At 46.5% G+C, this 57,671-nt stretch carries 49 protein-coding genes (2 of these 49 cut by a window edge); 33 read left to right on the forward strand and 16 right to left on the reverse strand.

The annotated features are described in order from the left end of the window. Window positions 1-2,272, forward strand: the 3' portion of a protein-coding gene (locus B147_RS27010; RefSeq protein ID WP_033396612.1) for a caspase family protein. It extends 599 nt beyond the left edge of the window; the window shows 2,272 of its 2,871 coding nt (coding positions 600-2,871); its start codon lies beyond the left edge, outside the window; it ends in the stop codon at window positions 2,270-2,272. A gap of 75 nt (window positions 2,273-2,347) precedes the next feature. On the opposite strand, the gene B147_RS0100285 is transcribed toward B147_RS27010, so the two are convergent. Beyond that, window positions 2,348-3,322, reverse strand: a complete 975-nt coding sequence (locus B147_RS0100285; protein ID WP_020585257.1) for an SH3 domain-containing protein — start codon at window positions 3,320-3,322, stop codon at window positions 2,348-2,350. A 463-nt stretch (window positions 3,323-3,785) separates the two neighbouring features. Next, window positions 3,786-4,238, reverse strand: coding sequence for a hypothetical protein (locus tag B147_RS0100290; protein WP_020585258.1), 453 nt, complete (start codon window positions 4,236-4,238; stop codon window positions 3,786-3,788). Between the two features lie 334 nt (window positions 4,239-4,572). Between B147_RS0100290 and B147_RS31555 the strand changes: the two genes are divergently transcribed. From B147_RS31555 to B147_RS0100340, 10 genes are all read left to right on the forward strand, one after another. After that, window positions 4,573-4,812: a hypothetical protein gene (locus tag B147_RS31555; RefSeq protein WP_157237701.1), complete on the forward strand. Its 240-nt coding sequence runs from the start codon at window positions 4,573-4,575 to the stop codon at window positions 4,810-4,812. A gap of 48 nt (window positions 4,813-4,860) precedes the next feature. Beyond that, a complete protein-coding gene (locus tag B147_RS0100300) occupies window positions 4,861-5,280 on the forward strand; it encodes an MFS transporter (RefSeq protein ID WP_020585260.1) in 420 nt (139 codons plus the stop codon). Between the two features lie 230 nt (window positions 5,281-5,510). Continuing rightward, window positions 5,511-6,113, forward strand: a complete 603-nt coding sequence (locus tag B147_RS0100305) for a TetR/AcrR family transcriptional regulator (RefSeq protein ID WP_020585261.1) — start codon at window positions 5,511-5,513, stop codon at window positions 6,111-6,113. Beyond that, on the forward strand, window positions 6,110-7,303 hold the full coding sequence (locus tag B147_RS0100310; RefSeq protein WP_020585262.1) for an efflux RND transporter periplasmic adaptor subunit: 1,194 nt from the start codon (window positions 6,110-6,112) through the stop codon (window positions 7,301-7,303). Before B147_RS0100305 ends, B147_RS0100310 begins: the two co-directional genes overlap by 4 nt. A 15-nt stretch (window positions 7,304-7,318) precedes the next feature. After that, a complete protein-coding gene (locus B147_RS0100315) occupies window positions 7,319-10,447 on the forward strand; it encodes an efflux RND transporter permease subunit (protein WP_020585263.1) in 3,129 nt (1,042 codons plus the stop codon). Window positions 10,448-10,450: 3 nt separating this feature from the next. After that, window positions 10,451-11,896: an efflux transporter outer membrane subunit gene (locus B147_RS0100320; protein ID WP_020585264.1), complete on the forward strand. Its 1,446-nt coding sequence runs from the start codon at window positions 10,451-10,453 to the stop codon at window positions 11,894-11,896. 19 nt (window positions 11,897-11,915) lie between these two features. Next, the gene (locus B147_RS0100325) at window positions 11,916-13,055 is read left to right on the forward strand and encodes a double-cubane-cluster-containing anaerobic reductase (protein WP_020585265.1); all 1,140 of its coding nucleotides are present in this window, start codon (window positions 11,916-11,918) and stop codon (window positions 13,053-13,055) included. 335 nt (window positions 13,056-13,390) lie between these two features. Further along, the gene (locus B147_RS0100330; protein WP_020585266.1) at window positions 13,391-13,750 is read left to right on the forward strand and encodes a YajD family HNH nuclease; all 360 of its coding nucleotides are present in this window, start codon (window positions 13,391-13,393) and stop codon (window positions 13,748-13,750) included. 408 nt (window positions 13,751-14,158) lie between these two features. Continuing rightward, window positions 14,159-15,019 carry an HNH endonuclease gene (locus B147_RS32235; RefSeq protein WP_020585267.1) on the forward strand — a complete coding sequence of 287 codons (861 nt, stop codon included), beginning with the start codon at window positions 14,159-14,161 and terminating at the stop codon, window positions 15,017-15,019. A 539-nt stretch (window positions 15,020-15,558) separates the two neighbouring features. Continuing rightward, a complete protein-coding gene (locus B147_RS0100340) occupies window positions 15,559-16,146 on the forward strand; it encodes a hypothetical protein (RefSeq protein WP_020585268.1) in 588 nt (195 codons plus the stop codon). A 69-nt stretch (window positions 16,147-16,215) separates the two neighbouring features. Here the strand turns inward: B147_RS0100340 and B147_RS0100345 are convergent, their stop codons facing one another. Further along, window positions 16,216-17,265, reverse strand: a complete 1,050-nt coding sequence (locus B147_RS0100345; protein ID WP_020585269.1) for a hypothetical protein — start codon at window positions 17,263-17,265, stop codon at window positions 16,216-16,218. Between the two features lie 870 nt (window positions 17,266-18,135). On the opposite strand from B147_RS0100345, the gene B147_RS0100355 reads away from it, so the two are divergent. After that, window positions 18,136-19,347, forward strand: coding sequence for a M48 family metalloprotease (locus tag B147_RS0100355; RefSeq protein ID WP_020585271.1), 1,212 nt, complete (start codon window positions 18,136-18,138; stop codon window positions 19,345-19,347). 97 nt (window positions 19,348-19,444) lie between these two features. After that, complete coding sequence (locus B147_RS0100360; protein ID WP_157237702.1) at window positions 19,445-20,023, forward strand: hypothetical protein; 579 nt, start codon at window positions 19,445-19,447, stop codon at window positions 20,021-20,023. A 522-nt stretch (window positions 20,024-20,545) separates the two neighbouring features. Here the strand turns inward: B147_RS0100360 and B147_RS0100375 are convergent. After that, window positions 20,546-20,983 carry a type II toxin-antitoxin system VapC family toxin gene (locus tag B147_RS0100375; RefSeq protein WP_020585275.1) on the reverse strand — a complete coding sequence of 146 codons (438 nt, stop codon included), beginning with the start codon at window positions 20,981-20,983 and terminating at the stop codon, window positions 20,546-20,548. Beyond that, a complete protein-coding gene (locus B147_RS0100380) occupies window positions 20,980-21,237 on the reverse strand; it encodes a FitA-like ribbon-helix-helix domain-containing protein (protein WP_020585276.1) in 258 nt (85 codons plus the stop codon). Before B147_RS0100380 ends, B147_RS0100375 begins: the two co-directional genes overlap by 4 nt. Before the next feature lie 316 nt (window positions 21,238-21,553). Here B147_RS0100380 and B147_RS0100385 point away from each other — a divergent pair, with 316 nt between their 5' ends. Then, window positions 21,554-25,744, forward strand: a complete 4,191-nt coding sequence (locus B147_RS0100385; protein WP_020585277.1) for a hypothetical protein — start codon at window positions 21,554-21,556, stop codon at window positions 25,742-25,744. A 137-nt stretch (window positions 25,745-25,881) separates the two neighbouring features. On the opposite strand, the gene B147_RS0100390 is transcribed toward B147_RS0100385, so the two are convergent. The 5 genes from B147_RS0100390 to B147_RS0100410 form a co-directional block, all read right to left on the reverse strand. Beyond that, complete coding sequence (locus B147_RS0100390) at window positions 25,882-27,069, reverse strand: RNA-binding domain-containing protein (RefSeq protein WP_020585278.1); 1,188 nt, start codon at window positions 27,067-27,069, stop codon at window positions 25,882-25,884. 238 nt (window positions 27,070-27,307) lie between these two features. Then, entirely contained in the window at window positions 27,308-27,574 is a 267-nt protein-coding gene (locus B147_RS27020; protein ID WP_020585279.1) for a type II toxin-antitoxin system Phd/YefM family antitoxin, read from the reverse strand. A 34-nt stretch (window positions 27,575-27,608) separates the two neighbouring features. Further along, entirely contained in the window at window positions 27,609-27,746 is a 138-nt protein-coding gene (locus B147_RS31560) for a hypothetical protein (protein ID WP_020585280.1), read from the reverse strand. 90 nt (window positions 27,747-27,836) lie between these two features. Next, window positions 27,837-29,687 carry a translational GTPase TypA gene (typA, locus tag B147_RS0100405; RefSeq protein ID WP_020585281.1) on the reverse strand — a complete coding sequence of 617 codons (1,851 nt, stop codon included), beginning with the start codon at window positions 29,685-29,687 and terminating at the stop codon, window positions 27,837-27,839. Window positions 29,688-29,708: 21 nt separating this feature from the next. Continuing rightward, window positions 29,709-30,182: an outer membrane lipoprotein gene (locus B147_RS0100410; protein ID WP_020585282.1), complete on the reverse strand. Its 474-nt coding sequence runs from the start codon at window positions 30,180-30,182 to the stop codon at window positions 29,709-29,711. A 308-nt stretch (window positions 30,183-30,490) separates the two neighbouring features. Here B147_RS0100410 and B147_RS0100415 point away from each other — a divergent pair, with 308 nt between their 5' ends. The 9 genes from B147_RS0100415 (at window position 30,491) to B147_RS0100460 (ending at window position 40,173) form a co-directional block, all read left to right on the forward strand. Beyond that, complete coding sequence (locus tag B147_RS0100415) at window positions 30,491-31,282, forward strand: PHP domain-containing protein (protein ID WP_020585283.1); 792 nt, start codon at window positions 30,491-30,493, stop codon at window positions 31,280-31,282. Window positions 31,283-31,432: 150 nt separating this feature from the next. Further along, entirely contained in the window at window positions 31,433-32,494 is a 1,062-nt protein-coding gene (locus B147_RS0100420; RefSeq protein ID WP_211216903.1) for a hypothetical protein, read from the forward strand. Between the two features lie 136 nt (window positions 32,495-32,630). Continuing rightward, window positions 32,631-33,152 carry a hypothetical protein gene (locus tag B147_RS0100425; RefSeq protein WP_020585285.1) on the forward strand — a complete coding sequence of 174 codons (522 nt, stop codon included), beginning with the start codon at window positions 32,631-32,633 and terminating at the stop codon, window positions 33,150-33,152. Window positions 33,153-33,164: 12 nt separating this feature from the next. Next, a complete protein-coding gene (locus tag B147_RS0100430; protein WP_020585286.1) occupies window positions 33,165-34,397 on the forward strand; it encodes a toxic anion resistance protein in 1,233 nt (410 codons plus the stop codon). Between the two features lies 1 nt (window position 34,398). Further along, window positions 34,399-35,037 (forward strand): DUF4178 domain-containing protein, encoded by a 639-nt coding sequence (locus tag B147_RS0100435; protein WP_020585287.1) that lies wholly within the window; start codon window positions 34,399-34,401, stop codon window positions 35,035-35,037. Further along, on the forward strand, window positions 35,034-36,668 hold the full coding sequence (locus B147_RS0100440) for a hypothetical protein (protein ID WP_020585288.1): 1,635 nt from the start codon (window positions 35,034-35,036) through the stop codon (window positions 36,666-36,668). Before B147_RS0100435 ends, B147_RS0100440 begins: the two co-directional genes overlap by 4 nt. A gap of 161 nt (window positions 36,669-36,829) precedes the next feature. Continuing rightward, complete coding sequence (locus B147_RS0100450) at window positions 36,830-37,726, forward strand: DUF350 domain-containing protein (RefSeq protein ID WP_020585290.1); 897 nt, start codon at window positions 36,830-36,832, stop codon at window positions 37,724-37,726. Continuing rightward, on the forward strand, window positions 37,716-39,437 hold the full coding sequence (locus B147_RS0100455; RefSeq protein WP_020585291.1) for a polyamine aminopropyltransferase: 1,722 nt from the start codon (window positions 37,716-37,718) through the stop codon (window positions 39,435-39,437). Before B147_RS0100450 ends, B147_RS0100455 begins: the two co-directional genes overlap by 11 nt. 532 nt (window positions 39,438-39,969) lie before the next feature. Then, entirely contained in the window at window positions 39,970-40,173 is a 204-nt protein-coding gene (locus B147_RS0100460) for a cold-shock protein (RefSeq protein WP_020585292.1), read from the forward strand. A 179-nt stretch (window positions 40,174-40,352) separates the two neighbouring features. Here the strand turns inward: B147_RS0100460 and B147_RS0100465 are convergent, their stop codons facing one another. The 4 genes from B147_RS0100465 to B147_RS0100480 are packed head-to-tail and all read right to left on the reverse strand — an operon-like array spanning window position 40,353 to window position 42,633. Then, the gene (locus tag B147_RS0100465) at window positions 40,353-40,634 is read right to left on the reverse strand and encodes an RNA recognition motif domain-containing protein (protein WP_020585293.1); all 282 of its coding nucleotides are present in this window, start codon (window positions 40,632-40,634) and stop codon (window positions 40,353-40,355) included. A 27-nt stretch (window positions 40,635-40,661) separates the two neighbouring features. Next, the gene (locus B147_RS0100470) at window positions 40,662-41,318 is read right to left on the reverse strand and encodes a class I SAM-dependent methyltransferase (protein WP_020585294.1); all 657 of its coding nucleotides are present in this window, start codon (window positions 41,316-41,318) and stop codon (window positions 40,662-40,664) included. 8 nt (window positions 41,319-41,326) lie between these two features. After that, complete coding sequence (locus B147_RS32065) at window positions 41,327-41,473, reverse strand: hypothetical protein (RefSeq protein WP_020585295.1); 147 nt, start codon at window positions 41,471-41,473, stop codon at window positions 41,327-41,329. Further along, a complete protein-coding gene (locus B147_RS0100480) occupies window positions 41,422-42,633 on the reverse strand; it encodes a DEAD/DEAH box helicase (RefSeq protein ID WP_020585296.1) in 1,212 nt (403 codons plus the stop codon). The genes B147_RS32065 and B147_RS0100480 overlap by 52 nt, the downstream gene beginning before the upstream one ends. A gap of 503 nt (window positions 42,634-43,136) precedes the next feature. Here B147_RS0100480 and B147_RS0100485 point away from each other — a divergent pair. After that, the gene (locus B147_RS0100485; protein ID WP_020585297.1) at window positions 43,137-43,340 is read left to right on the forward strand and encodes a cold-shock protein; all 204 of its coding nucleotides are present in this window, start codon (window positions 43,137-43,139) and stop codon (window positions 43,338-43,340) included. A gap of 104 nt (window positions 43,341-43,444) precedes the next feature. On the opposite strand, the gene B147_RS0100490 is transcribed toward B147_RS0100485, so the two are convergent. Beyond that, window positions 43,445-43,921 (reverse strand): hypothetical protein, encoded by a 477-nt coding sequence (locus tag B147_RS0100490; RefSeq protein ID WP_020585298.1) that lies wholly within the window; start codon window positions 43,919-43,921, stop codon window positions 43,445-43,447. A 13-nt stretch (window positions 43,922-43,934) separates the two neighbouring features. Further along, window positions 43,935-45,128 carry a YkgJ family cysteine cluster protein gene (locus B147_RS0100495; RefSeq protein ID WP_020585299.1) on the reverse strand — a complete coding sequence of 398 codons (1,194 nt, stop codon included), beginning with the start codon at window positions 45,126-45,128 and terminating at the stop codon, window positions 43,935-43,937. A 322-nt stretch (window positions 45,129-45,450) separates the two neighbouring features. On the opposite strand from B147_RS0100495, the gene B147_RS0100500 reads away from it, so the two are divergent. From B147_RS0100500 to B147_RS0100550, 9 genes are all read left to right on the forward strand, one after another. After that, window positions 45,451-46,590, forward strand: coding sequence for a hypothetical protein (locus B147_RS0100500; protein ID WP_020585300.1), 1,140 nt, complete (start codon window positions 45,451-45,453; stop codon window positions 46,588-46,590). Window positions 46,591-46,651: 61 nt separating this feature from the next. Further along, window positions 46,652-47,536, forward strand: coding sequence for a transglutaminase domain-containing protein (locus B147_RS0100505; protein ID WP_020585301.1), 885 nt, complete (start codon window positions 46,652-46,654; stop codon window positions 47,534-47,536). 261 nt (window positions 47,537-47,797) lie between these two features. Beyond that, window positions 47,798-48,586, forward strand: a complete 789-nt coding sequence (locus tag B147_RS0100515; RefSeq protein ID WP_020585303.1) for an RMD1 family protein — start codon at window positions 47,798-47,800, stop codon at window positions 48,584-48,586. 119 nt (window positions 48,587-48,705) lie between these two features. Further along, window positions 48,706-51,012, forward strand: a complete 2,307-nt coding sequence (locus B147_RS0100520) for a sigma-54-dependent Fis family transcriptional regulator (RefSeq protein WP_020585304.1) — start codon at window positions 48,706-48,708, stop codon at window positions 51,010-51,012. 285 nt (window positions 51,013-51,297) lie between these two features. Next, window positions 51,298-52,656, forward strand: a complete 1,359-nt coding sequence (locus B147_RS0100525; RefSeq protein ID WP_020585305.1) for an acetyl-CoA hydrolase/transferase family protein — start codon at window positions 51,298-51,300, stop codon at window positions 52,654-52,656. Between the two features lie 141 nt (window positions 52,657-52,797). Continuing rightward, the gene (locus tag B147_RS0100530) at window positions 52,798-54,600 is read left to right on the forward strand and encodes an acyl-CoA dehydrogenase (RefSeq protein ID WP_020585306.1); all 1,803 of its coding nucleotides are present in this window, start codon (window positions 52,798-52,800) and stop codon (window positions 54,598-54,600) included. Between the two features lie 27 nt (window positions 54,601-54,627). Continuing rightward, the gene (locus B147_RS0100535; protein WP_020585307.1) at window positions 54,628-55,923 is read left to right on the forward strand and encodes a thiolase family protein; all 1,296 of its coding nucleotides are present in this window, start codon (window positions 54,628-54,630) and stop codon (window positions 55,921-55,923) included. A 31-nt stretch (window positions 55,924-55,954) separates the two neighbouring features. Then, the gene (locus tag B147_RS0100540; protein ID WP_020585308.1) at window positions 55,955-56,797 is read left to right on the forward strand and encodes a 3-hydroxybutyryl-CoA dehydrogenase; all 843 of its coding nucleotides are present in this window, start codon (window positions 55,955-55,957) and stop codon (window positions 56,795-56,797) included. Window positions 56,798-57,379: 582 nt separating this feature from the next. After that, on the forward strand, window positions 57,380-57,671 hold the beginning of the coding sequence (locus tag B147_RS0100550) for a hydrogenase small subunit (RefSeq protein WP_020585309.1). Its footprint extends 650 nt past the window's final position; only the first 292 of its 942 coding nucleotides appear in the window; its start codon is at window positions 57,380-57,382; the stop codon falls past the right edge of the window.

Below are 57,671 nucleotides of genomic sequence, written 5' to 3' on the forward strand. Positions count from 1 at the left end.
TGTCGCTTTTGACGGTTATATCCGCCTTTATGATGCTGAATTTAACCTGATAAAAAAAAAGAAAACAACAGGCGGGGATAAGCCCTATTCACTCGCTTTTTCTCCGGATAATACCAAACTGGCCGTTGGATATGGTGATACCGCTACTCTGGATGTACTGGACGCAAGCAGTCTTGAGCTCCTCTATCGGCCCGATAATAAGGATGCCGATACCCCGGGTTTGCAGTTGAACAAGTTGAGCTTTGGGACGGACGGGTGCCTGTACGGCGGTGGACTTTATGATCAATCTATTGAGGGGCAACAGTGGTTTTTAATTCGTAAATGGCTTGATTCCGGCCGGGGAAAGTTTTTGGATTTTAAAGCGGCCGGCAATACGGTGATGGATATTAAGACATTTGGAAAAGGTCTTGTTATGATGGCCGGTAGTCGGCCGGATATGGCTTTGTTTAAGCCTTCTGGAGACAGGGTCTTCTATAAAACCGGTGAAATGATGAATTTTGGGAATAAAGAGCGGTTTGACTTTTTTACCGTGAGCCCGGACGGCGGCCGGATCACTTTTAAACCCACGGGGGCAGAGCCCCTGACCTTCAGCATTGCCGACAGGGCACTAAAACCATTTTCCAAAAAATTTGAATCTTTCAGGGAAAGCAGTGCGGCGCTGAACATTACAGATTGGAAAAACACGGACTCCCCAAAACTTAACGGGCATCCACTGAATTTTCTGGATCGAGATGAGATTTGTCGAAGTGTAGACATCGGAGCGGACGGCACTCTGCTGGTTGGTACCGCCTGGTCAATTTATGCCCTGGATAAACAAGGACGTCAAAAATGGAGAGCCCAGGTCCCCGGAGAAACCTGGGCCGTAAATATTGCCCCGAACAATAAGGTCGCTGTAGCACTCCATGACGGAGGAGAGATCCGTTGGTACAGGATGACGGACGGTAGCCTGCTTTTGTCGCTGTTTGTTCATCCGGACAGGAAAAGGTGGATTCTGTCCACCCCCCAAGGGTATTATGATTCCTCACCCGGAGCCGATTCCCTCATGGGTTGGCAAATTAACAAGAGTTCGGAGCAGGCGGCATCTTTTTATCCCATGTCCCGTTTCCGTTCATTGTATTATCGGCCGGATGTCGTGGTCAATATGATCAAATACGGTGATGCTGGAGAAGCGCTTGCGGCAGTAGACAGAGGAAAGAAACAAAAGCCGGTATCCATTGCTAAAATGGTGCCCCCGGAAGTTGTCATTCTTTCCCCTGAAAATAATACCGTAGTTTCTTCGGATACAATCCATGTCAAATACCGGATCGATACGCCTTCAGGAGAAGCTGTCACTGGAATTAAAGTGATGGTGGACGGTCGGCCTTTGGATCGTCAGCGGGGAATCAAGCGGGTAAAAAAAGGAGATGTTGTTGAAATTGATGTGCCGGTGCCACCCCGGGACAGTACGCTGTCTATTATCGCCGAAAACCGATATGCTGCAAGTGAACCAACAAAAGTCAGGTTGAAGTGGAGCGGGCCGGACCAGTTCATCCTCAAACCCAAGCTCTATGTTCTGGCTATGGGTAGTTCAGTATATGAAAATGAGGATCTTCGCCTGGATTATCCAGCTAAAGACGCCCAGGACTTTGCCGCTGTTTTGAGACAGCAAAAAGGCGGTATCTACAGAGACGTGGAAGTAAAATTGCTTAACAATCCCTCACGAGATGACCTGATGGATGGATTGGAGTGGCTTGAACGGCAGACCACCGCCCTTGATGTGGCGGCGGTGTTCTTGGCCGGTCACGGGGAAACTGACCGGAATGGAAACTATTATTATCTGCCCGTTGATACAGATATTGACAGTATAAAAAGAACCGGGGTCCCTTATTCCGCTATAAAAGATACGATTACCGGACTGCCAGGTAAAGTGCTTTTTTTTCTGGATACCTGCCATTCAGGTAATGTGATGGGTGCCCGGCGTGGAAGCTCAGGAGACCTGAATAAGGTAGCAAATGATCTGTCATCTGCTGAAAACGGCGTAGTGGTCTTTACCTCTTCCTCGGGGACCCAGTATTCACTGGAAAATCATACCTGGGGAAACGGAGCATTTACCAAAGCTGTGGTCGAAGGCCTGTCCGGGCAAGCAGATTATCACCGTGATAAAAAGATATCCATCAGTGAACTGACATTGTTTGTCGCCGAACGGGTCAAAGAACTGACCCAGGGACAGCAGACCCCAACCACCTGCAAACCGGAAACGATTGCCGATTTCCCCATAGTGGTGATACGCTAAGAAATCGCTTCTTCTCTAAGAAGCGGCCTATAAGCCATGAAGAATTCAAACTCCATGGCTTATAGCACCTTGCTTTTAAGCGCTGCCTTTTGCCGCTTCATCCATTTCAGATAAGCACAGATCCATATCTTTAGCATAATCGGATTTCTTTTCAACAGATTGGGCATACTGTTGTTTGGTCGCTTCATGAACCTCATGAACAGTTTTTCCCTTTTGGGGCGTTGTGTGGGTGTTAGGTGTGATGGAAGGGAATGCTTTGACATGCACCCATGCGGTTTCCGATGAAGGGTAGTAGATACTGACCCATCTGCCTTCAATTTGTTTGATTTTTACCGTTTGGCCTGTTTTCCCGATAATTTCCCCGGTTTTGGTGGAGGGAGCGGTGCGAATACTGTATCCAGAACGGACCTGTGTATCCGGTACGGTGTCACCGCCAACCGGACCGGGTTCAATTTTATCTATTTTTGCAATTGTTTTTTCTTGTTCCTTGATGCGCTTTCCGGATTTGGCTAAAAGTTGATCTAAAATACAGTTGTCAGCCTCAATCTTTTTTCCAAAATTTTTGTAGTCTTCCTGGGCTTTTTTTCTTCGGGCAGGATCTTTGCTTTTTAACCCGGCAAGAATCTGCTTGGATTCGTGATTTCGGCATTGCTGAAGACGATCAACTTCCAGGTTGATCTCTTGCAGTCTCTTTTGTTCTTGTTCCGACGTTGAAATAAAGCTATTGACGATGTTATTTGTATCGATCTGTTTGTTGCATTTTGTGTCGCAGGCTACTGAGTTGTTGTTCAGAAAGGAACTCATCTGGCATGTTGCCATACATCTAGTCCAGGATGTTAACGTCTTGTTTAATGTGTCGTTCATAGTGGTTGACTTGTCATATGATTTCAATTTATACAGATTTTCTGAACACGGATCATCCACAAAGGTCTGTGTCGACTCAAAAGGCTTGAAACCACTGAATCCTTGATTCGTACAGGCCTGAAGGTTTAAAAATGTGATCAAGATAAAACCGTATAAAAAAAAGTTGAGAATCGTTACATTTTTCATTTAAGCTCCTTGTGATTGTGATTCTGTTACTAATTAAGATTGATTCAAATATCAATCCTTGCCATCCTTGAATCCGAATAAATTCCCATCATCGACGAAATTCGGGTTGTCCAGAATCCCGGTGGAAATATTTTTTATTCAGAAGCGTCTCAAACGATCATTTCTTATAGCTTTATTTCGAGGGTTGTCAATCATATGCTGAATTTCTAATAATTCAGTGCGCTAAATCAGCTTTATAAAGCGGACTGAAAGACCAGCAATACCGGCTAATGTCGGTTTCTTTGTCAACTCCGAAGGGTAACTGTAAAATCGCAAAATCAATAGCATTAAACACCACTTTGGTGGTCGTTGTTTGAGGCTGTTTATAGATTTAACATCCTACATTTAAAGCATAAAACCAAATATTCGCAAAATCCTCCCCGCCTGAAAGGCGGGGAGAATTTTTAACAAAAACAATAAACATTTAGTTTGAGTTTAAAATTATAGATCTTAGTACAAATCCAACTGGCCCTTGACTTAAGAAAAGGAGTAAAAATGCAGCATACACAATGAGAGTTGCAGCCATGTACCCAAACCAGCCACCAAAAGCGCTACAAGCAGCAGCAATTATGAAAGATTCTGTCATGTCGTTAATGCCACTTGCAATGCAAAAAAAACCGAAAACCGCACCCACAATTGCGCCCATAATTGCTAAGTTGTTTCGTATTTGCTCCCGTTCTTGATATATATCTCTAAGAATATTTACCAAAACAGCACTAATAATAAGACCAACAATTGCACCAATAAAAGGATCAAAACCAATTCCTTTTCCATAATCATAGCCAACAACACCACCTCCAAGAGCCACTAACAGTGTTGAAACTGGATGTAATGATTTTTTCTGTGACTGTGCTGCATCAGTTTGACGATTCGCCATTTTTTTCTCCTTTTCTATTTGTTTTTGTGTATGGCATAGCCTTTTGTTGCTTTGTTATTGATTAATACGGACACTTAAATAGAAAGGAACATTTTGATGACGATTTTCTCCCCCAAAAAAAGAGTTATCTCCTGAGAAAAATTATGTGCCATCATTGAAGACAAAGTGAATACTTGGTTTGCAACAAGCCTCTTGCATGGGATAACAGTTAGGGCTGTATCATTTTTAGTACTGCCAAAGATTGCCTCTTGAGATCCCTGGCCATTATGAAACAGAACCACGGATTATCCATAGGGACTTTCCGGAGCATGGCGGTACCATAACAGGCATCTATGTGAGCGGTATGAGTATCGGCTCCATGTCAACAACCACCTTGACGGCGCCCATTGCACATGTCTCCGGCTGGCGAACAGCACTGATGCTTCCAGCTGTTCTGGCTTTGGCTGCAATTATTCGCTATGTGGCGAGAACCTGTCTGGATAAAAAGTTGAGCCAGTCCAGCACAACGAGAAACAGGGTAAAATTGGTGTATAGAAAAGGCACGGCGCTTCGTTCATTCTCAAATAACCGATAGCCTGGCTGCCAACCTATCTGATCCAGGCTTGGAGGCTCTGCCGCATCTTTGTTTCAAATTCTTGGACTTCTGGGATGTTTTGGTTTGCCCATCGTGGCCTCAAACGGACGTTTTTCAAACCGGTTTATGGTTTTTGTCGTCACCATTTCCTGGATTCTTACCGCCGCAGGCTACTGGCTTGCACCGTTCCAATGGATAATCTGGACCATTTTTGGCGGTATCGGATCTGGTGGGGGCTTTACCGTTATTTTCAGCCTGGTCATGAAGTATGCCCGGGACATGGATGAGAATCGCAGTATTTCAACCATGGTACAAAGCATAGGTTATATGGTGGCCTCGGTAAGCCCCTTTGTTATCGGTTACGTCCATGAGCTGACGGGCCAATGGGGAATTTGCATGGCTATTTTATCGGCAGCGGTCATTGTCATGATCCTGTGCGGCATTGGTGCGGCCGGGCGTACAAGATAGTGTTTAGTGCAAAGATTTGCGTACGGACATGGGTTTTCGGTCGGGCATAACTAACACAATAACAATCTAAAATTAATAAAAAGCGCACTTGACAGAAACGGGCGTTGTCCTTATTATACGCTCAAGTCAATTTTTTGACTGTATAGTCATCTTTCTGAACGATACGGTCAGAAAGATGTTTTTGTTTTCCCCTACAGCAATGATGCGGGGATAACCCGAGGAAGGATTAAATGAATTCACCCACCAAAAGAAAAGAGATGATGAACCGTCTGCTCAAGGGGCAGGTGGTAAAAACCGTGCTGGCAATGATACAGGAAGGAACACCCGTTACCATGGATAATGTGGCGGCCAGGTGTGGTGTGTCCAAAGGGACATTGTACAATTATTTTAAAAATAAAAAAGACCTGCTGAACTCTGTTCATGAGGCTGTGATTCTTCCCATTAAAGATGGATCATGCAAAATATTTGGAAAAAATATCCCGCCGATGGAAAAAATATATGCATTTGTGGAGAATGTATATAATTTCCACAAGGAATACCCTCTTTATTGTGAAATTATCCAGAGCCAACGTTCGGCTGCCGATGCCGTCAAAGAGCGCATGGACACCACCATCATCCCACTGGCCAATGTCTGTCGGGAGGGCATGCGCCAGGGGCAGTTTATGGATGCAGATCCCTATGTAATGGCAGCCATGATCTTCGGTACGGTGGTGGGTCCTTTGGAGTCCCTGACATACCGGGAGGAACCGCTCCAGGATTTGGAAAAACTCAAACAGGAAATTGTCCGCTTTCTGGACAAAAGTATACTTAAGGAACAGGAGAGATCGTTATGAAGCGTTTTTTGCTTGGCTTTGTCACGGCCGTAATTATTGGCGGTGGATATTTGTTTTACTCAGGACAGCTTGCTCTGCCCTGGGCAGGGGCGCAAAAAGACCAGGCTCCCTCCCAGTCCGGGCAGGCACATGCCCAGTCGGCCCCGGTCCGTCCGCCGGTTGAAGTGGCCGTTTACACGGTCAAGCCCCAAGAAGTGGTTTTCACCAAAGATTTGGCCGGCAGAACATCTGCATACCAGGTGGCTGAAATTCGCCCCCAGGTCACAGGCATAATTCTGAAGAGGATGTTTACCCAGGGCAGTTTGGTTAAAAAGGGGCAGCAACTTTATCAAATTGATCCCGCCACTTACAAAGCCGCATATGAATCGGCCGTAGCGAGTCTGGTTCGCGCCCAGGCCGACGTTAAGGCCGTGGAACCTAAGCTTGCCAGGTACAGCCGCCTGGTGAAGGTGGGCGGTGTCAGCCGCCAGGTTTATGACGATACCGTGGCAGCCCTGGCCCAGGCCAAGGCCGATGTAGCTGTTGCGAAAGCAAATCTGGCCGCCGCGAAAATAAATCTGGACTATACCAAAGTATTTTCACCCATTTCCGGGCGCATCGGCAAGTCATCGGTGACCGAAGGCGCTCTGGTTACGGCCAATCAAACCACCGCCCTTGCCGTGGTTCAGAACCTGAACCGGATTTATGTAGACGTAAACCAGTCCAGCGAGGAGCTCATCGCGCTTAAAAAAGGCATGAATAATTCTGAACAGAATTCCATGGTCAGCCTGTTTATCGGAAAAGAGGGTATCCCCTATGACCTGCAGGGCAAATTGCTGTTTTCCGATGCCACGGTGGATCAGAGCACCGGTATGGTTCAGTTGAGGATACTGTTCCCAAACCCTGAAAAGGAACTGCTGCCCGGCCTTTTTGTCCGTGCCAGGGTAGAGCAGTCCCGCCGGGATGATGCCATTGCCGTTCCCCAGCAGGCTGTGATCCGCAATGCAGACGGATCTGTTTACGTATGGGTTGTGGATAAGGAAAATACGGTGAAGCACCAGGCAGTTAAAGTGGTTCAGGCGGTGAAGGACCAGTGGGTGGTCTCTTCCGGCCTCGCCCCCGGTGACCGGGTGGTGGTTGCGGGACTGCAGAAAATCAGCCCCCAGGCCAAGGTCACCACTGTGGAATACAACGCATCCACCAACTCATGATAGCAGGATAAAAATATGTCTCGTTTTTTTATAGATCGCCCCATATTTGCATGGGTTATCGCAATCGTCATCATGCTGTCCGGGTTGTTTGCCGTGCTTACCCTGCCGGTGGAACAATACCCTAAGATTGCCCCGCCCAGCATTACCATTTCAACCTTGTATCCCGGTGCCTCGGCCCAGGTGGTGGAAGACAGTGTCACCCAGGTCATAGAGCAGGCCCTGACCGGTATTGATTATTTAAGATATTTCTCTTCATCCAGTGAGTCCAGCGGCCAGCTCACCATCAGCTTAACCTTTGAACCTGAAGCGGATCCGGATATCGCCCAGGTTCAGGTGCAGAACAAAATATCAAAAGTGGAAAGTCTACTGCCCCAGGAAGTCCAGGAACAGGGGCTGACCGTCCAGAAGGCGTCTGACAGCTTCCTGTTGTTGGTCGGATTATACACAGAAGACGGCGCTTATAAAGATGATGATCTCTCCGATTACCTTAAATCCAACATGGCGGACCCGGTTTCCCGTGTACAAGGGGTGGGCGATTTAACCGTGTTCGGCTCCCAGTACGCCATGCGGATATGGGTTAATCCGGAAAAACTCAACGCGTTTAACCTGATGCCATCGGATGTTGTTTCAGCCATCCGGGCACGGAACGCCGACGTCTCATCCGGTCAGCTCGGCGGTGCGCCGGCCGTCGAAGGCCAGCAGATCAATGCCGTTGTGACGGCCCAGTCCAAACTGCAGACCGTGGAGGATTTTGAAAAGATTTTGGTCAAGGTCAACCCGGACGGTTCCCAGGTCCGGGTCAAGGATGTGGCCAAAGTGGAAAAGGGGCCTGAAAGATACGGATTCAACACCCAGTATAACCGGATGCCGGCCGCAGCCATGGCCATCAGCCTTGCCACCGGTGCCAACGCCCTTGACACGGCCAAACGGGTCAAGGATAAGGTTAACGAACTGAGTCAGTTTCTTCCGCCCGGACTGAAAATTATTTACCCCTACGATACGACGCCCTTTGTCCGCCTCTCCATCGAAGAGGTTGTTAAGACCCTGGCAGAAGCCATTGTGCTGGTTTTTCTCGTTATGTATCTGTTTTTGCAGAGTTTCAGGGCGACCCTGATTCCCACCATTGCGGTACCGGTGGTGTTGCTTGGCACTTTTGGCGTGCTGTCGGCGTTTGGTTTCAGTATCAATACGCTGTCCATGTTTGCCATGGTGCTTGCCATCGGTCTTCTGGTGGATGACGCCATCGTTGTGGTGGAAAACGTGGAACGGGTGATGTCCGAAACCGGTAAACCGCCCAAGGAAGCTACCCGGCAGTCCATGGATCAGATTACCGGTGCCCTTGTGGGTATTGCCATGGTGCTGTCTGCGGTGTTTATCCCCATGGCGTTTTTTTCCGGCTCCACCGGTGCCATTTACCGGCAGTTTTCACTGACCCTGGTATCGGCCATGGCACTTTCGGTAATAGTGGCCCTGGTTCTGACTCCGGCGCTTTGCTCCACACTGCTCAAGCCCGTGAAAAAAGGGCATCATGAACATAAACGCGGCTTTTTCGCCTGGTTCAACAAAGGCTTTGATCTCAGCAAGGCCATGTATAAATCCAGTGTCAGATATGCGGCCACCCGGGCAGTAAGGTTCCTGGTGGTTTATGCATTGATCATTGTGGGCCTGATCTATATTTTCAAAGGCATCCCCACAGGATTTTTGCCCGACGAAGACCAGGGTATGATGATGACCATCATCTCCGCCCCGCCGGGTGCTACCATGGAACGAACCCAGCAATCCGTAAACAAAGTGGAAGACTACTTTCTGGACCAGGAGAAGGAGAATATAAAAAGCCTGTTCACGGTGGTCGGCTACAGCCATTCCGGCCGGGGCCAGAATGTTGCCATGGGCTTTATGAACCTTACGGACTGGTCCGAGCGCCGCCGGCCTGACCAGAAAGCCGCCGCTATTGCAGACCGGGCCATGGCCAGCATGTACAGTATCAAGGATGCATCTGTGTATGCTTTTATTCCGCCGGCCATCCTGGCCCTGGGCGATGCCACCGGCTTTGATTTTGAGCTGGTGGATCGTGGGGCTTTAGGGCATACTGCATTGATGAATGCCAGAAATCAGATGCTGGGTATGGCTGCCCAGAATCCGAAGCTGGTGGGTGTCCGGCCCAACGGGTTGTCCGATGTGCCGCAGTACAAGCTGCACATTGATTATGAAAAGGCTGAGGCGTTAGGCGTGACCACGGCCAATATCACCAATGTGCTGCAGACCGCCTGGGGGTCATCCTATGTCAATGATTTCATGGACGGTAACCGGCTTAAAAAGGTATACATCCAGGGCGATGACGAATCCCGCATGCTGCCCGAAGATATCAACAGGTGGCATGTGCGGAATGCCCAGGGCAATATGGTGCCGTTTTCCTCATTCACCTATGGAGAGTGGACCTATGGATCACCCAGATTGGAACGGTATAACGGCACCTCTTCGGTGGAGATATTAGGCGCCCCGGCTCCGGGGGTTTCCTCGGGTGAAGCCATGGCCATTATCGAGGAGCTTGCCCAGAAATTGCCCAAGGGGATTTTCCTGGAATGGACAGGCCTGTCCTATGAAGAACGGATAGCCGGCTCCCAGAGCGGCATGCTCTATGCCATATCCCTTTTGTTCGTGTTCCTGTGTTTGGCCGCCCTTTATGAGTCCTGGTCCATTCCGTTTTCGGTCATGCTGATTGTGCCTTTGGGAATCATTGGCTCCGTGGTTGCCACGAGCTTGGCAGGATTAAGCAATGACGTCTATTTCCAGATCGCCTTGCTTACCACAGTGGGCCTTGCGGCCAAAAACGCCATTCTTATTGTTGAGTTTGCAAGAAGTCTATACGAAGGCGGGACCGAACTGGTTCAATCGGCTGTCATAGCTGCAGAGCTGAGGCTTCGACCCATTCTGATGACCTCCTTTGCGTTTATCCTGGGTGTGACACCGTTGGCCATTTCCGACGGTGCCGGTTCCGCCAGTCAGAACGCCATCGGCATCGGTGTTATAGGGGGCATGCTGGCAGCCACAACCCTGGCGATTATCTTTGTCCCCCTCTTTTTCATTCTCATTGAACGGGGCAGTGAAAAGAGAAAACAGGCCGAAATCGGCCAAGGAGAATAATTTATGGCAATTAGAATAATTACGTCAGCCGTTGCCGGGTTGATGCTTTTTACTGCGGGCTGTTCCTTTATCCCCGAATACAGTCAGCCTGAAATGCCGGTGGCCGACACCTGGTCCGGCAAGGGGCTTGAAGCAGATGCCGGGTCCGGTCCCGTCGCCGCCGACATCGTTTACCAGGATTACTTTACATCCCAGACCCTGCAGCAGATTATTGCCATGGCCCTGGAGAACAACCGGAATTTGAAGGTAGCCCTGCTCAATATTGAACAGGCAAAGGCAGCCTACCGGATCAAGAGATCCGATGAACTGCCCGTCATTGCGGGCAGCACGGGCGTAAGCCGCCAGGGCATTCCCGAAGACAGCAGTAGTTCGGGGAAGGCGTATACCACAGATACATCCATGAGTGTGGGACTGGGCGTCACGGCCTATGAACTTGATTTATTCGGCCGGGTCAGAAGCCTGAGCCAAAGTGCTCTTGAAAGCTACCTTTCCACCCGGGAAGCGGCATCGAGCACCCGCATCGCCCTGGTGGGCCAAACCGCAGACGCCTATGTCAACCTTTTGGCCCAAAGAAAGCTGCTGCAGCTTGCCCAGGCAACATACAAGGCCCAGAAAGCCACCTATGATGTGATTAAAACCCAATATGATGCAGGCTCCACAGACCAGCTGGCCCTGGCCCAGGCCGCCACATCCACCCAAAGCGCCAAAGCCTCCATTTACCAGTACAAGCGGCTGGCTGCCCAGGCGGAAAACGCTTTGGTATACCTTGCAGGCCCCGGGGTGTATGATCTTATCAAGACGTCTGAAACCCCATGTGAAACCATTGACGACATCGGATTTTTGACCCGGCTGCCGGCAGGGCTCCCCTCCCAGATTCTTCTGGCCAGGCCGGATATTCAGGCGGCCGAGCATCAGTTGAAGGCGGCCAATGCAGACATTGGTGCGGCCCGGGCTGCCCTGTATCCGACCATCAGCCTGACCGGTTCCCTGGGGTTTGCCGCCGAGGGGCTTTCCTATCTGTTTGATCCGTCCAGAAGTCTTTCCTGGGGCTTTTCTCCTAATCTGACCATCCCCATCTTCAACCGGGAAGGCCTCAAGGCAAGTCTGGATGTCGCAACTGTTGGGGAAAAAATTGCGGCAGCCCAGTATGAAGACGCCATTCAGACAGCGTTCAGGGAAGTGGCGGACCAGCTGGTGGCACGCAAACATTACAAGGGGCAGATGGATGCCCAGAATGCACTGGTCTCTGCCACCCGGAACGCGTATTGTCTGTCTAAGGCCAGGTATGACAACGGTATAGATGATTTTCTTTCGGTTCTGGATTCCCAGCGTTCGCTTTTCAGCGCTGAGCAGGGTGCAATTGTCTTGAAACAGTCTTACTTGAGCAACCTGATTAACCTTTACAAGGTTATGGGCGGCGGAAAAATGGATACGTCTAGTACGAATTAATAAGAAAAAAGGGAAACACATGACACCGGAACTTGGTGCAAAGCTTCAGCAAATTACTGAACAGAATATAATGGATATCGAAGCACACAAACAACAGGGTAAGTCCGTGGTGGGATACTACTGCCTGTACGGCCCCACGGAACTTGCCGTTGCCGCGGATGCAATTCCGCTGCCTTTGTGCGGCACCCGGCAGGACCCCATTGAAGCGGCGGAACAGACGTTACCCAGGAATCTGTGCCCCCTGATCAAGAGCAGTTACGGATTTGCAGCCACCGGCACCTGCCCGTTTTTCAAATTTTCGGATATGATCGTGGCCGATACCACCTGTGACGGGAAAAAGAAAATGTTTGAGATCATGGGAAAGATAAAGCATGTACATGTGCTACAGCTTCCCCAGCAGCAGAACACCGAGCTTTTTTTAGACCCTTGGATCACGGAGTTAGAACAATTGCGGCAGGTGATTGGGGACCAGGCAGGGATACCCATTACTAATGAACGGCTTAGTGGCGCCATTTCCCTTTTGAACCGGGAGCGCCAGGCTAAAAAAGCGCTCATGGATGTGGCTGCGGTCAAGCCGTCCCCCATCAGCGGTATCCAGATGCTTGAAATCCTGTTTAAAACAGGTTTTTTTGCGGATAAAGAAAAGGGCATTGACCTGATCAATGAAATCACCGAAGCCTGCCTGAAAAAGGCAGAAAAACAAGACAGTCCGTTCACAACGGATACGCCCAGGATTCTTTTGACCGGTGTCCCCGTAGGATTAGGATCGGACAAGGTGGTTAAAATCCTTGAAAATTCCGGGGCCAATGTGGTGGCCTTTGAAAATTGCAGCGGGTATAAACAGGTGTTCCAGGTAGATGAGGACAAAGATCCCATCAAAGCCCTTGCCGAGCAGTATCTTGCGATTCCATGCTCGGTCATGAGTCCCAACCCGGGCCGTGAAGATCTATTGATCCGCATGGTGGAAACGTTCAAGGTGGACGGGATTGTGGATCTCACCTGGCAGGCCTGCCACACCTATAATGTTGAGGCATTCCAGATCCGGGAACTTGCCGAGCAGACATGTAATCTGCCTTATCTTCACCTGGAGACCGATTATTCCGAATCAGATACGGAACAGCTCCGGGTCCGGATCGAAGCCTTTCTTGAAATGATTTGATCCGGCCTCAGAAAAGGGACTCGGAAAAAATAAAAGCTGTAGAGTTTCCGCGTCCCTGACTTCATAGTATAGGAATTTCCATTTTCGGGAACGATAAAGCACGCCCGAAGGACCCTAAGTTCATGTCAATCCTCAACGGTCGCCTATTTTGAAATGGGCAAACTATTTAAAACTCATTCCTTTGTTTTTGAAAGCTTGATGATCAAAACTAATAGAATGATAGTCTGGCTGATGGGGTCCACCGCAACTCGTTTTTTATACTAAACTTGCATCATAAACGAAATAGGTTGGCAATTTTTGTTCAAACGCCAGTTGAAAAAATAGGAGTAGATTATATGTCAAGTAAAGAAGAGAACCTTGTTCAGAGAGTGTTGAAAGAGCAACAGTCTCGTCAGGCCGCTTACCGGGAGCGCGCTCTTAAGATGTTCCCCTGGATCTGTGCCCATTGTGGCCGTGAGTTTGAAGGCAAACGAGTCAAGGAACTTACTGTTCACCATAAAGACCATAACCACGACAATAACCCGCCTGATGGGAGCAACTGGGAATTACTTTGTATCTATTGCCACGACAACGAGCATTCCCGGGACCAGGTCGCTGATGCTTATTCCGATGAATTGGCCGGGAGCACCGCAGATTCCGGCGGCACCACCAATCCTTTTGCCGGGCTTGGCGATATGCTGAAAGGTAAGTTGTAACCTTACTGTCGGCCTGAAACGTGGGATGGCTGCACATATTATGAAATATTGAGAAAGTTTGCAGGTGTTAACCACCATCTGTTTAAGCTTCGTCTCCAGGATAAATTTACCTAATCAATTTCCACAAAACGCCCTGTTACTCCAGAGCATTTCCAACACTAAAGTTCACCCTCCGAATTGTGAGTAGCCTGAATACTTGAAAAAAGTGAGGGCCTTTATTGACCAGCTTGCCGGCGACACATGATAGCCAACAGTTCCTTTTGGTTCAGAATTAAAGGGAATTAAATTGACTGTTGCAATTTTTGACAGGGGATGTTTATTAACTTTAGTTATCTTGATTTTCACTATATGGAATCCGCAATCACCATCGTTTAGTGATTCCGCACATAAATTGGATTAAAATTAAAAATGACCTATTCTTTATACATAAACGGTGTCTATGAAGATGTTCTCGAAGAAATCCTAAAGGCCCAAACATCAGAGCCCGGATTAATTTGCTATTTACAACCATATGCCTCGGACACCATTGTTCGTCTCGCTGAATCACCCCCAACAGAGAGCGATCCAGTAATGCTATACATTTCGCTTACTTCCTCTTTACCGTTTGTCTCCTACCGTACAGAAATTGTGGGTTGGGAGAATAAAGCAGAAATTGATTCTGCCCGTCTCGTCAAATTGAATGATCACATTAAAAAGTATCAACCCGGGGAAACAGAAATCTATATGGTGGGTGGAAACGATAAGTCATCGAGAAATCTTATCTCTGTCCGAAATATGGAGCGAATAAAAATCCCCATACATGTATCAAGCTTTGTAAAATTGTCGAATAACCAGCCTCTCAAGCCAAGAACCAGGTCCGGTGGCTGGTCATACATTAAAGAGATCCCACAATGGGTCGGTTCAATTCCCGTAATGGCAGTTGAGGACGAACTATTTCAAGACTTAGATCAACAAGTATCTGCATCAATGCAGAGCACTAATGAATCACGAGCGGAAAGACTTCAAGCTGCGGCAAAATATCCCGAATCAATTCAGGTAGTATCAAAAGGATTCAAACGTAATGCTGATGTTGTTGCGGAAGTATTGGTGAGAGCTAACGGCCATTGTGAAAAATGTGGGAAGGAAGCTCCCTTCAAAAGGGCAAAAGATGGTACGCCTTATCTTGAAGTTCATCATAAAATCATGCTGTCAGAGGGAGGTGAGGATACTGTCGAAAACGCAATTGCAACATGTCCCAATTGCCATAGGGAGCTTCATTTTGGCGAATAAGCAACGAAAATCTAAACCTGGACGCAATACTTGTTATCACCAGCGTAACTCTGCTTATTTAGTATTGGATTTTACCAAGACGAATGCCCCATATTTGATTGATTAAGCCGTCATAATTTCCCCTGTCACTCCGGGCTTTTCACAGCACACCCAAAACATTTTTTTAATCCAAATTGAACGACTCGGTCCTGCGCCGATCACTGCGCTATGGTTTGTCAATTGAAAAATACCATATCTTGTGCCAGGCCTTTATGATAAGGAGATGGAGGCTACAAACGCTAAAGCTCGCCCTCGAATTGTGGGTGGCTGAAGGACTGGAAAAAGAATTGAACGCCATTATTGACAAGGGTTTCGACCCACAATCATACCATAATTGCTCGGTTTTGTGTTTCTCAATGGGTTCATTCAAGCTTTCGATTTACATCAGGGGCTCGGTTGCTATTGAAAATTATCCTATTTTCTATTTTTCTAACAGGATAACATTATAAATTCAGGCTTTAACAGAAAAAAATTACATACTCACTTGTCATGGGGTTCATATGGATAAAAAAACATTGTCATTAAATATAAGCTGGGAAATTCATGATAATTGGACAGAGGTATTAGCTGGTACATATTACATTTTGAATGATCCATTATGTAATACAGCTAAAAAAATCTCTACATCAGTTCTAACAAGAACAGTAATTATACTTTCTCATCAAATTGTTGAAATCATGTTTTTTAATACAATTCATGAATATTTAAGACAACACAAATCTGAATTACCAGTATCAACAGTTGAGGCGGTTGAGAATGGTATTGAGGATAATATTGGATTTAAAAGAGCTTTTATAAGGTGGCCAAAGCTCTTAATAAATAATGCTTTTGACCGTTCTTGCGAACCATTAAGTTCTCAGGAGCGTTTAAGAAGGCTGCGAAATGAATCAATTCATTGGCCAGCTGGGAACGCAGTTAATGATTTAGCAAATAGTGCATACTATACAGCAATTGAATCAGCAAAACTTATTTATTCTTATTTTTATAATTGGGAAGAATCAGAATATTCTAAGTTTGTTGAAAAATATCCTGCATCAACCAATGTGCACTTAATAAAGGCAATGCAAATGACTAAAAAACACCTATAACATAAGCATCTACAAAGACATGATATCCTCGCGGCTCCCTTACTTTTTGCGTTGGTTAAATTAGCCGTGTTAGATTTTCTCTGTACCTAAGAGCTTCATTGCTATAATTTTAGCCTTCTCTACCGGCAATTCAGTTTCCACAAGATTGTCTCCGTGTGCTAATTTATCACGAATCTTCTTAATATCTATAAAATCGTTAACATCCTGATCGTTAAGATCATCCCACGCCAATATAGCACACCAATGAAACCTTTGTGCTAAATTCCTTGAGTCATTAAATCTATCTTCAAAGAATAAATTACCTGACTGGCTTAGGCGTTGAGGCACATTAAAAACTGATTTTGCATCGCTTTCATAGCTAAGTGATTTAAATTGTCTGTGAGTCTCCCTCTCAATAAATAAAAAATAGTTTAAAAATTGTTTAAGCCGATCTTTCTCGTTTAATGCAGAGTAAAAATGACGGCTTGTTTTATATTCAAGCTTTCCATAAAGATCCGATGATTTTGACAGAGAAACATCCATTTCAATGGATGTTTTTCCTGATGATACAATTACATTTGCACTCCCTGTCATTTTGAGATCGAATAATGTAACTCCGTTATTGGTTTCTCCAAATACTGCTTTTTTAACTAATATTAAAGATACAGGCCTTTCCAAGGTCGAGAGATGAACCACTAATGAAGTGATTATACTTGGGAGCGATTCTTTTTCCCATTTTTGAATATCTTGTTTCCCCTCGGGGAATGCGTCGTACGTAATGATGCTGCCTTCATGTTCCTTTCGGTAACCGCCTTTTAATGTCCGAGTCTGAAATTCTTTAAAAAATATAAATGCAAATGGACGACTCACCTTCTTTTTTTTAATCCATTCTTGTTCATCTTCATCAATAAAATCATCACCGATCAGTAGTCGGCATGCATCATTAATAGAGTCGGATATTACCGCAGTGCAATTTTCACCAAACTCAAACGGTTTAGAAATTGTTGATGTGCTATTGGGATTGAAATTGATACCTTGAATCGAATAAACCATAACAATCCCAAATTGAATTTCTAACACATCCGACACAGGGTACTTTGTAAATCCCATATTTTCGATTACAGACTTCGAGAATATCATAATGGGCTCCTGAGAAATCTAACCGTAATAAGCCGCGTGGCATTTTGCGTCTGCACTAGCCTGGCTATGCATAAATAGCTATTAAAGTAATAATGTTATCGTTTATTTGTAAAGTAATTGGAGATTAACAATTCTTTAACGATAAATGCAACAGTCAACTGGTACCTTAAAAATTTACTTTTCTTCTGGACTTGAAGATCGTTGAATATATCTATGGCCAATCGCTATTGTTCAAATTTTCTGAACCCCAATATATGGTGTCTGTGCCTATTTCAAAAAAATGAGGGCTAATACCATAAGTACTCAGGCTTATTTTTCTATATTTATAGCCAGTAAGAAGTGCGAGCAGAAGTCAATGTAGCCGATCCTTGGTTTAAACCAAACTACATTTGATTTTGAGCCATTAATGATAACAGGTTCGTGGTCCTTCCAGTAGCGAAAGAACTGTTCGAAGCTTAAGGAAATAGTGTCCGAAATAAGTTCCTTAAAACTTTCTATTTACATCGGGATGCTTAGTTGTTAATAAAAATCATCCGGTTTTCTATAATCGCTGAAGTTTCGGGCTTGCTTACAGAAAAGCAAATGTCACTTTTCGAGGAAGCAAACAAAGCATGGTTTTTTTAAAAAATAGCGTTGAAATTGAAGGTCTGCAATACGAAGGCGGTACAATAAGGCCGACGATCGAAAACTCTACTGCGACTCGCTTAACGAAAGATCGGTCTGAACAGTTGCTAAAAATGAAAACTATTCTTAAAACACATTAAAAGCAGGATCTAACAAGGCTAATCAGATGACGCAAAAAGCCGCGCGGCTGATTAGCAACGTTCTCGGAGGAATGGCACCACATAAAAAGATAATTACAAGGATAATATGCTAAAAAGAAGTATTATAATAGTTTGTATTTTCATACCTTGCCTATTTTGTGCTGGATGTGCTTATTACACAACATACGAAACGAGAGATCCTTTGATCATGGTGTCAAAATACCAATTTACTTCTTCAAACTATAAAGAAGCAGATGATTATTGCCAAAATTTCAATATGAGATTGAGGGGAACAAAGCTTAAAAAGGATAATAAGCTAAACAAAGATCTCGAAGAGATATTACAAAATGTCATGATCTCATATAACAAATTGTCTGCCACTTACTTCTTTTCATTTTATGATAAGAATTATCATTGCTTTAACAATGAATATAATGGATATAACTGTCCAAAAATTGATATAAATATTTTTGCAATTTCAAAACCAATCACGTGTTCTTATCCTAATGGTGAAATTCATCTCAGTCGATCGTATATAGATGGCGGGTTAATTTATAGCGCGAAAAACAAAGCACAATTAACCGCCTTGATTGCTCATGAATTTATACATATTAGACATGGCCATGTCCGGTATCAATGGGCAGTGGCGAATGCAATAAATCAATTCAAAAATGAACAGCGTAAAACCAACTGGACAAAATATCTTAGAGTATTACCGATCTCATACTCTAATATGCTTTATAGTAGTAGAAATTTATCGGAAATCAATCTGATTGATTATCATTTAGAATGTATGGCCGATGTTTATACTGTTTTATTATTGAATCAAATGGGTTATAAAATTGACCATTACATTAATCTGCTTTCAAATCTTATGAATTATCTTCAAGCTGAAAATCAAATTGATAGTATAAGAATCGATGAACTAAAATATAGAATTCAATCATTAAAATTTATGTCACAAATTAATAAAACACAACTACCCAAATACCTAATGGTTGAAAGAGAAAGTACGAGTATAAATTATTATAATCAACAAAGTCCGCAATACTTTAAATACGAGTTTAGTAAGTATCCAGAATTAATAAAATATGCTGCCTATTGGTATAACGCTCTAAATTCAATGGGGAAAATTGTATACACAACAAAATTCGCTTTTTACCCAAACAATGTTGCAATGCCTATCAATACGAATCAATATAATTCTCTTCTGCTCAGAACTGAGCATGGAAATTTACAGCCATCTGAAATTAATTATTGTATCGTGTTTCCAGAAAAACTTATAGAAATTCCTATTTTTCCATTCATTTATAATTAAAAAGGGAGGGGCAATGTTAACTGCTTTTCATATTAAAAGAAAACTCTTAATAACTCTCATGAGTATTTTTGTTATCTTATTTATAGGTTGTACAAAAATGAAAAAAAATATGAATATTCCTATATACCTTGATAGGATAGAAGGTGAATATAGCATACCTGACAGTTTCAATTCATATACTTTGTTTTTTGCTACTTCATACGAATTAAACAAGCCTTTTGACAAAAAATATTTAAAAAAAATGAACAAACAATTCAAAAGTTTTGGAAAAAGTATTGGAGAAAACCACCTTGCTGTATGGGTTAAAAATATTGACTCTGATGATTTGAATGTTGATTTAGGCAAAACATACGCTGATAGATTGCATAGGTGGTACAACTCGGAGTTAAGCTTTTACGATGGACCGTATTTGATTTTTATGTCAAATACACCTGATGCTATTCCAAGATCTGATGATTTTCTGGTCGTGATTAGTTTTAAGAATAAAAAGCCAGAAGCAATTACAGAGATTATCGAATATTTGGAGGCAACAATCAGACGGGATGAAATCTCAAAATACAAGATTCAAACAAAATTATATTGGTTAGATTTTGAGACATTCCTGGTGGAAAATAAAGAGAGTCTTAAAACTATTGGAAAAGAAATAATTATTAAGGTCATTGAAAAAAGATTATAACCGGAGATCCTATTACAGTATCAATTTTTTAAAATTCAACAAGCAAAATGCACTCGGGTGAGCCGGTGATTTTGGTGGTTAAAATCGTAAAAATCAGAATTTTTAAGGAATAGCAAAACGACAGATATTGGTATTTAACCGGGCTGCCAAGATTTTGAATACAGTGATCAATTCCAAAAGAATGAATCAGGATATCGGAGCCCACGCCAGTGAACCTTACAAATGGTAGGGCTCGCTTTCCGGAGAAAACGTGCTCCCCAAAATGTTGTGCTTAGATTTTTTCCGCTGGTTACAAATCTTACGGTTAAACGTCGGATTAAAAAACTTGATTTTACCAGACAAAAAAATATTCTTAATAGAGCAGACTACCTCCAAAGCAAGGTCCATTTTCCGGGTGGAAGACTCCCCCGGACTTTTCCCAGTCCACATCTATTTTCAAATTTTAAAAGTGAATGAATTCTACAGGAACCATAATTGGGATAGGTAAATAATCATTGTATTAATGCTCAAACATTTTCAATATCACCTGCTTGTGCTCTGATAATTCCAGGGATTAATCAATCTCAATCCGTCGATCTCATCAAAATTTTTGATGTCTCGAGTCGCCAGAATCAGGTTTGCCGTTTTTGAAATTGATGCGATCTGTGCATCTTCTACACTGACTGGTCTGCCGATTTTTGTTCTTTTGGCCACTATTACTGCGTACTCAACAGCGGCCTGATCATCAAACGGTAAGCATCTGCCCTTAAAATCTTCATCAAACATCTGTTGAGCCAATTCAAATAACATGGTCTTCTTTTTCCCATCATTCAGTAGGGAGATACCAAGGAAAATTTCAGCAAGAGTTATTGAACTGGTCCATAGATCCCACTCGGATTGTTTATCTAACCAGAAAACAACCTGCTTATTCGGCGTGGGTTTCATCAACTCTGATAACACATTCGTATCAAGCAAAATCATTTTTCTTCATCCAGTTGGGCATCTGCCGAAAAACGTGGTTTGGATCTCTGGATTTCAGGTAAAATGACACCGCCGGCACTAGCGAAACGGTTAGCAATTCGGGAGCCGATCCCTTTTGAACAGCGTTTTTCCAGCAGAAATTTTTTAAGAATTTGTCTGGCCTCCTCTTCCATGGATCTATCATTCATGGCGGCAGCCATACGCAGTTTTGCTTTAATTGAATCGTCCACATTTCTGATTGTCAAGCTTCCCATTATGCCTCCTTTATTGGGGGTTTCTCTGATACAATGTGTATTTCAATATAGTATGATTTCAATGTATGCAACGCCATCACAATTGTCAATATGTGGACAGGAAAGAGTTGCGGAGCCAGTGACGATGCAACCTTCTTTATCATTGAGGCTTTGACAGATCAAACCAAAAAAGTTGAGGTGAGGACCTAGAGCCCCTCATTGATTTTTGTCCATATTCCTATTAGACTGTGGGCCAATTGATATTGAATATGACCTCGAGTCGTATTCATTTTTCAAACCTAAAATTTGTCGGATTCTTTTCACAAAGGACAATGTCATGATGATTCCGCGAAATATCGGTACGATCCGTATATTGCTTCTGGTTGCAGCAATTTTTCTGGCCGCATATAGCCAGGCCCATGCCCGGACACCTGTTTACGTTCCCGAAGACCTTGTCCCCTGGAAAGAATGGGTACTGCACGGAAAAGAAAAGCAGTTGTCATGCATTCCAATGTACAACAATGCCGGGCAGATCCTCTGCGCTTGGCCGGGGCGGTTGAATCTGAATCTGACAGACAGCGGGGGGACATTTGAACAGTCATGGCAGGTGTATACCCGGATCCGGGTCGATTTGCCGGGCTCAGACCGGAACTGGCCAATGCAGGTTCTGGCCGACGGCAAGCCTGCTGTGGTTCTGGATCAAAATAATGCCCCTGGGCTGTTACTTTCCCCGGGCGGTCATACTATCAGCGGGCGATTTCATTGGCGGTCCATGCCTGAAAAACTGAACATTCCTGCATCAACCGGACTGGTGGGTTTAAGGGTTAACGATCAGCCCGTAATGTTCCCGGATTTGGACAACACGGGGCGGTTGTGGCTGAAACACAGAAATCGTGAAAAACGGGTGGAAGACCGTTTGAAAATTGAATGTTTCCGATTGATCGAGGATGCCATTCCAGCCCGGATGGTAATTGATTTTTCCCTGGAAGTGTCGGGCCAGGCCCGGCAGATGGTCCTGGGGCCGGTATTCAAAAGCGAAAAGTTTACCCCAGTATCCTTTGATAGCCCGCTGCCCGCCCGCCTGGAGTCCGACGGTCGGATCACCATCCAAGTTCGCCCCGGACGCTATAAAATCAACCTTAATCTTCGCCATGCAGGGCCCTTGGAGACTGTTCGCTTCATCCGTCCGGACCAGGCATCCTGGCCGGATAATGAGATTTGGTCCTTCAGTCCTCGAACAGACCTGAGACAGGTGCAGCTTTCAGGCGCAGAATCCATTGACCCCAAGCAAACGGCCATGCCGGCAAAATGGCAATCCTTTCCGGCGTACATGATGACGCCTGACACCACACTGGCATTTAAGCAGATCAAGCGGGGAGATCCTGACCCAGCACCGGACCAGCTCTCCTTGAACCGGACCCTGTGGCTGCGGTTTGACGGTTCCGGCTATTTTATCCAGGATAAAATCACGGGCAAAAAGAACACCAACTGGCGCCTGGAACTGAATCCGGACATCAATCCGGGCCAGGTTCTTGTGGATGGGCAAGAGCAGCTGATCACCCAAAGGAAAGATAGTGATAAAGCCGGTATTGAGCTGAGAAACGGCAGGATAAATATTTTGGCTGATGCCACCTTTGAAAAAGGGATTGCCAATGTTCCGGCAACGGGCTGGGACCATGATTTTAATGAGGTAAAAGGCACGCTTAACCTGCCTGCAGGCTGGACCCTGCTCAATGCCCGGGGCGTGGACCGCATCCCCGGCACCTGGGTGGGCCGATGGACCCTGCTGGATTTTTTTGTGGTCTTGATTTTTACCATTGCCCTGTCCCGGGTCTACTCAAAACCGTTAGCCATTCTTGCCTTTGTCGCCCTGGTGCTGATTTTCCATGAAGACCAGGCCCCCAGGTATATCTGGCTGGTGATTCTGGTGGGGTTTACCCTGCTAAAATATCTGCCTGGGGGCAGGATGCGCACCTTTGTCAAGCTTTGCCAAGGGCTGGCATTGATCTGTTTTGCCGCCATTGTGATTCCCTTTGCCATCCAGACCCTTCGCATCGGCATATACCCGGAACTGGCCAGAACATGGACCGATACCTCAAATACCGTCACCCGCTCAGAATCCCGGGACCAGATGATGGAGATGGCGGCCGGGGCCCGGACCCCGGCCGAGACAAGAACGGAACAGCAGGCTTCGGATCAAAAAAAGCTGATGCGTATAGGAAGCTTGTCCAAATCCATGTACCCGGCCAGTGCACCGGCATCAGGCGGCAGGCCTGCCCAGGTGATGCAGTATGACCCAAAGGCACGAACCCAGACAGGCCCGGGTATGCCTTTGTGGCCGGCCTATGAAACCATTGGCTTTTCCTGGTCCGGTCCTGTGAGCAAAAGCCAGTCCGTCAATTTTTTCCTTATCGGGCCAAAAGCCAACCTGGCCCTGGCCTTTGTGCGGGTTGCCCTTGTGGTGCTTTTAGGTGCGGGTATGCTCGGTATCGGCAAAGGCGGTATTAAAAAAGCCGGTGAAACCGGTATCAAACAGATGCTTCCCGCTTTGTTTGTACTTGTTCTTTGTCTTTTCCCGGTATTGTCCCATGCGGCAGAATTTCCGCCACAGGCCATGCTGGAAGAGCTGGAAAAACGGTTGCTTGAAACGGATAAATGTTTCAATAACTGTGCAAATCTACCCTCGGCATCCATTGATCTGAAACAGGATGTAATGAAGATCCGCGTAACGGTTCATGCCGCCATTGACACGGCAATTCCCCTGCCCGGAGATGAAAGCCAGTGGCTGCCGTCACAGGTGGCTGTTGATGGCCTGACCGCTGCCGGCATTTTCAAAAAAGAGGGGCAATTCTGGGTGATGGTCCCCAAAGGGCGCCACCAAATAGACCTTGACGGTGCCATACGGCAGCAAAACGAGATCCAGCTTTTTTTCTCTTTAAAGCCACGGCACTTGGATATTGTTATGGACGGCTGGACCGTGGAAGGCCGTCATTCTGACGGCAGTTTTGATGACCAGCTCCAGTTTAAACGAACAGCCCGGGCCGACGGTAAAACTCAGCAGGTGCTTGAAACAGGTGTACTGCCCTCCTTTGCCAGGGTTGAACGGACCCTGCTGCTCGGACTTGTCTGGAAAGTAAATACCCGGGTAATCCGCGAAGGCGAAGCAAAATCAGGCATGGTTCTTGACATTCCTTTGCTGCCTGGCGAATCCATCACCACCGAAGGTATCCGGCTAGATAAGAATATGGCAAAGATCAATTTCCGGGCCGGGCAAAAAACATTGACCTGGGAATCTTTTCTGGCCCCCGCAGATAAAATAGAGTTAAAGCATGCACAGACCCGGGACTGGACCGAAATATGGAAAGTTGATGTCAGCCCTGTTTTTCACATGGAATACCAGGGCACCCCTGTAATCTTTCATAAAACCGGCACCCGCTGGTATCCCACCTGGCACCCCTGGCCCGGGGAGATCCTGACGCTCACCGTGACCCGGCCCCAGGGCATTGAGGGCCAGACCATGACCATTGAGAAAAGCCTGCTGGCCTTTTCACCGGGCAGAACAGCCACCACGGCCCGGCTGGATCTGACCATCAACAGCAGCCAGGGCGGGCGCCACACCATTGCCCTGCCCAAGGACGCCAGGCTGCAGGAGGTGAAAATCCAAGGCCGGATACGCCCCATCCGCCAGGATCAGAACAAAGTGACCCTGCCCATTGTCCCCGGACACCAGGAGATTGTGCTCCAATGGGTATCGGCCGGCGGTATCACGCCCTTTTATAAAACACCGGCTGTGGATTTAGGCATGGACAGCGCCAACACCTGTGTGGATATCAAACCGGGCAGCAGCCGGTGGCCCCTGTTTTTGGGTGGAGATCCGGCTTTGGGACCGGCTGTGCTGTTTTGGTCCGAAGTGATTGTGATCCTGATCATTGCCTTTATTCTGTCAAAAACCGGGTGGACACCGTTGAATCTGTTGCAGTGGTTTTTGCTGTTCATCGGCATCACCATGAGCCATCCGGCAGCCGCCATCGTTGTGGCCGGATGGCTAATTGTCCTGGATTTACGGCCCAAAGCCGATCAGTTCACCGGTATGAAGTTCGACCTGATCCAGCTGGGTATTGTGGCACTGACCCTGGCGTCGGGCGTATGTCTGGTGTTCAGCATCTCCAACGGACTTTTAGGCCATCCGGATATGAATATCCGGGGCAACGGTTCCAGTGCCCATCTGCTGCGCTGGTACCATGATGTGTCAGGGCCTGAATTGCCCCGTACCTGGATGGTCTCTATTCCCATGTGGGCCTACCGGGTTGCCATGCTGGCCTGGGCGCTTTGGGTCTCCTTCTGGCTGATCAATATTCTTAAATGGGGCTGGACAAGGTTTTCTACCCCCATACTGTGGTCCAAAGTGCAATGGCGCAGGCCCAAACCCAAGACCCATCAACAAAGCCACTGGACACCGAAAGGTCAAGCCCGGAAACAAGCCGGCCCTGAAATAGGTGCCGATCAAAGCGATGTGCCGGATACATAGATGTCCCTGACTTGTCCACCGCTTGTTGATAAAGATAGAACTGAATTACAACGGGCAAACCGCTGGGACGGTATAATTATTTGTGCCATTTCCCTTTGGGGAATTGCGATGCTGATGAAGAAAAAACGACTTGAACCCTATGTGCTTTTCATTGGAAATTCAAGCCTTGCCTTAAACATCTCGTCCCGGGCTTCCAGATGAAAACTAAACCCGGGCATTGCCGAAATCTTCTTGAAAACCATAGGGATACCCCTTCCCAACTGGTCTGCATATCTGTAGTTCTGCATGAATTTTAAAATAATGGGATTTCGGCTGATGGAAATACCAGCCTTCATTTTTTCAATGGTTACGGTGTTGATCAGGCGGCCGGGATTGGTGATTTCTATTATTCCGGGCTGCATTTTAATTTGGATTTTTTCATGGATGCTGTAATCCCGGTGAACCACCGCATTTACCAACAGTTCCCGCAAAATCCCCTGGGGAAATGTGAGCTCTTCGCGTTTCATGCCCCGGATCACGGATGATGTTTTCCAGTTCAGCTTAAGTTTATAAAGGATTGTATCAATGGCTTCCGGGCTTGGATCATAGCAGTCCATCCGGTCAAAAATCGTTTCAAGATCCTGATCCTGATAATAAACAAATTGAATCCCGGCCTGGGGAAGGTATTTTTCCAGGGCGGTGACTACTCCCTCTTTTTTGCTGAAAAAGAGCAGCCCGGCCATGCTCGGGCAAAGCTTTGCATGAACGATTTCAGCCAGACTGGCATTAACCAGCAAGGCCCTGGTCTCCGCCTCATCCATTGTTCCCATGTCCAGTTCATACACGTCTTTAAAATAGTGCTTGATTTTATCCAGGTTCAGGTCCTGTCTGGATGCCCCGGGGACCGGTTTTCCGTCAATGTGAACCACGCCGGCGTTCTGGAACAATCGCAACAACTCTTCCCTGGAGGAATTTCTCTTGGTGCTGCCCACCCTGATCATGTATTTTCCGGAAGCGGTTTGATACGGTTTTTCGAGCCCCTCCGGCACCTGGACCCGCGCAATCATTTTTCCGTCAACAGTTGTTGTTTCAAACATTGGAATCAAAGGGGGAAGAATATTGTTCCGGCAAATATTCATGACGGCTTCCTCCAGATTTTTCCTACGGGCCTTATCGATTCCGGTTACCTGGCCGTCATCTGAAACCCCGATCAAAATTTCTCCGCCCCTGACATTGGCGAATGCAGATATCTCTTCGGCCAGAGACTGGGGGGAGACATCCGGTGTTTTAAACTCGACCAGGGAGTTTTCACCATCCTGAATCACCTGTTTGATATTTTTTTCCATGGTTTTGTTTCTATTTTCTCCGGGGTATATTGTTTTATCGGATCAATCTCTACCCATTCAGGCAGTGATGGTTTTTATTTTATATTTGAGAACCATTTTGTTTCGTGTTACCAAGGTGAGTTTCTCAATCATGGCCTGGCCACCAGCATTCGGTCGGAGGGATCTTTATGAATATCAGGCAGTCGCCCGGCAAGTTGAGCATGTTCAAGTGTCATGGGAAGGGGGGAATTGATGGGTTCTAATTCTTTTTCTGATCCGGAAAAATAGCAGTGTTGTAAAAACTGTCCGTGATATCTTTATCAATGTCATCGAAATCATCCGATACCTTTACTTTGCCTTCCCAGCTTCCACCTAACCTGCGCGAAGATTCGTCCTGTTTATAAGCAGGCAAAACAGCTATCGGCTTGCCTGCCTTTCCAATGCTAACAGGTTCATTTGTCTCCTGGACCATTTTTATCAAATAGGACAAATTGGCCATGGCCTCTGATATCGTCTTAATATGCATTGCAAGCCCTTTTTTAAAAAGATGCTAACAAAACTTAGTCTGGTCTGGTCTGATTGTCAAGCGGTGCGATAATTATTGGCTGGTCATTGCCGAAAAGGATCTGATTGCCCTGGCTCAATCCATGAACCAGGGCAATCAGATCCGAACCCAGACCTGACAGGTCCTGGAACATTTAAATGAAGATCTGGAAAACAGCAAAGAAATTCAAAGGGAAGAATATCTTCAAACCATTGATAGTTTGATCAAAGCATTATACGCAATATCAGGACTCTGCATCCTTTTTCTTGAGTTTTCCGGCCAGGATATGGCGTTTGGCCGCATTCAGTTCCACCTTGCGGATGCGGATGGATGAGGGGGTCACCTCCACCATTTCATCGTCCCTGATAAAATGGATGGCCTGCTCCAACGTCATGGGTTTAACCGGTGAGCAGATGGTGGCTTCGTCTTTTCCTGAGGCCCGCATATTGGTCAGTTTCTTTTCCTTGCAGGCATTGACGTCGATATCGGAATGGCGGTTGTGTTCGCCAATGACCATGCCTTCGTATACCGGTGTGCCCGGTGAGATGAACAGCCGCCCCCGGGGTTCCAGGTTGAACAGTGCATAGGGCACAGCCTTACCCTGGCGGTCGCACACAATAGAGCCGGTGTAGCGCACGGGAAAATCCCCGCGATATGGCTCATACCCGGATAGATATGAATTCAGGATGCCCGTGCCCCGGGTGTCGGTCATGAATTCGTCCCGGTACCCGATCAGGGAGCGCGACGGGATGGAGAACTCCAAACGGACCCGGCCCTTGCCGTTGTTCACCAGGTTGGTCATTTTCCCCTTTCTCACGGACAGTTTTTCGGTGACCACACCCATGAAATCCTCATCGCAGTCCACAAACAGATGTTCAATCGGTTCCAGGGTCTGGCCGTTCTCTTCGCGGTAAATGACCTTGGGGCGTCCCACACACACTTCAAAATTTTCCCGGCGCATGGTTTCAATGAGAATGGCCAGTTGCAGTTCACCCCGGCCTTTGACCACAAAGCTGTCGTCGTCGGTACTCTCCTCCACCTCAATGGCAACGTTGAGCAGGGTTTCTTTGAGCAGGCGCTCCCGGATTTTTCTGGATTGAACGTTTTTGCCCTCTTTGCCGGCAAAGGGCGAGGTATTAATGGCAAATCGCATGAACACCGTGGGTTCGTCCACTGAGATCCTGGGCAGTGCCAAAGGATTTTCCCGGGTGCATATGGTATCACCGATTTTTACATCCTCAATGCCTGCCAAAACGACAATATCTCCGGTATCGGCCTGATCCACCGGCACCAGTGTCATGCCGTCATAGGACTGGAGTTTGGACACCTTAAGCTGTTTGCCGCCGCCATCCTCGTCCATGCACACCAAAGAGGCGTTGGAGGCGGCAGAGCCGTTGAACACCTTGCCGATGGCAAGGCGTCCCAGGTAATCAGAGTAGCCAAGGTCCGATACCAGCATCTGGAACGGTGCCTCAGGATCATAAGATGGTGCGGGCATTTCATTGATGATGATATCAAAAAGAACTTTCAGGTTATCCACCTCTTCTTCCAGTTCCCGCTTGACAATTCCGTCCCGGCCAATGGCGTAAAGGTAGGTGAAATCCAGCTGTTCGTCCGTGGCCCCAAGGTCGATAAACAGGTCGTAGACCATGTCCAGTACCTCATCGGGCCGGGCATCCTTGCGGTCAATTTTGTTGATGATCACAAGCACGGGAAGACCTGCTTCAAAGGTTTTTTTGAGCACAAACCGGGTCTGGGGCAAAGGCCCTTCGGAGGCATCCACCAGCAGAATGGCGGAATCCGCCATGGAAAGGGCGCGCTCCACCTCTCCGCCGAAATCGGCATGGCCCGGGGTGTCAATAATATTGATCTTTACCCCATTGCAGGTAACCGAGCAATTTTTGGCGGCAATGGTAATGCCCCGTTCCCGCTCCAGGTCCATGGAGTCCATGAGCCGGTCATCCACTTCCTGGCCTTCCCTGAACATCCCGCTCTGTTTAAACATGGCGTCCACCAATGTGGTTTTCCCATGGTCAACATGGGCGATGATGGCAACATTTCTTAATTTATCATTTACTGCACTGTTTTTTTTCATATTCTCCTGATAGTCTAAACACTACTTTGAAATCCGGGTGGTGCCGTCCGGGGCTGTTAACACCCTAACCCTGTCCCCGGGAAACATCGGTACATCCGCCTCCTGAACCACCACAATGGTTCGTCCGCTGTCAAGATTAACAACAATCTCCAAACCGTTTTTGGTTCTGGCCTCATTTTCAATGGCTGCACCAACGGCCGCACCTGCCAGGGCCCCGACAATGGTCGCCACATCCCGGCCATGGCCATGGCCGACGGTGCTGCCGAGCACGCCGCCGGTCACACCGCCGACCGCACCACCGACAACCGGGGGATTCGAGGCTTGGATGATAACAGATTTAACGGATTCCACAGTCCCTGTATCAACGGTCTGGGCCCGCATGGCCTGGTCATGGGTATATACATTGGAGCTGGATGACGCGCATCCTGCCATGGTCATCATTGCTGCAGCCATGATGCAAACAATAAGCTTTATGCCTGATCCGGCTGTATTCATGTTTCTGCCTCCTATGTCTTAACATCTAAACTGGTTGTCAAAGGCGCCCGGCCCGCTTGCTTTTTGCCGTTAACGCCTAAGTTAATAACATTAGAAGACTATTATACCGTCTGCAAGCGGCAAAAGGAAGTAATCATTGCATGGGAGAAAGTCAATAGGACAGGTCAATTGCATATGAGAACGTTGATCAATAAAAATTGGTCCTTGTCTTGATAGAATAAAGAGGCTTGTAATCGTACAGGGGTTCACATATAGAAACAAAAAAATTTGTTGCATTTTAAGGAATTCGGGAGAATCGGGAAAAATAGATGAATAACTACATAGAGCTGCACATACACACGACACATACTGCCGGGAATTCGGTATTGACCATTGACAAGGCAGTACAACGGGCAAAAACTTACGGCATGGCGTCTTTGGGGATTATGGACAGCGGCACGATGAGCGGTGTTGATACCTTTGTTGCTGCGTGCCGTGACGAGCAGATCACGCCGATTGTGGGCTGTGGATTCTATCTGACACTCGGGGATCATCGCCAAAAGGCCGATCAGAAATATCATCTGCCGGTGATCGCGGAGAATGATACGGGGCTGGTAAATCTGCGTGAACTTGACCGGATTGCGCAAACTGTCGGCAACATTGGCCGCCCGCAGATTGATTTGGCATTGCTGGCGCAGTATCACAAAGGACTGATTGTGTTCACCGGCGGCCGCGGGGGAGCGGTGGATAAACTCATGAAAGCCGGTCATTACCAGGGCGCAGAGGCGTTGTTGCTTCAGCTGAAATCAATTGTAGGCGCAAAAAATCTGTTTGTTGAGTTGCAGGACAATGGTCGCGTTGGCGAGATGGATATGAATCGCCTGCTGGGGGATCTGGCCAAAAAGTGTCAGGTGGAATGTGTGGTAACAGGGGGGCCGTTTTACCTTGATCCTGATGATGCAGCGGCATGCAATGCACTGCGTGAAGCAAATGGGAACAATTTGCTTCACGCAAATGGATTCAATTTCCGGTCGGGGGAGGAGCAGGCCGAACGATTTGGGATGTATCCGGAAGCTGTCGAGAACAGTGTGAATATTGCCAAGCGGTGTTCGTTTTTGTAAAAAATATAGGAATTTTATAAGAAAGTTTACAGGGCCGTAATGAAGATAGATATGGAAGCTCAAATCATCTACGCAAAAAAAATTTCTTTTCAGGAAGAGAATAAATTATCACCCCAAGTTATGAAAAACTGTTTTCATAATGCAATGGAAATGAATAACATATTGACGGCAGAACATAAGCGGGTCGCATATTTTTTTATTGATCCCCTCCTTCACTCCTTTGAAGCTGCCAACCGGTTTTATTTCGGCATCCTTGGGTGCAATACCATTAAAAAGATCAATACGTATAAAACAGGTGCCGGGCCGATCCAGGCGATCACGGATGCCGCTGAATTAATTAAAAATGATCTATATGACGCAGTTTTCATCTTCGGTTATGACCCCCTGCTGTCTGATACGCGCAAATACGGCAAAGATACAATAAAAAAAGCAATGGAGATATTTCAAGATTTCAGCCTTATTCAATGCTACGATCTTCTTGCCCGCCGGCTTTGCAGGGAAACGGATATTTCAGATGATGAATTTCGTGAACTGGCCGATAACCTTTTTAACAATTATTTGCGGACCTTTCAGAATAAATCAGTCGCACCGCCTAATTCCTCACGGGGAAAAGTCCTGCGGGACCTGGGCACAGATCTTTTTTGCCTCACCGACTGCGCAAACCCGAATATCGATTTTGCCGGAGGACTTATTGTCGCCAATACCCGTACCGCTGAACAATTAAACATTCCTGAAGATAGACGGCTTAAGGTATTAGGTTCGGGATATTCCATCGTACAAGGCGACCCAACGGCGATTAACCGTATCACCGGTACAGGCAACGACCTGTTTCCTCACCTGAAAGACGCATTTTTGCGGGCCCAGGCAGAATCCCAAATAGACATCATCCGGGAATTCCAAAATAAAAATCTTTTGCTGGATGCCTATACCTGCTATCCGCCCATACCCATGGCGCTGTTATTGGTGACAGGTTTTGTCGGCAACATCAATGAAATCCGTGAGTTTCTTAAACACCACGAGATAACGGTGACCGGAGGGATGAACATCGCCAGGGCTGCTTGGAACAATCCGGCGTTGAACGGGTTAATCGAAGCTACAGAGCAGCTTATCCAAGGCCATTGGCAATATGGCATGGTTCATGGAAACGGCGGCATCGGTGAAGCCCAGGGCATAACGATACTGGGGAATTTTTGTGGGTATGAATCATCTTAAACAACCTGATGAAGAGGGCGGAATGACTTGAACTTCACGACATTTAATGTATAACAGTATTACCGTCCTGGTCTAAAAGGCGATAAAGTTACCATTAAAGTAAGGCTTTTGTCAAAAATCTGGAAGGGAATATTTCATGACTGTTATAATTGTATCTGCCGTATTTATTATTGCGTTATTTTCACTCAGCCTGATTCTCAGGCGTTTGAAAACACCAAAAGCTTCTTCAGGGACCGGAGAGCAGTCCTCCCCGGCTGCTGAAAAAAAAGACCCCGGTGCTGATTTTAAGGAAATCCTAACTACCTTGATTAAACTGAATATCATGATTCGAACCGACCGTGGTTTTTCCATGGACTTGGTTTCAAAAATTGAATCCATTATTGACGATCTTAAAGTACTTATCCCGGATATGGTCACCCGTTATCCGGGGGAGACACTGACCTATGAACTGAAAAAAATTGGGGGTATCCATCTGTTCAAAACCGTTAAAGAATATCTCGATCTTTCTGAAAACAGCAGGCAGACCCAACGGCAGGCGTTTGAGAAAACCATTGAAAGCCTTCATGACGTTTGCGTAAGATCCAGGCAGATTGTGGACAATAACGAAACCGCAGAATTTAAAACCATGGCCCATTTTCTTGAGGGCAAATTTTCATAAAGGAGAAAACCTATGTCCAGTTTGGCTCAGGAACTTGCCAATGTGGCTGGTCAGGCCAAAGCACCTGTATTAGCAGAAGTTACACAAGCCTCAGGGCAGGGTGCGCTTACCCCTGTCCAGGCCCCCAACCAGCTGGTGCCGGTTCAGCCCGGGCACCTTGCTGTTGAAGATATCAAAGCACTTGAAGAGGCGGCTGACGGTTTTGTGGAGAAAGTCAAAGCCGATCCGTCGGATTGGCAGCTCGGCAACTTTGTTTTTTCCCTGGGCCGGGAAATTATGGAGAGAACCCAGGCCCAGGTCTCCCTTTACGACCGGAAAATGGGCTCGGTATTGAAAAACGTGGCAGCCGAAGACAGCTCACCTGTGGCAAGAAATATCCTTGCCATTAAAACTGAACTGGATAAGGTCAACCCCACCATGGTGGCAAAAACGGAAATGCCCCTGCCCAAAAAAGTGATGGGGCTTTTCACCCGCACCGTAAACCGTCTGCCCAAAGGAGATGAGATCCTGCGTATTATTGCCGAACGAAGGGAGACCGTGAATTCCACCATTGACGGCATCCGGGACCATCTGCGCAACGAGGCGGACCAGGTGGCCTTTGACGCGGCGGAACTGTCCCAGATTTGCGATGCCTTAAAAGAGATCCAGCCGACCCTGCAGGAACAGATTTACCTGGGCCAGTTGATCTGGGAAAAACTCACCGCTCATTTAGATACGGTGGACGATCCCCGGGTCAAAGAGGCGTTGACCACCCTGACCTCGGATCTGGCCATGGCGGTTGTGGACCTGCAGACCATTGACAACTCCAATCTCCAGACCCGGTTCGGCGGTGAAATGATGGTCAGGAATTCACACCTGGTTCAGCGTCTGGTCCAGCGCACGGACATGATCCTGGCCACGGCCGTGAAAAATGCCCTGGCCGTTCGGGTGGCCGCAGAACAGCAGATGGATACCCTGAAACACCTGGATATGGTCCAGCAGGCAGCGGCCGAGACCATGACGGATACGGCAAAGGTCATTGGCGATGCAGCGGTCAAAGGGGCAAAGATGAGCCAGAGTATGACCGTGAACATAGAAGCCCTTGAAGAGGCATGCAACACCTATGATCAGGCATTTGAGGCCTACGCTGCCATTTCAAAGGAGACCATCAGCATCGCTTCCCAAAGTTCCAATGCCCTGGGGGTTATGAACGAACGGTTCAGGGCGAGGACAGATGCATTAACGTCAAGGCGTCAGGAGGGTTAACATGATATCCGTTTCAGAACAAAAATCCTTTGATCAGCGATTTTCCCTGATTCGCACCCTGGCCCCGGACAAGGTATTGTCCCCGGAGGAACAGACCCAGCTGACCATTATGGATGCAGGGGTGGGCGACTGTTTTACCTGTTTTGGCAGCACGTATATTATCCAGGAGATCAATAAATACCAAGAGACCAGTGGAGATTATTCAAAGCTGAAAGACTACTTTGTCACCGAATTGACCTGCTTGTGCCTGGAGACCGGGGCCGTGGGGCATTTTGAATGGGAAATTGATGATGAACTGGAGGTGTGCATTACCCTGAATGAGACCAAGTTCAAACGGCTGACCGATGATGAAGGCCAGCCCATTGATGAAGATGATCTGGACCAGATTGTCGATGATGAAGACAGCATCATCTATGCCGGGAATACCTTTAATTATGACGATGATTGGGCTGCCGTATACCGGCGCAACGGCAAGGAAGAACGGGTTTATATGTATGAATTTATCAATGACCGTTCATCCTTGTTCCTTACCATTGAAGAGTGGCAGGATGGGGACAAAGAGGAATACCATATTTATATTTCCAAACCTGTAAACCCGGCAGAGCTTACTTTGATTGCCAGAGGAGGGGGCGAACCATGAGAGGCCGTACCTCCTGTATTAAAACAGAACAACTATTCCCAAGAGTAGTGTTTGTTTTGTTGGCTTTGGTTTTTCTGACCGGCTGCGGTCAGGGCCTTTCTGATGCAACCAAAACCCAAGCCAAAGCCGTAAAACAGGATTTGAAATCCACCCGGGATTTTATTGAAGCCCAGAAGAAAAAATATGACCGTCTGTCAGCATCCCCGGATTTTTCCGTTCTGGCTGAGTATGCAGCAAAAGAAAAATGGGATATGGCATTTTCCAATGCTGGCGCCACCTTGGCCCGGGCCCGGGAGGTGTATGATAAGGGGTTAAACGTCACCCTCAAACAGAATAAACCCGAAGGCGAAGCCCAGGCCCAGGCCCAGATCAAGCAGGTGAACTCGGTGATCCGGGAAGCAAAGGATCAGGCAAAGGCACCTTTTGAACGTGCAAGCCGGATCAAGGCCGCCATGGCAGATGCTCCGGCCATGGAAAAATCCGCCCTGTCCTCGGCAGATACCATTTTGTCAAAGGTACAAGGCCTGTTACAGGGGCCCGTGGCCAAGGCAAAGGAGCAATTCCCCGGCTCTGAAGCCAAAATTACGGCCCGGTTTGCCCCGTTTCCCAAAATGGCGGATGACACAAATGCCAATGCGGATATTGTAAAAGCCCAGTATCAGGCCCATACCCAGGGAAACGCCGACTATGCCGCCTTTGTTACGGCAGCCGATGCCATTGAACAGGCAAAAAGGACACTTTCCAAGGACGGACCAAAATTTGAAAAGGATCTGGACCAGTTATACCAAAGTTATACCAAAATCCTTGAAGACATGAAGGTGGATTATTATGTCGACATCTATCGTGAATCCTGGGATGAAAGGTCGGACTACTACAACCCCGGAATCTTCGCTTATACCGCTCAGGTTTCCCCGGCTGTTTTCCAGGCGTTAACCGAGTCCGACGCCGAATCCATTGCAGATCTGACCCCGGGGTACAACGGGATGAATCTGCGGGTAACCCGGGGGCTGGAATCGGCATTCAAGTCATTGAATCTCGATCTGGCCGCAGGCTGGCCTGATTCCAGGCACAATGCCGCCACCTTCTATCTGGAAAGCACCAGATTGAAGTATTTTCATAAATATCTGAAAGAAGAGAACGGAGAAACCTCGGAAACCGGCTGGGAACCGGTGAATGCCTCTTTTTATGAACAAAACCTGGACAACCTAGGCATGGCGATTTTGTCCAAGCCCTATGGTGAGTTTGAACCTGATCCCCAGGCAGCTCCCCCCGGCATGGCCTATGTCGGCAATCCAAAGTATGGGGAATGGAAAAAGGATGAAAGCGGCAATAGTTTCTGGTCCTGGTACGGCCGGTATGCTTTTTTCTCCAACCTGTTCTTTTTTCCCTCCCATTACTACTCCTATGGATCATGGAACCGGTGGCGCTCGGATTATAGATACAAAAAGCCCTATTACGGCCAGACCGGCACCGGATACACCTTCGGCTCCCGGGGGACCCGTATGAAAGATTCACCACGGTACCAGAACAGCACTTTTTCAAAAACCGGCGGATTTAAAACCGCTTCTGCCTCGGTAAGGGGTGGCGCTTCGGGGCTTAGGGGCGGTGGCCCCAAGTCAAAAGGCAAATAGTGCTTGAACCAAAAGTCACCCATCTGCGGCGTTGCAGAAAAATTTGCAATCCTCACAACCATGAGGTTGCTCCGGTTACAAATTTTTCTGCGCCTTGCACCTGGGCAACTTTTGATCCAAACACGGATTTCCCTTCAGGCACTAAATAAGGAGGACAAGTTATGAGTTTAAGTTATACGGCAACCTTAATCAGCATGGGTCATGGTTTATGCTATGCCCTGGTGAGTATTTTATTTATTCTTCTGGCTAAAAAGCTGGATGACTGGCGGACCAAGGACTTTGATGACGACCGCCATATTGACGACGGCAATGTGGCCGTGGGGTTAAGACGGGCAGGGCTTTATCTTGGTATTGCCATCGGCATGATCGGTGCACTGTCAGGGGACTCTGCAGGGTTCAGGACCGATATGTTCTATCTTTTGGTAGACGGTATCGTCATCACGATTTGTCTTTTCTTTGCCCGGTTTATCAACGATTTCATCATGATGGGCCGTATGAACAACGACCGGGAATGTATAAGGGTATTCAGCCTTGGTGATGGGCGTACCACCACAGGCAACACCGCCATTGGCATGGTTGAGGCCGGCATGTACATTGCCACAGGCTTTATTCTCAACGGCAGCATGTCCGGCGGCGGGGGCAGTTTTTATCAGTCTCTTGGATCTGCACTGCTCTTTTTTGTTTTGGGTCAGGTGGTGCTCCTGGCCTTTGGTTTGATTTATGAACTGGTCACCCCCTTTCACGTCCGGGATGAAATCAAGCAGAATAATCCGGCTGCGGGTATTGGCCTGGCCGGTATTCTGGTTGCCCTGGGCATAATTTTGAAAAGCAGTCTATCCGGGCCTTTTACCGGATGGGTAAATGATATTGTCGGGTTTTTGGTTTATACGTTGTTCGGTATGATTCTGCTCATTGGATTCAGTGCGCTTGTGGATCGGTTTCTGTTGCCCACCACAAACATTGCAACTGAGATCAAGGAGGATAAAAATGTTGCGGCGATGGTAGTTGTCCAGGCGACCCTTATTGCCGTGGCGCTGATCATTGCCCATGCCATCTGATCCATCGGGGAGCGCCCGGCAATCCGGACGCTCCCGGCTCAACACGGCCTCGGCCCTGCTGTGCCTGTGCATGTTTGCATCCGGGGCCTGCGGTATCATCCTTGAGTACATCCAGGCAAGCCTGGCCTCCATGATTTTGGGCAATGCCTTTGAACAGTGGGCCATGGTCATCGGGCTGATGATGTTCTGGATGGGGTTCGGCAGTCTGATCCAGGCCGGGATTTCCAAGGAGCGCCTGATACATGCCTTTATCGGCATTGAAATAGCCTTGGCCCTTGCAGGGGGGTACTCACCCACCCTGACCTATCTGTCCTACGGCTATACCAGCCACTACAGCCTGGTGCTCTATTTTTTTGTTTCTGTGATCGGCATTCTCATCGGGCTCGAAATTCCGGTGATCATACGGATCAACAACGATTTTTCAAAGGAGTTGTCCACCAACCTGGGCAATATCCTGTCCGCCGACTATATCGGCTCTTTGGCCGGGGCCCTGGTCTATGTGTTCATCCTGCTGCGGTTTTTTCCAATTACGGAAGCGGCTTTTTTAACCTCGGGCATGAATTTTTTTCTTGCCCTGATTACCTTTGTGTATTTCACCCGAAAACAGATCATCCGGCGAAATATCCCATTGCTTGTGATCATGGCGGCCACCTGTGCCGCTGTGATTTTCGGGTATATGAACAACCGCAGGTGGCAGATTTCCAACGAACAGGCCTTGTACGATGATCCCATCGTTTATTCTAAAACCAGCCAGTACCAGCATATTGTGATTACGCATTTCAAGCCCCTGGACGAAATCCGGCTTTTTTTAAACGGAAACCTGCAGTTATGCAGTACGGACGAGGCCCGGTACCATGAGTCCCTGGTTCATCCGGCTATGTCCCTGGCACAGTCCCGTAACCGGGTATTGATTCTGGGCGGCGGGGACGGTTGCGCGTTAAGGGAAGTGTTAAAATATCCGGATGTTGACCAGATTACCCTGGTGGACCTGGACCCGGCCATGACAAAGCTTGCCACCACCCATCCGCTGCTGTCCCGGCTCAATAATCACGCGTTTGACAACGCCCGGGTAACTACCCTGACAGGTCCTGGGATTTCCCCTGGGGATTTTCGCCAAGTTTACCAAGCGTCCTCTGATAGAAAAAGAAAATCAGCCGATTCAGGTTATATGGTCGAAACGCGGCACGTTGCCGAGGTCCGAGTCATGAACCTGGATGCAGACAAGTTTCTGGAACAGGTGAATGGGGTTTGGGATGTCATTATCGTGGACATGCCGGACCCATCCACACCGGAACTGACCAAGCTCTACTCAAAGGAATTTTATCTTAAAGTCAGGCACAGGCTTGCAAAAAACGGCATTGCATCTGTCCAGTCCACCTCCCCCTACCTTGCCAAGGAAAGCTATCTTTGTATTGGCAGGACATTGACCGCTGCCGGATTTTTTATCCTGCCATATCATGAAAATGTGCCGTCCTTCGGGGACTGGGGATGGTTTTTATGCAGCCGTAAAGATTGGAACAAAGACCTTGGTAAACAACAGATTACGGAACTTGAATTTACCGTTCCCACCCGGTTTCTAACCCCCGAGGTGTTCAGGCGAGAGCTTGTATTCGGCAAAGACATGAACCAAAGCCGTCACACCGAAATCAACACCCTCCTTTTCCCGGTGCTGCTATCCTATTACAATCACGAATCCTGGCTTCTGGAATAGTGCTTGGACGTCAAAGTCCACCTGAGGCGTTGCATAAAAATTTGCACTCCTCACAACCGGGAGGTTGCTCCAGTTGCAAATTTTATACGCCTTCATCTGGATAATTTTTTCTCCGAATACGAAGGCTGTTCAGGTAGCCCTTTTAAAACTTGATTTGACCTATCAGATTTTCAATCCAGGTCACCAATAACAAACGTAGCCAACGCCGCTTTAAAATTGGCTTGGAAGTCCATAAATAGTGCTTGTGCTTGGTCAAGTTTATCTCATTTGTTATTCTTAAATAGAAAATCGGCGACAATATATTGTGACTATCCTTAATAAAAGGTGTCAGGCAAAAAAATTTTAACATTTTTTAGTATAACAAGTTAAATTTAATTACCTTGACATACTTATCTTTTCCTGTATGCTTTGTACCTATTGCACTACTTTAAAGTGCTTTAGTTTCTTCCTTAGATATTTTCCCCGAGGAATCAGTGATCATTCTTTAAGATTGAGACGATTTATTTTTATTCTTACTTAGGAGAACGCCTACATGGCAAATGGTATCGTAAAATGGTTTAGCGAGTCAAAAGGTTTTGGATTCATCGAACAAGAAGATGGCGGTAAAGATGTATTTGTCCATCATTCCGGTATTAACGCAGCTGGTTTCAAATCTCTCAATGAAGGTGAACGGGTTTCATTCGACATTGAACAGGGTCCTAAGGGGCCGGCAGCTGCGAATGTGACTGTGATTTAATTCCATTTTATCTCTGTGACATTCTGGCCCCAGAGTAATAATTTACTCTGGGGCTTTTTTTATTTCGATAATCTTGCTTTTTTAGATGAACATGAAAGATTCGAGACGAATGCTGTTAAAAATCTTTTCCATGGCCTGTCTCTAACTGCTGAAAGGCATATTTTTCATTCAAAAAAGCGTCAGTAGCTTCTTCTCTTAAATTTTTTTTTCTTCTTTTTGGTACCTGAATCCCCCTGTTTAATTTTAAGGGGCTTTTTATGAATCACGTTGCCATTCAAAGCCTTAATGGCTTTATCTGCTTCGGAGTTGCTCGGCATTTCCACAAACCCGAATCCCCTTGAACGTCCGTTGAATCTATTTTTTATAATTTTAACGCTATCCACCACGCCAAATGTCTCAAACATTTCCCGAAGCATTGTTTCTGTCATCTGTTCTGTAAAATTGCCGACATAAATATTCATTCAATCGTCCTTTTTTGTTAAGCCAAATTATTTGAAATAGGTTAAAATCCAGCCTTTGAAATGTTTTTCCAAATAATCTATGTTTTCAGGCTTTTTTCGAGATTGCGAGTAACCGAGGCTTTTCATTTTACTGGTAAACTTTGCATGAAATCCGCGACCTGGGTCCACAATCACAACTTCGCAGCATGGCCGGACATGCTGATTTATAAAGGCGGCCAAAAGGTTCACATGCGCATCTTCGTAGAGCAAATCAGAACCGATTATAAGGTCGAATGTACCAAGTTTATCGTGGAAAGGTTCGCCCCATCCGGTTCGAACAAAAGGAATGATTTTGCCGTTATTTAGACCGACATTGTAATCCAGAAAGCCCCTTACGGCAGGATGGTGGTCCGTTGCCGTAATATCTGCAGCACGACGGTTTAACACCAGACTGGCCAAGGCAATACCACAGCCGACCTCCAACACACGTTTGCCTTTGATCTGATAATCCAGCATCAGGTGAGCAAGGACCTCGCCTGAAGGCCAGATTACCCCGAAAAGAGGCCAGGCGGCAGAAGAGATCCCAAGCGTTCCGGCAACGCCGTCAGAGTCATCGAACTGAAGAACGTCCCGGAGCATGCGGATATGAATATCCATATCTCCGATTTCCAAGGTTGTATACCGAACCCGGGCAGCATGAGGCATAAGATATTTTATCCTTCTGGATTGGCTTCGATTTCAGGCTCATCTTCTGTTTCGTTCTTTTTTTCCATGCGGCGCTGCTGTTTTTCTTCTTTTTTCTTTTTTTTCAGCAGTTCTTTTTGGCGTTTTTCGAACTTATATTTCTTTTTGATTGCCATAGGCCCGCCTTTCTGAGGTTATTCCTGTTGGGAGTGTCCCAGCATAACTTGGATTGATTTTTCATTTTTTGACCCAGATTTCTCTCGATCATAGCGATCATTTTATCATCTGAAGGGCCGACAAATGTATAGGCTTGCCCGAACTGATCAGCTCTGCCCGTTCTTCCGGTTCGGTGAATATAGGTTTCAACCGTATCAGGCAGATCATAATTGATTACATGGGAAACGCCTGAAACGTCAATTCCTCTGGCCGCGATATCTGTTGCCACAAGTATTTTAAAAGACCCGTCGCGAAATCCGTCCATAGCCTTTTTCCGTTGATTCTGAGAAAGGTTCCCCTGAAGCGATGCCGCGCTATATCCTGATTTTTTCAATTGGCATGCAAGGCTCTTTGCCTTGTGTTTGGTCCGGGTAAAAACAAGGGTACTGGTCATCTCCGTTCCTGAAAATAGTTTTTTCAGCAGAGTGGTCCGTTCTTCTTTCTGGACGGCTATCCAGCTATGTCGAATGCTTGGGGACGGCTGCTTATGATTAATTTGAATTTTAACCGGCTGATGCAGCATTGTCTGTACCAGATGCTCTATCTGCCTGGGCATTGTGGCGGAAAAGACAAGAGACTGTCTGTTTTCAGGCAGATATCGGATAATTCGCCGGATATCCGGCATAAAACCCATGTCGAGCATCCGGTCCGCCTCATCAAGAACCAGGGTTTTCACGTTTTTAAGCGTTAACGCCTTTTCATTGAGCAAATCCATCAGGCGCCCCGGGCAGGCGACAACAATGTCCACACCACTCCTAAGTGTTTTAATCTGTGGTGTTTTTTTGACACCTCCGTAGACAGCTAAACTTTTAATGGTGGTATAAGCGGCTAGTTTTTTAATGTTTTCATAGATCTGTTCAGCCAGTTCCCGGGTTGGAACCATAATCAATGCTTGTGGCTGAGCTGATATTTTTTCAACCCGCAGGTTATGCAGGTGTTGAAGAATGGGCAGCACAAAGGCTGCTGTCTTGCCGGTTCCTGTCTGGGCCAAACCAAGAACGTCTTGGCCTTCAATAATCATCGGAATTGTTTTTTCCTGGATGGGGGTGGCATCGGTATAACCGGCACTGCGGATACCTGCGTGAATATGGGGGTGAAAATTAAATTGGGTAAAACGCACTCTTAATTAATCTCCTTAACGTGGATTGATAGACAGGATCTGTCAAACATGTCCCAAATATTGTCCACTTCGATTATGTATTCTGTGAAATGTGAAAAAAGATAAGTTACGGCTTAAAAATAAATAACTTAGAGAAGAAATTAAAAGACGTTTCCAACAAAATCTTCATACTGTTTTCACGGTCAAGTTTTACTAAAACTTCAACGGTAACTTACGATGTTTGTCAGACAACGCGGTCAGCGAGGACTACTTGGCAGAAACGCTTCTGCCAGGGAATGTGTATTCACATTCAAAAGTAGTGTATGATACACTAACATACAGAAAATGCAAGCGGATTGATTGTTTTCTTGACATTCGCCTTTTTTTCTATATGATACATAGCCATTGCACTATTTCAAGTGTTTAAGTTTCCTGCCTCAAGGTGTATATCCCAAAGTTATCTGTGATTGCTCCCCAAAGTTAGAAGCGATTTATACTTAATTTTTATTTAGGAGAATGCCGACATGGCAACTGGAATCGTAAAATGGTTTAACGACTCAAAAGGATTTGGATTTATCGAACAAGATGACGGTGGGAAAGATGTTTTTGTACATCATTCAGCTATCAACTCAAGTGGCTTTAAGTCCCTCAAAGAAGGGGAGCGCGTCTCCTTTGATATTGAGCAGGGTCAAAAAGGCCCTGCTGCTGCTAATGTAACCGTGATCTAAAAATCCAATTCTACTTAAGAATACAATAAAGCCTCTGGAGATGTTCTTCCTGGGGCTTTTCAACTTTCACTATGGGTTGGGTTGAACCAGGTTGAACGGCCACGTCAGCTCATGGCTGTTATACAAACCAGCTCATCGCACATTGCATTTTTCTGGTAGCTTCCTGTCAGGTATACCTTATCAGCCGGTCTGGCATATCTGATGTAAAAATGAAAGTCCTGAAGCCTGGAATAAAACTGGGAAAACACCGATTTATCGGTTTCCAGATTGACCCGGCATTGATTTAGCAGTTGAAAAACACCTGCGGCATGATGAACCATGAGATAAAAGCAGGCAGCGGACAGGTATTTGCAGTTTATCTGTTGGTACAGTTCCGGATAAAACCTGGAAACATAGAGACTGCCTGAAAAAACTTCATGGGAAACAATCAGTGTTTTTGAAATCTGTTTCCCTGTCTGCCTGTCACAAAGAAAATATTCCATACAGGTGTCATCCCTGGAAAAGGTGAGTAAATAACGATTGTTTAATTTGGGAATCTGCTGATTTAAAAAATTACTTTTTCCGATTTTTGCTGTGATCATTTTGAACGTCCTGTTACCCTTGTCTGGGAATTCGGGACAGACAGGAATCCCCCTTGAAGCCAAATTGCGCATACCACTCACGTAACACATTGAAATCCCTATATGAAAATTTGTCGTCAGGGTCAAACTCGGGGTTCACACTAAGCCGGACATTAAAACAATCAGCTTTACGGCACAACTCCAAAAGCATCAATGTTCCGTTGCCACTTTTGAGGACAAAGGCCTTTAGATATTGGATATGCACGGTTTTGTTTTGGGAAGCAACTTCATTCAAGGCGATGGCGCCAATGGGTTTTCCATAAACATCTTGAAACACAAACGAATGGCTTTGTGAATGTTTTTCAGCATATTCATGCCCCGCAAGGCGGCTTATGTACTTACCATAAAAATAATCGATGTATTCCTGTTCCCGGGTTACAACAAATAACGCCTGTTCAGCTTTATCCGAATGTGCGCCTAAAAACAGATAATTATCAGGTGATTTCACCTGCGACGATGCAAGCTCTAACGGGTTATTCACATTTAAAATATCTTGCCCGGAAAGCCACAACGGCAGGGGATTCGTTGTTTTTAGGCAGTTGAAAATCGCCTGTGTCATTTCAAAGGGAACTGTTTCCAGTTTCAGCTGCTTGCCAAAATCAGCAAAAAGCGACCTGGATGATTCAAATACAAGATTTCTGGCAGATGAGGCTTCAATTTCATCATCAAATTTTCCAGAGTTAAAAATCTTTTTGCAAAGAGATGAATCCATGCTGTTCCATGCACGGCAAATAAAAGGGCGGACCTGATAAATGCTACACATCCCGTTTTCTAAAAAAATACAGGGCAGTTCATTCTTTATTGAAAAAAGGCTGCCAAGTGATTTTTCCCGAGTCAGTTGAAGTCTCTGTTCAATTCTGTCCATGAGCAGTAGAATTTGCTTTCTGGTAAAACATTCACTAAGAAAGGACAGGATAAGCAAGGCTTCAATGGGCAGCACATGTATTTGGGAATGACAGCAGTAGCTGCAGCCTGGTCCGCATGCCACAACAGGGCTTTGATTAGAACTTTCAAGGGCGTCAACAATATCATGGGAATATGACATGACGTCCTTTAAAACAGGAAGAACCGCGTTGTCGATAAAGCTGTTGTAAATTTTTTCCCGGAACTGGTCTTCCAGAATATCTTTAAATGCATTCTGGCATGAATCGCCTACGATTGCTGTCATATAGCCTCTCCAATGTAAGACAGAGAGGATTCTGTAGCTAACCAAAAGGCTATCTGAGCTTACTCAATAATAATGATAAAAATTGACGGCAGACTATAGAAAATTACAGCCTGCGTCAATAAGCCATTTTCATATCCATAGGCGACGCTTATTGCATGGATACGATTTCAATGATATGAATTTCACTGTTGAATTTTTTATATTCTACGGATTACCTCAGTGTCTCTGATTTGCCGAGCCCAGCATATAGCATATAGCCTTACAGTGGATACTTTACCCTTTACAATTCCCCGACTCGAGCCTGAAAAAAAGGAATTAACAATTGAAAAAACAACAAAGGGATATTTTTTTAATCTCTTTCTTCAAGGAAAAAGAAAACTATAAAATACTTGCTGAGTACCTTGTGCGATTCATAAGTGATGATCCTTCTGCTCCCAAAGAAAGCATTCATACGATACTCTACCGAATCAAAAACGAATCAAGACTAATTGAAAAAATCGACCAAGAGAATAGCAATTCTGGATCTGGCATAGAGCTTATCACACAAAATAATTTTCACGAAAGGATTGGGGACATAATTGGTATCCGTATTATTTGTCTACGCCTTTCAGACATTGTAAAAGTCGAAGAATATCTTGAATTTTTAGTTGAGGAGAACATACTAAAATTCATACAGAAACCCGATTATAAAAGATCATTTGTTTTGCCGATAAGCCTTGGCAAAACAGCCCCACAAAATATCAATCTCCAATATAGTGGATATTCTTCAATTCACTACCAGGTAAAATTGGGTGAGAATTCCGACGTAAGTAAAACACTCAAAAACATTCAGATTGAACTGCAGCTACGTACAATTCTTGAGGAGGCGTGGGGGGAAATTGACCATAAATATAGATATAGCTATAGCCGAATTGGGGAGATGTTTCCTGAACACATACATTCAGGTTTCTATAGTCTAAGCGCCTATCTTCAGGCAGCCGCAATGCAGGCAGAACAATTATGTCGAGAAGTAGAGGCTCATCGGTTAACAAGGACACCAAAGTCTAAACGCAATAAAACGATATCGATTCCCCCTGAATATGAGAGCAAAGTACAGAGTAACAGTTTTGTTGATCCATTAAAGGAATCCTCCGCACTTAAATCGGTATTAGAAGAGACATTTGGGTTTAAACCGACAGCAAGAACGCTTACGTATATTATAAAGCGGCTCAATAAATTAGGGTTCTCTCAGCGCTCTAAGAGTTTTTTTCAGAAAATATTTAAAAAGCGCAGGCTGAATGAATTTAAAGCCATTTATCAGGATATTATAGAACGAGATCCATTCACGGACAATAATCATAGAAATATTGATATAATCAATGCTGTAAATTTTGCACTTTTCGATGAAATCGAAGGCACAATGGTCGCAAAGGAGGGATTGAGGTCTACTCTAAAATGGAGAAAAGATCGTTGGTCAATATGAAAAATTATAAAGTTCTCTCTGAACAGCACTACCCATTCAGAGTTATTCATTAAGGAGTATTATGTGGTTAAACGCATCCTGTCTAATTGAATTTCAAATGTCGGTTTCAACCCCATTTCTGCTGATGCTTCGTCCTCGAAGTGGATGGCAGCAGTGGATTGCACGTGAAGAATATGTCTTGTCACCTATCGTACCTGCGGTAGAGTTCACTGATATGTTCGGAAACCTATGTCAAAGATTAGTTGCACCATCTGGTTATTTTTCAATTAGAACGTCCGTTGATATCGAAACCGCTGAGACATCCGACACCGCACCTGGCGCACCGTTTATCGAGGTGCAACAGTTACCGGATGAAGTTTTGCCTTTTCTGTACCCAAGCCGGTATTGTGAATCGGATCGTTTTACGGAAATGGCCGCATTGGTTACAGCAGGACAATTTTCAGGATACGATCAATGCGATGCCATTGTTAATTATATTCGTGATTCGATACGGTATACACCAGGTATTGGGCAACAGATAATAAGTGCCTCTGAAGTAAACCAACTTGGACACGGAGTCTGTCGGGATCTGGCCCATTTGGGAATTGCCTGTTGCCGAGCACTGTCGATACCAGCCCGTATGGTAGTCGGTTACCTTGAATCGCTTGAACCAATGGATCTACATGCTTGGTTTGAGGCATATGTTGGAAATCGGTGGTACGCATTCGATCCGACACGACCCGATCTGAAAGGCGGTCGTATTGCAATCGCTTTTGGTAGAGATGCGGCTGATGTTGCAATCTACACCCAATTCGGAGATCCCGTGGAATTATTAGATCTGAAGGTCCAGGTCCAACGAATATCCGGCCCAACAGATCAAAGCAAAAACTTATTAAATTTTAAGGAAAATAGAACCCCACAATCTATCAGTAGTCGCGCAGTTCTTTTTAAAAACAGCATTGAATAACAGACGTATTGTGGGGCGAAAGCCGTTTCTAATTAAGTTCTCATGACATGAGGATGAGCAGGGCGTGTGTCTGGGGTTCTCACACCTGAAAAACGGCTCCCGGCTTGACAGCAGTCCTCAAACATCTGTTTTTAATCTGACGGATTTTATTTTACATGTCAGCCCCCCCCCCCTAAAAACTAAAAAAAAAATCATAGAAATAAAAGTTCTCTTTTTAATGAAGTTTCAGTATGTTAGGGCTGTTTTTAATTGGAGGGGATTGTGGAAAAATTAGTGTTTGGGCTGCATGTCAATAGCAATATCAATATTGAAATTATAAATAAATCTTTACTTTTTGAACTGGTTAGGGAGGAGCCGACCGAACTTTTTTATATGACTGAGGCAGGCGGTTATATCTTTATTGCCAACTACGGAAGTGTGGTTTTTGTCGATGTTGATCAGGGGAAACAAACCCTTATCCTGCAGTCCATCCACGATCTTTTGGGGATTGAATCTACATTGGACTTTGAAAGTGAAACATACACCATTGAAATCGACAGTAAGAAACAGCGCAGGGTCCTTTTCAATAAAATCATTCTAACTTCATACGAGGTAGATGAGATCTACACGATCATGTTCTCCATCGCCCAGTCAATCGCCATAGGCTATTACAGTTCACAGTCTGAACATCTTCTGGAGGAGACAAGGGTTTACACCACCCAGCTGGAGACAAAAGGGAAAGTCGATCTGAAAGGCAGACAGCTGATCCAGTATATCGGAAAAGCTTTAAATTTAAAAAATCAAATTGCCCGCAACCTCTATATCTTTGATACCCCGCAGCTCATGTGGGACGAGCAAAGCCTTGACCAACTGCATACCGCCCTGACCCGTGAACTTGATATAACGCTGCGCTACCGTTATATTCAGGAGAATTTGGGCATTGTCCAGGAGAATTTGGAGTTGTTTAAAGACCTTTCGCAGCACAGCCATAGTGCCCAGCTGGAGTGGATTATTATCATCCTGATCCTCATTGAGGTGGTTGATCTGTTTGTAACAAAACTAATCCACTGATCCCTGCCGCCTGGGTGCCCAATTATACCGTTTGACTCACATACTCATATCCACTATCTTTTTATTTTCATGGAAGCTTTTTGCCCAAATTTAAACCGCTTGATTCATGCAGGTGTGCTATGAAAACAAAACCCGGCCCGGATCAGGCCGGATATGATATTGTGACTCAAACAGACCGGATACCGGCGGATATGATGTGGCTGTCTGAATTTTTCCTGCTGTGCCGCCGGGCCATGCTTCATGCGACTGATGCTTCCGGGCTTCTATGTGACATCGTAGGTGCGGTGGAACGGCAGACGCCCTATTTTACCGCTTGTTTCAAAACCGATTTCCATTCCGAATCCGATTTTGGTGTCTGTCATACCGGTGAAGATGATTTATCTCTTTTGTCCAGGACAAGTGTAAACCAAAACAGCGTAAACCATAAAGTGGTTACTGATACGGAGCTTCCCAAATCCGTACAAAAACGACTGGGTTTGAAAAGCGGTTCCCTGGTCACGGCCTTTTACTTCCCCATAAATGATCCTTGTGAAAAAGGGGGCAGGTGTCTGGTTTTTTATTCTCCCCGCGGATATGTACCCGGCTCCCTGGAGATTGGGGTTTTAGAAGAGCTTTCGGCAGATTTTGGCAAAACCCTGCGCCGGCTGCACAGGGACAAGGAGATGGATGAACGAATTTTAGAACTGACCCGCCAAAAGGAGATGTACCACAGCGTTTTTGAAAATACCGGAACCGGAACCATCATCATTGATCCGGATATGCTGATCCTTTATGTGAATGCCAAATTCATGGACCTGGTCGGGCTTGAGCGTGACGAAATCGAGAACCGGATGAGATGGTCCCAGTTTGTGGTGCCCGGTGATAATGAAATGATGCAAAATTACCATTACGGCCGGCGAAAGGGTATTGCCGGCATTCCCACTGAGTACGAGTGCCGGATTTTTGCCAAGTCCGGGGACATCCGGTATATCGATATGAAGGTGGGCATGATTCCCGGGACCGGCAAAAGCATTGCGTCATTTATGGACATCACAAAAAGAAAACTTGCCCAGAACCGCCTGCGGCAAAGCGAGGCCCGGCTCAGTGATATCATTCGTACTTTCGAGGGATTGATCTATACGACATCTAAAGATTACCGGGTTGAGTTCATGAATGACGCGTTACAGGAAAAGGCGGGTCGAAGCGGGGTGGGAGAAAAATGTTACCGGGTGGTGCATGGCCTGGACTCCCCCTGTCCCGGGTGCCGGCTTGGGTTGGTTCTTTCGGGAGAGACCCGCAGGTGGGAATTGAAAAGCCCCCGGGATGGCCGATGGTATTGGTCCATCCAGTCTCCGGTCTACGACAACCGGGGGCGGATTGTCAAAGCCCAGACCATTCACATGGACATCACCGACAGGAAGCGCCGGGAGGAGCAGATCAGCGAAGATGCGGATCTGCTCAGAAATGAAAACATCGTCCTCCGCTCCGCCATGAAGGAACGGTACCGGTTCGAAAACATCGTGGGTAAAAGCCAATCTATGCAGAAGGTGTATGAACTGGTGGTGCGGGCAGCGGCAAGCAACGCCCATGTGATTATCTATGGCGAATCAGGCACCGGAAAAGAGCTGGTGGCCCGGGCGATTCACAATTTGAGCAACCGATGTAAAAAAAGATTTGTGCCCGTCAACTGTGGGGCAATCAGTGAACATATTATAGAAAGTGAGTTTTTCGGTTACCGCAAGGGGGCGTTCACCGGCGCTGAAAAGGACAAGGAAGGGTTCCTCGGCACGGCTGACGGCGGAACTTTGTTTCTGGATGAAATCGGGGATATCGGCCCTAACCTTCAGGTCAAGCTCCTTCGGGCCATTGAAGGCGGGGGGTACACCCCTGTGGGCGGCAATCAGGTGATTAAACCTGACCTGAGGATCGTGGCTGCCACCAACAAGGACCTTAAACGCTTGGTGGAAAAAGGATTGATGCGGGAGGATTTCTTTTACCGGGTGCATATTATTCCCATTCGGCTGCCGGCCTTGCGGGACCGCAAGGAAGATATTCCATTGCTGGTGGACTATTTTTTATCCGCATTTGGAGATGAGGGGAATATGCTCCCCGTGGGGGGCAAAATAATGGAGGATTTTCTTCGGCACGACTGGCCTGGAAATGTCCGGGAACTTCAGAATGTTCTTCACCGTTACATGACCCTGGGGAAAATTGATTTTACCGGTAACTCGTCTGAGTGCAAGGCAGACAGCACCAAACAGGTTCGTTTTGTCCGGGAATCCCCCGATCCCTGCGGACCCTTGAATGAGATTGTGGAGGCGTTTGAAAAGGGGATCATTCTGAAGGCCCTGGAGGAAAACCGGTGGCAAAAGGCCAGGACGGCTGTTGCGCTTGGAATTCACAGAAAAACCCTGTTTACCAAAATGAAAAAGCTTGGAATCGAATAACCTCGAATTGTGGCGATATCGCCACAATTTTTATAATATCTTGAAATTTTTATGAAATAATTTAATTTGTATTGTGTTGTCTTGTTTTATGTGGTGATATCGCCACGTAAGTCTGCCTGGCTGCCTGCATCAAAAACACTTCTAAATAAAAAAATATCATTTTAAAACAATTTGTTATCAAAGCAATTTGGCTAATTGGTATAATTATTGCTGCCAATATCTAAAGCTTTTGAGCGAGCGTTCAGTTTTATTTTAGGCCATAAACAAAAAGAGGAGTTGCTAAACATGAGCATCATGACAGAATACCGGCAAAAGTTGTCCACCGCAGCCAATGCCGTATCCGTTGTTAAATCAGGGGACTGGGTCGATTACGGCGCCTTCTTAACTGCACCTGAAACCCTTGATGCTGCGCTGGCCATGCGAGTCCATGAACTCAGGGATGTCAAGGTCAGAGCGCTGGCCTTTCCCGGCATTGCCGCCGTGGCTGCAGCAGACCCGGATACAGGCTGCATGATTTACAACTCCTGGCACTTCAGCAGCGGAGACCGAAAAGAACACGACAACGGGAACTGTCATTTCATTCCTTTTATTTACCACGAAGCTCCGTCCCATTATAAACAGAACATCAAATCCAATATCTGCATGCTTAAAGCTGCGCCCATGGACCGGTTCGGATATTTTAACTTCGGGGTTGCCAACTCCTTTCAAAAATCAATGATAGAAAACGCAGATACGGTCATTGTGGAAGTCAATGAAAACATGCCTTGCTGTTTGGGTGGTTCCAATGAATCTGTCCACATTCGTGATGTGGATTTTGTGGTGGAGACCGACAATAAGCCGCTTTTGACCCTGCCTGATCCGGTTATTACCGATGTGGATAAAACAATTGCAGGCATGATCGTAAGCCAAATCGAAGACGGTTCCTGCATCCAGCTTGGCATTGGTGGTATGCCCAACGCGGTGGGCAAAATGATTGCCCAATCGGATCTTAAGGACTTAGGCGTTCATACTGAAATGCTTGCCGATGCCTACCTGGATATGTATGAAGCCGGAAAAATTACCAATCTTAAAAAACGCCGTGATCCGGGAAAGATGGTTTACACCTTTGCCCTGGGCAGCGCCCGACTGTATGATTTTTTGAACAACAACCCTGCCTGTGCAAGTTGTTCCGTGGATTACACCAACAAGCTGAGCCATATATCTGATAACGACAAAACAGTCTCCATCAACAACGCCATTGAGGTGGATCTTTACGGCCAGGTCTCTTCGGAGTCATCCGGTTTCAGGCATCTTACCGGCACAGGCGGCCAGTTTGACTTTGCCTACGGCGCCTATCACTCCAAAGGGGGCAAGTCTTTTATCTGTCTAAGCTCTACGGTCAAAGACCGGGACGGCAGTATTAAATCCAGAATCCGGCCTGTTTTTGATAAAGGTTCCGTCATTACCCTGCCGCGAACCATTACCCAGTATGTTGTCACTGAATATGGAATGGTCTCCCTGAAAGGCAAGTCCACCTGGGAACGGGCCGAAGCCCTTATCAGCATAGCCCATCCGGACTTTAGGGACCAATTGATCAGGGATGCGGAGAAAATGCATATCTGGACCATGAAGAACCACGCTGACGGGCGCTATGCCGTCGCCTGACGTGTCATGTGCGGTTGATGATTTTATACGGCTTTAAAAAGCCGGCGTTTTAAAATATGTTTTGGACCCATGGGTGTAAAAACCTAATACGCCCATGACCCCCCTTGTAACCTTAAAAGTTTTTATAAAGGATAAAGTTTTATGGCACAATTGATTGCAGATCGAAGGGATGTGGACTTCGTATTACATGAACAACTGGACGTAGGCAAATTAAGCAAGGATGAACGCTTTGCCGAGTTCAAAAAAAAGACCGTTGATTTAATCGTAAGCGAAGCCAGAAATCTTGCAATTAAAGAGATCCTGCCTCTTCAAACAATAAGTGACGAAGGCTGCACGTTCAATGCCGGTGAAGTAACAGTACCCGAGGCCTTTCACAGTGTATATGCAGCGTATAATGAAGGTGAATGGCTGGGGATGACCGATGATCCCGAATGGGGCGGGCAGGGGATGCCGCATGCCGTTGCCATGGCAGCCAATGAGTATTTTTACGGCGCTTGTAATTCCTTTATGCTTTACAACATGCTTACCCATGGCGCGGCCAAACTTGTGGAGAAGTTCGGTACGGATGAGCAAAAGCAGATCTACCTTAAAAATATGCTGTCGGGAAAATGGTCCGGTACCATGCTTTTGACCGAACCGAATGCGGGCTCCGACCTTGCCGCCGTAGAGGCCACGGCCAAACCAAACGGGGACGGCACCTATTCTCTGTTCGGTAACAAAATTTTCATCTCCGCCGGCGAGCATGACATGGTGGAAAACATCATCCATCCGGTTCTGGCCAGAATCGAAGGCGCACCCGAAGGTATTGCCGGTATTTCCCTGTTCCTGGCGCCCAAATTCCGGGTGAACGCGGACGGCACTCCGGGAGAATTCAACGATGTGGTGTGTACAGGTATTGAGCACAAAATGGGCCTGCACGGCAATGCGACCTGTTCTTTGACCCTGGGGGGCAAATCAGGATGCATCGGTACCCTTTTGGGCCAGGAAAACAAAGGCGTGGCCGCCATGTTCGAGATGATGAACGAAGCCCGTCAGATGGTGGGACTCCAGGGGTTTGCCAACGCGTCTGCGTCGTATATGTATGCCCTGAATTATGCCCGGGAGCGGATTCAGTCCCGGGAACTCAAAGCCCCGGCCGGGTCAAAATCAGTGTCCATCATTCGTCATCCTGATGTGAAACGCCAGCTGATTACCATGAAGGCCTATGTGGAAGGCCTGCGCAGCCTGAATTACTTCTGCGCCATGTGTCATGATTTGGTTGCCGTGTCCACGGATGCGGATCAGAAAACCCATTATGAATATTTGCTGGAAGTCCTGACGCCTATTGTCAAAGGGTATGGGACGGATAAAGCCTTTGAGGTATGCAACCAGGGCATTCAGATCTACGGCGGTTACGGCTTTATCGAGGAATTCCCCGTGGCCCAGCTGCTCAGGGATTCCAGGATCTTCATGCTGTACGAGGGAACCAACGGCATCCAGTCCATTGATCTTTTAGGCCGGAAACTTTCCATGAAAAAAGGTGCGGCCTTCAACGCCCTGCTCGATGAAATCAAGAAAACCTTTGTTCTTGCCAAAGCAGCCGAAGGCCTTGAAGAGCTCACCGCCCGGCTCGAGGGGTTTTTCAATACGTATACAGAGGTGGCTGCCACACTGCAGGCCAAATCCAGGTCTGATGAATTTTTGACAGCCTATGCCTTTTCATACCCCTTCATGGAGGTCACAGGAGACCTTGCCATGGCCTGGATGCTTTTATGGCGGGCGGCAACGGCCACAGCCAACAAGGGTAAAAAGAAAAAAGATGACATGTTTTATGACGGACAGATCAAAACCGCCCGGTTTTTTATTAACCAGATCCTTGCTTCGACTGCAGGAAAATTGGATGCGCTTAAAGCGTGCGACAATGCGGTGGTTGAGATGGATGAAGCTGCCTTTGGAAGCAAGTAGCCGGATTTTTTGCCAAGGAGAAATTTTATGAAAGATGTCGTAATTGTCAGCGGCGCCCGAACTGCCATCGGCAGTTTTGGCGGGGTGCTGAAAACCGTCTCATCAGTGGATCTGGGTGCTGTGGTTATCCGGGCTGCCATGGAAAGGGCAGGGCTTCGGCCCGAAGTCAGTGACGAAATGCTGGCCTTTGCACCGGATAAATTGAGAGATAGGGGTAAGACAGAGCTGGAAGAAGCTTACGGAAACTGGAATGCCAATGCCACCCCAGTTGCTGTGGACGAGGTGATCATGGGCAATGTTCTGCAGGCAGGACAAGGCCAAAGCCCCGGAAGGCAGGCCATGATCCGGGCGGGTGTGCCAAAGGAAACCTACGGCTTTACAGTGAATAAAATATGCGGGTCAGGACTGAAGTCCATTGCCATTGGTGCATCATCCATCATGAGCGGGCAGGCCGATGTGGTGATTGCCGGCGGCCAGGAGAGCATGAGCAACGCTCCCATGGCCATGACGCGTGCCCGGTGGGGATACCGCATGGAGGTATCCGGAAAAGGGGAGATCTATGACCTGATGGTGTATGACGGTCTCTTTGAAATTTTTAACGGATATCACATGGGTGTGACCGCTGAGAATATTGCCGAACTTTACGATATTTCCAGGCATGACCAGGATAAGCTTTCCTGCATGAGCCACGCCAGGGCCCGGGAGGCCATTGCAAACGGCACGTTCAAAGAGGAGATCGTGCCGGTGACCACACGTACCCGCAAGGCAGAGGTGATTGTAGACACGGATGAGCGGCCCATGGAAACGTCCATGGAGAAGATGGCCAAGATGAAACCTGTGTTCAAAAAGGACGGGTCCGTTACGGCGGGTAATGCATCGGGCATCAACGATGGGGGTGCTGCGGTGGTCATGATGAGCGCGGATAAGGCCAAAGAACTTGGGCTGACACCCTATGTCAAGATCAAAGGATTTGCCACGGGCGGTGTGGACCCGGCATATATGGGGCTGGGGCCGATTCCTGCCGTGCGCCGGGTGTTGAAATCCACGGGCATGTCCATAAACGACATGGACATCATTGAGCTGAATGAAGCATTTGCAGCCCAGGCCTTGGGGTGCATGATAGAGCTGAATATTGATCCTGAATTTGCCAACCAGCTGGGCAGCGGCATCTCCCTGGGCCACCCCATCGGCTGCACCGGGGCCAGGCAGATGGTTACCCTGATCCACGAGATGAAGCGCAAAGGCTACGGCACAGGGCTTGTGTCCATGTGTATTGGCGGGGGTATGGGGATGGCCATGATCGTGGAAAATATGACTAAATAACAACTGATTTGACGAAAGGTCATAGATTTATATGAAAAAAATATGTGTAATCGGTGCCGGTACAATGGGTGCCGGAATCGCCCAGGTCTTTGCCGTTAACGGCTATATGGTGGTGTTGCGGGATATTGAACAGGAATTTGTTAATAGAGGCATTTCATTCATCTCCAAAAATTTGAACCGCATGGCGTCAAAGGGCAAATTGGAAGAGGTCATGGTTCAGCCGATTCTTTCCCGGATTATAGGCACAACCGATCCTGAAAACGCCCAGGATTGCGATCTTGTGGTGGAAGCTGCCGTGGAAAACATGAAGATCAAAAAGCAGATTTTCAGTGAACTTGACAATATCTGCAAACCTTCCACCATCCTGGCCACCAACACCTCTTCCCTTTCCATTGTCGAGGTGGCCACAGCCACAAAACGTCCGGATAAGGTGATCGGCATGCACTTTTTTAATCCGGCGCCTGTCATGGCCCTGATTGAGATCATCAGGGGTATTGCCACCTCTGACGAGACCTTTGACGCTGTAAAGGCATTGTCCCTGGATCTGGGCAAACAGCCGGTAGAGGTGGATGAAGCACCGGGGTTTGTGGTAAACCGGATATTGGTTCCCATGATCAATGAAGCTGCAGCCATATATGCCGAAGGCGTTGCCAGTGCCGAAGATATTGATACGGCCATGAAACTTGGTGCCAACCATCCCATAGGCCCCCTTGCCCTGGGAGACCTGGTGGGACTGGACGTCTGTCTGGCCATCATGGATGTCCTGTATGAAGAATTCAAGGATCCCAAATACAGGGCCACACCGCTGCTGCGAAAATATGTTCGTGCCGGTTGGCTCGGTCGAAAAAGCGGCAAAGGATTTTTCGATTATTAAAATTTTTTAAATACAATGGGCGTGAAATTGACTTTAAGATTTGATTTTGCGCCGACTATTTATAACCCATAAAATGCATTTGGCATTTTGATTTTTATTATTACGTTGATGATAACAGTAAAATACAGAAACCACCAAAACTTTGACAACTAAATCAAAAATGTACTTAATAAAAATTTAAAATAGCCTCACCCGTCGGGAGCCTCCTATGGCCGCATATCAGGCCATAGGGGGCTTGCATTTTTTAGGTACAAAATTGTAGAGATCCCAGGGCATGGATTTGGCCCGGTTGGATTTAACAATTCCCATCTTTTCTGTTTCAACGATAATACACGTTCAAGCGCTTTCGTCTACCGATTGAAAGATATTGGAATTTGGCCTTTTCTGTTACCCACTCCGCAACAAAAATTTATAAATTTTTATAGGTTACATACATTTTTTTATGAAATTATAAGGATGGAAATAGTTAATTCCTTTTGTTATGATAGATCCGAATAATCAATTTGATCCGGCTTAATCGGCTCATCTATAATATCAATTAAATTTATGATATGAAATCATAACAGCAATAATGGAGATATTATGGAGACAAATTCCAGCAAGAAGTTTTATGAAAAATTAGAATCAAAAGGGGTCTCAAGAAGAGATTTTCTCAAGTACTGTACAGCCCTGACTGCGACCATGGGCTTGTCGCACTCCTTTGTGGGGCAAGTGGCCGCGAAAATTGAAAAAGTGGCTGCGATACGTCCCCCGGTGGTGTGGCTGCATTTTTCTGAATGTACCGGATGTTCGGAAGCATTTTTAAGAACACCGGATGTGGGCGGCATCATTCTGGAAACCATTTCCGTAGAATACCATGAAACCCTCATGGCCG

Origin of the sequence: Desulfobacter curvatus DSM 3379 (assembly GCF_000373985.1) — a bacterium.
Taxonomy (GTDB): Bacteria; Desulfobacterota; Desulfobacteria; order Desulfobacterales; family Desulfobacteraceae; genus Desulfobacter; species Desulfobacter curvatus.

Bases quoted from the DNA above. Each gene is read 5' to 3' on its own strand.
- B147_RS0100285 (WP_020585257.1), bottom strand. From the start codon at position 3,322: ATGAAAAATGTAACGATTCTCAACTTTTTTTTATACGGTTTTATCTTG.
- B147_RS0100290 (WP_020585258.1), bottom strand. From the start codon at position 4,238: ATGGCGAATCGTCAAACTGATGCAGCACAGTCACAGAAAAAATCATTA.
- B147_RS0100305 (WP_020585261.1), top strand. From the start codon at position 5,511: ATGAATTCACCCACCAAAAGAAAAGAGATGATGAACCGTCTGCTCAAG.
- B147_RS0100310 (WP_020585262.1), top strand. From the start codon at position 6,110: ATGAAGCGTTTTTTGCTTGGCTTTGTCACGGCCGTAATTATTGGCGGT.
- B147_RS0100315 (WP_020585263.1), top strand. From the start codon at position 7,319: ATGTCTCGTTTTTTTATAGATCGCCCCATATTTGCATGGGTTATCGCA.
- B147_RS0100320 (WP_020585264.1), top strand. From the start codon at position 10,451: ATGGCAATTAGAATAATTACGTCAGCCGTTGCCGGGTTGATGCTTTTT.
- B147_RS0100325 (WP_020585265.1), top strand. From the start codon at position 11,916: ATGACACCGGAACTTGGTGCAAAGCTTCAGCAAATTACTGAACAGAAT.
- B147_RS0100330 (WP_020585266.1), top strand. From the start codon at position 13,391: ATGTCAAGTAAAGAAGAGAACCTTGTTCAGAGAGTGTTGAAAGAGCAA.
- B147_RS32235 (WP_020585267.1), top strand. From the start codon at position 14,159: ATGACCTATTCTTTATACATAAACGGTGTCTATGAAGATGTTCTCGAA.
- B147_RS0100340 (WP_020585268.1), top strand. From the start codon at position 15,559: ATGGATAAAAAAACATTGTCATTAAATATAAGCTGGGAAATTCATGAT.
- B147_RS0100345 (WP_020585269.1), bottom strand. From the start codon at position 17,265: ATGATATTCTCGAAGTCTGTAATCGAAAATATGGGATTTACAAAGTAC.
- B147_RS0100355 (WP_020585271.1), top strand. From the start codon at position 18,136: ATGCTAAAAAGAAGTATTATAATAGTTTGTATTTTCATACCTTGCCTA.
- B147_RS0100360 (WP_157237702.1), top strand. From the start codon at position 19,445: ATGAAAAAAAATATGAATATTCCTATATACCTTGATAGGATAGAAGGT.
- B147_RS0100375 (WP_020585275.1), bottom strand. From the start codon at position 20,983: ATGATTTTGCTTGATACGAATGTGTTATCAGAGTTGATGAAACCCACG.
- B147_RS0100380 (WP_020585276.1), bottom strand. From the start codon at position 21,237: ATGGGAAGCTTGACAATCAGAAATGTGGACGATTCAATTAAAGCAAAA.
- B147_RS0100385 (WP_020585277.1), top strand. From the start codon at position 21,554: ATGATGATTCCGCGAAATATCGGTACGATCCGTATATTGCTTCTGGTT.
- B147_RS0100390 (WP_020585278.1), bottom strand. From the start codon at position 27,069: ATGGAAAAAAATATCAAACAGGTGATTCAGGATGGTGAAAACTCCCTG.
- B147_RS27020 (WP_020585279.1), bottom strand. From the start codon at position 27,574: ATGCATATTAAGACGATATCAGAGGCCATGGCCAATTTGTCCTATTTG.
- B147_RS31560 (WP_020585280.1), bottom strand. From the start codon at position 27,746: ATGTTCCAGGACCTGTCAGGTCTGGGTTCGGATCTGATTGCCCTGGTT.
- typA (WP_020585281.1), bottom strand. From the start codon at position 29,687: ATGAAAAAAAACAGTGCAGTAAATGATAAATTAAGAAATGTTGCCATC.
- B147_RS0100410 (WP_020585282.1), bottom strand. From the start codon at position 30,182: ATGAATACAGCCGGATCAGGCATAAAGCTTATTGTTTGCATCATGGCT.
- B147_RS0100415 (WP_020585283.1), top strand. From the start codon at position 30,491: ATGAATAACTACATAGAGCTGCACATACACACGACACATACTGCCGGG.
- B147_RS0100420 (WP_211216903.1), top strand. From the start codon at position 31,433: ATGAATAACATATTGACGGCAGAACATAAGCGGGTCGCATATTTTTTT.
- B147_RS0100425 (WP_020585285.1), top strand. From the start codon at position 32,631: ATGACTGTTATAATTGTATCTGCCGTATTTATTATTGCGTTATTTTCA.
- B147_RS0100430 (WP_020585286.1), top strand. From the start codon at position 33,165: ATGTCCAGTTTGGCTCAGGAACTTGCCAATGTGGCTGGTCAGGCCAAA.
- B147_RS0100435 (WP_020585287.1), top strand. From the start codon at position 34,399: ATGATATCCGTTTCAGAACAAAAATCCTTTGATCAGCGATTTTCCCTG.
- B147_RS0100440 (WP_020585288.1), top strand. From the start codon at position 35,034: ATGAGAGGCCGTACCTCCTGTATTAAAACAGAACAACTATTCCCAAGA.
- B147_RS0100450 (WP_020585290.1), top strand. From the start codon at position 36,830: ATGAGTTTAAGTTATACGGCAACCTTAATCAGCATGGGTCATGGTTTA.
- B147_RS0100455 (WP_020585291.1), top strand. From the start codon at position 37,716: ATGCCATCTGATCCATCGGGGAGCGCCCGGCAATCCGGACGCTCCCGG.
- B147_RS0100460 (WP_020585292.1), top strand. From the start codon at position 39,970: ATGGCAAATGGTATCGTAAAATGGTTTAGCGAGTCAAAAGGTTTTGGA.
- B147_RS0100465 (WP_020585293.1), bottom strand. From the start codon at position 40,634: ATGAATATTTATGTCGGCAATTTTACAGAACAGATGACAGAAACAATG.
- B147_RS0100470 (WP_020585294.1), bottom strand. From the start codon at position 41,318: ATGCCTCATGCTGCCCGGGTTCGGTATACAACCTTGGAAATCGGAGAT.
- B147_RS32065 (WP_020585295.1), bottom strand. From the start codon at position 41,473: ATGGCAATCAAAAAGAAATATAAGTTCGAAAAACGCCAAAAAGAACTG.
- B147_RS0100485 (WP_020585297.1), top strand. From the start codon at position 43,137: ATGGCAACTGGAATCGTAAAATGGTTTAACGACTCAAAAGGATTTGGA.
- B147_RS0100490 (WP_020585298.1), bottom strand. From the start codon at position 43,921: ATGATCACAGCAAAAATCGGAAAAAGTAATTTTTTAAATCAGCAGATT.
- B147_RS0100495 (WP_020585299.1), bottom strand. From the start codon at position 45,128: ATGACAGCAATCGTAGGCGATTCATGCCAGAATGCATTTAAAGATATT.
- B147_RS0100505 (WP_020585301.1), top strand. From the start codon at position 46,652: ATGTGGTTAAACGCATCCTGTCTAATTGAATTTCAAATGTCGGTTTCA.
- B147_RS0100520 (WP_020585304.1), top strand. From the start codon at position 48,706: ATGAAAACAAAACCCGGCCCGGATCAGGCCGGATATGATATTGTGACT.
- B147_RS0100525 (WP_020585305.1), top strand. From the start codon at position 51,298: ATGAGCATCATGACAGAATACCGGCAAAAGTTGTCCACCGCAGCCAAT.
- B147_RS0100530 (WP_020585306.1), top strand. From the start codon at position 52,798: ATGGCACAATTGATTGCAGATCGAAGGGATGTGGACTTCGTATTACAT.
- B147_RS0100535 (WP_020585307.1), top strand. From the start codon at position 54,628: ATGAAAGATGTCGTAATTGTCAGCGGCGCCCGAACTGCCATCGGCAGT.
- B147_RS0100540 (WP_020585308.1), top strand. From the start codon at position 55,955: ATGAAAAAAATATGTGTAATCGGTGCCGGTACAATGGGTGCCGGAATC.